This is a genomic window from Rufibacter ruber (genome assembly GCF_014138425.1).
Classification (GTDB): Bacteria; Bacteroidota; Bacteroidia; order Cytophagales; family Hymenobacteraceae; genus Nibribacter; species Nibribacter ruber_C.
Genome location: NZ_JACJIQ010000020.1, coordinates 57,672 through 103,432 on the forward strand (window position 1 = coordinate 57,672; position 45,761 = coordinate 103,432).

32 protein-coding genes (1 of these 32 only partly in view) are annotated in these 45,761 nt (G+C 55.3%); 6 read left to right on the forward strand and 26 right to left on the reverse strand.

Translation table 11 applies throughout. The features are described 5' to 3' along the window. The 11 genes from FHS90_RS19175 to FHS90_RS19225 all read right to left on the reverse strand — a co-directional run. Nucleotides 1–591, reverse strand: partial view of an N-acyl-D-amino-acid deacylase family protein gene (locus FHS90_RS19175; RefSeq protein ID WP_182514228.1) — the start only. It extends 1,020 nt beyond the left edge of the window; 591 of the gene's 1,611 nt are visible here — the first part of the coding sequence; its start codon is at nucleotides 589–591; the stop codon falls past the left edge of the window. A gap of 211 nt (nucleotides 592–802) precedes the next feature. Continuing rightward, the gene (locus FHS90_RS19180; RefSeq protein WP_066832539.1) at nucleotides 803–2,245 is read right to left on the reverse strand and encodes a dicarboxylate/amino acid:cation symporter; all 1,443 of its coding nucleotides are present in this window, start codon (nucleotides 2,243–2,245) and stop codon (nucleotides 803–805) included. 152 nt (nucleotides 2,246–2,397) lie between these two features. Beyond that, nucleotides 2,398–3,951 (reverse strand): glutamate racemase, encoded by a 1,554-nt coding sequence (locus FHS90_RS19185; RefSeq protein WP_182514229.1) that lies wholly within the window; start codon nucleotides 3,949–3,951, stop codon nucleotides 2,398–2,400. A gap of 79 nt (nucleotides 3,952–4,030) precedes the next feature. Beyond that, nucleotides 4,031–5,002 (reverse strand): N-formylglutamate amidohydrolase, encoded by a 972-nt coding sequence (locus tag FHS90_RS19190; RefSeq protein WP_182514230.1) that lies wholly within the window; start codon nucleotides 5,000–5,002, stop codon nucleotides 4,031–4,033. Nucleotides 5,003–5,319: 317 nt separating this feature from the next. Next, nucleotides 5,320–5,979, reverse strand: coding sequence for a hypothetical protein (locus tag FHS90_RS19195; RefSeq protein WP_182514231.1), 660 nt, complete (start codon nucleotides 5,977–5,979; stop codon nucleotides 5,320–5,322). Between the two features lie 36 nt (nucleotides 5,980–6,015). Beyond that, complete coding sequence (locus FHS90_RS19200) at nucleotides 6,016–7,806, reverse strand: hypothetical protein (RefSeq protein ID WP_182514232.1); 1,791 nt, start codon at nucleotides 7,804–7,806, stop codon at nucleotides 6,016–6,018. Nucleotides 7,807–7,872: 66 nt separating this feature from the next. Then, complete coding sequence (locus tag FHS90_RS19205) at nucleotides 7,873–8,919, reverse strand: DUF4843 domain-containing protein (protein ID WP_182514233.1); 1,047 nt, start codon at nucleotides 8,917–8,919, stop codon at nucleotides 7,873–7,875. Between the two features lie 12 nt (nucleotides 8,920–8,931). After that, nucleotides 8,932–10,350, reverse strand: a complete 1,419-nt coding sequence (locus FHS90_RS19210) for a RagB/SusD family nutrient uptake outer membrane protein (RefSeq protein ID WP_182514234.1) — start codon at nucleotides 10,348–10,350, stop codon at nucleotides 8,932–8,934. 11 nt (nucleotides 10,351–10,361) lie between these two features. After that, a complete protein-coding gene (locus FHS90_RS19215) occupies nucleotides 10,362–13,778 on the reverse strand; it encodes a TonB-dependent receptor (protein WP_182514235.1) in 3,417 nt (1,138 codons plus the stop codon). A 90-nt stretch (nucleotides 13,779–13,868) separates the two neighbouring features. After that, the gene (locus tag FHS90_RS19220; RefSeq protein ID WP_182514236.1) at nucleotides 13,869–14,858 is read right to left on the reverse strand and encodes a FecR family protein; all 990 of its coding nucleotides are present in this window, start codon (nucleotides 14,856–14,858) and stop codon (nucleotides 13,869–13,871) included. Between the two features lie 427 nt (nucleotides 14,859–15,285). After that, nucleotides 15,286–15,864 carry an RNA polymerase sigma factor gene (locus tag FHS90_RS19225; RefSeq protein WP_066832519.1) on the reverse strand — a complete coding sequence of 193 codons (579 nt, stop codon included), beginning with the start codon at nucleotides 15,862–15,864 and terminating at the stop codon, nucleotides 15,286–15,288. 483 nt (nucleotides 15,865–16,347) lie between these two features. Between FHS90_RS19225 and FHS90_RS19230 the strand changes: the two genes are divergently transcribed. After that, a complete protein-coding gene (locus FHS90_RS19230; protein ID WP_182514237.1) occupies nucleotides 16,348–16,920 on the forward strand; it encodes a DUF4252 domain-containing protein in 573 nt (190 codons plus the stop codon). A gap of 238 nt (nucleotides 16,921–17,158) precedes the next feature. Here FHS90_RS19230 and FHS90_RS19235 read toward each other — a convergent pair whose 3' ends face one another. The 11 genes from FHS90_RS19235 to FHS90_RS19285 form a co-directional block, all read right to left on the reverse strand. Next, nucleotides 17,159–20,038 (reverse strand): CHASE domain-containing protein, encoded by a 2,880-nt coding sequence (locus FHS90_RS19235; RefSeq protein WP_182514238.1) that lies wholly within the window; start codon nucleotides 20,036–20,038, stop codon nucleotides 17,159–17,161. 119 nt (nucleotides 20,039–20,157) lie between these two features. Continuing rightward, nucleotides 20,158–21,510, reverse strand: a complete 1,353-nt coding sequence (locus FHS90_RS19240) for an FAD-dependent oxidoreductase (RefSeq protein WP_182514239.1) — start codon at nucleotides 21,508–21,510, stop codon at nucleotides 20,158–20,160. A 183-nt stretch (nucleotides 21,511–21,693) separates the two neighbouring features. After that, entirely contained in the window at nucleotides 21,694–21,831 is a 138-nt protein-coding gene (locus tag FHS90_RS19245; RefSeq protein ID WP_161947709.1) for a hypothetical protein, read from the reverse strand. Nucleotides 21,832–22,140: 309 nt separating this feature from the next. Next, nucleotides 22,141–22,758 carry an alpha-ketoglutarate-dependent dioxygenase AlkB family protein gene (locus FHS90_RS19250; RefSeq protein WP_182514240.1) on the reverse strand — a complete coding sequence of 206 codons (618 nt, stop codon included), beginning with the start codon at nucleotides 22,756–22,758 and terminating at the stop codon, nucleotides 22,141–22,143. A gap of 7 nt (nucleotides 22,759–22,765) precedes the next feature. Beyond that, nucleotides 22,766–24,070, reverse strand: coding sequence for a cation:proton antiporter (locus tag FHS90_RS19255; RefSeq protein WP_182514241.1), 1,305 nt, complete (start codon nucleotides 24,068–24,070; stop codon nucleotides 22,766–22,768). A 470-nt stretch (nucleotides 24,071–24,540) separates the two neighbouring features. Next, nucleotides 24,541–25,875 (reverse strand): DUF58 domain-containing protein, encoded by a 1,335-nt coding sequence (locus tag FHS90_RS19260; protein ID WP_246387229.1) that lies wholly within the window; start codon nucleotides 25,873–25,875, stop codon nucleotides 24,541–24,543. A gap of 106 nt (nucleotides 25,876–25,981) precedes the next feature. Next, nucleotides 25,982–26,998 carry an AAA family ATPase gene (locus tag FHS90_RS19265; RefSeq protein ID WP_066832503.1) on the reverse strand — a complete coding sequence of 339 codons (1,017 nt, stop codon included), beginning with the start codon at nucleotides 26,996–26,998 and terminating at the stop codon, nucleotides 25,982–25,984. A 9-nt stretch (nucleotides 26,999–27,007) separates the two neighbouring features. After that, the gene (locus tag FHS90_RS19270; RefSeq protein WP_182514242.1) at nucleotides 27,008–28,204 is read right to left on the reverse strand and encodes a DUF4350 domain-containing protein; all 1,197 of its coding nucleotides are present in this window, start codon (nucleotides 28,202–28,204) and stop codon (nucleotides 27,008–27,010) included. Continuing rightward, nucleotides 28,201–28,809, reverse strand: a complete 609-nt coding sequence (locus FHS90_RS19275; protein ID WP_161947708.1) for a DUF4129 domain-containing protein — start codon at nucleotides 28,807–28,809, stop codon at nucleotides 28,201–28,203. Before FHS90_RS19275 ends, FHS90_RS19270 begins: the two co-directional genes overlap by 4 nt. A gap of 121 nt (nucleotides 28,810–28,930) precedes the next feature. After that, a complete protein-coding gene (locus FHS90_RS19280) occupies nucleotides 28,931–29,821 on the reverse strand; it encodes a hypothetical protein (protein ID WP_066832494.1) in 891 nt (296 codons plus the stop codon). Continuing rightward, nucleotides 29,796–30,764 (reverse strand): stage II sporulation protein M, encoded by a 969-nt coding sequence (locus tag FHS90_RS19285; RefSeq protein ID WP_182514243.1) that lies wholly within the window; start codon nucleotides 30,762–30,764, stop codon nucleotides 29,796–29,798. The genes FHS90_RS19280 and FHS90_RS19285 overlap by 26 nt, the downstream gene beginning before the upstream one ends. A 69-nt stretch (nucleotides 30,765–30,833) precedes the next feature. On the opposite strand from FHS90_RS19285, the gene FHS90_RS19290 reads away from it, so the two are divergent. After that, nucleotides 30,834–31,550: an RDD family protein gene (locus FHS90_RS19290; protein ID WP_182514244.1), complete on the forward strand. Its 717-nt coding sequence runs from the start codon at nucleotides 30,834–30,836 to the stop codon at nucleotides 31,548–31,550. A 66-nt stretch (nucleotides 31,551–31,616) separates the two neighbouring features. Here FHS90_RS19290 and FHS90_RS19295 read toward each other — a convergent pair whose 3' ends face one another. Next, a complete protein-coding gene (locus FHS90_RS19295; protein ID WP_182514245.1) occupies nucleotides 31,617–34,202 on the reverse strand; it encodes a glycoside hydrolase family protein in 2,586 nt (861 codons plus the stop codon). A 306-nt stretch (nucleotides 34,203–34,508) separates the two neighbouring features. Then, nucleotides 34,509–36,935, reverse strand: coding sequence for a DUF4982 domain-containing protein (locus FHS90_RS19300; protein WP_182514246.1), 2,427 nt, complete (start codon nucleotides 36,933–36,935; stop codon nucleotides 34,509–34,511). A 376-nt stretch (nucleotides 36,936–37,311) separates the two neighbouring features. On the opposite strand from FHS90_RS19300, the gene FHS90_RS19305 reads away from it, so the two are divergent. The 4 genes from FHS90_RS19305 to FHS90_RS19320 all read left to right on the forward strand — a co-directional run bounded on the left by FHS90_RS19305 (nucleotide 37,312) and on the right by FHS90_RS19320 (nucleotide 42,432). Further along, on the forward strand, nucleotides 37,312–38,409 hold the full coding sequence (locus tag FHS90_RS19305) for a LacI family DNA-binding transcriptional regulator (RefSeq protein ID WP_220483106.1): 1,098 nt from the start codon (nucleotides 37,312–37,314) through the stop codon (nucleotides 38,407–38,409). A gap of 54 nt (nucleotides 38,410–38,463) precedes the next feature. Then, the gene (locus tag FHS90_RS19310) at nucleotides 38,464–40,101 is read left to right on the forward strand and encodes a sodium/sugar symporter (protein WP_066832479.1); all 1,638 of its coding nucleotides are present in this window, start codon (nucleotides 38,464–38,466) and stop codon (nucleotides 40,099–40,101) included. Between the two features lie 89 nt (nucleotides 40,102–40,190). After that, nucleotides 40,191–41,360: a galactokinase gene (locus tag FHS90_RS19315; RefSeq protein WP_182514247.1), complete on the forward strand. Its 1,170-nt coding sequence runs from the start codon at nucleotides 40,191–40,193 to the stop codon at nucleotides 41,358–41,360. 46 nt (nucleotides 41,361–41,406) lie between these two features. Then, on the forward strand, nucleotides 41,407–42,432 hold the full coding sequence (locus tag FHS90_RS19320) for a UDP-glucose--hexose-1-phosphate uridylyltransferase (RefSeq protein ID WP_182514248.1): 1,026 nt from the start codon (nucleotides 41,407–41,409) through the stop codon (nucleotides 42,430–42,432). Between the two features lie 398 nt (nucleotides 42,433–42,830). Here the strand turns inward: FHS90_RS19320 and FHS90_RS19325 are convergent, their stop codons facing one another. Both FHS90_RS19325 and FHS90_RS19330 read right to left on the reverse strand, forming a co-directional pair. Further along, on the reverse strand, nucleotides 42,831–44,189 hold the full coding sequence (locus FHS90_RS19325) for a sensor histidine kinase (protein ID WP_182514249.1): 1,359 nt from the start codon (nucleotides 44,187–44,189) through the stop codon (nucleotides 42,831–42,833). Beyond that, nucleotides 44,179–45,561 (reverse strand): sigma-54-dependent transcriptional regulator, encoded by a 1,383-nt coding sequence (locus FHS90_RS19330; RefSeq protein WP_182514250.1) that lies wholly within the window; start codon nucleotides 45,559–45,561, stop codon nucleotides 44,179–44,181. The genes FHS90_RS19325 and FHS90_RS19330 overlap by 11 nt, the downstream gene beginning before the upstream one ends. Between the last annotated feature and the right edge of the window lie 200 nt (nucleotides 45,562–45,761).

Consider the following 45,761-nt stretch of genomic DNA (forward strand, 5'->3'; position numbering starts at 1 on the left):
TCCACCGGAAAGGCCAATAGCCCCTTCTTTCATGGCGCGGTCTACCCGTTGGCGCATCTCTTCCAGCTGGGCGGGCGTGGGTTGCACGTTTTTGCTGCCCAGCACTTCTTTACGCACGCCGCCGTGGCCCACAAACAGCGCGGCGTTGAGGCCAATGCCGTTCCGATCCCAGGCCGAAAGCTGCTTGGCAATGTCTGACCCGCCAAACCCGTCGCTGCCGGCAAACACGGTGGTCACGCCCTGCGCCAGAAACGGAAGGGTAGCCCGCTCGGCGGCGTCTTTGCTGTTCAGGTATTTGTCTGTGTGCGTATGCGGGTCAATGAAACCCGGCGCCAGGTACAGCCCTTTGGCTTTGATGGTCTTCTTGGCTTTGATTTGGTTCTGCTGCGCGTTGCCCACAAAGGCAATTCTATCGCCCAGAATGCCCACGTCCAGCTGCGCCGAATCTTTGCCGCTGCCGTCAAACACCATGGCGCCGGTAATGAGCAAGTCCAGCGTTTTACCTGCCGCGCGTTGCCCGTAACTTACCGCTGTCGTGAGCAGCGCCAAGCAGGCGGTGAGCAGAAACTGTTTGTTGAAAATGGTATGCAAGGTTGGTATACTTTGAAACGGTTTGTCTTTCATTTATGGCGCAAGCGTCCGCTTGTGCCGTGCTGCTGATGGTTTTGCGTTTTCGGCCTGTTTTGGCCAAAACAGGCCGAAAACGCAAAATCTTATCTTGACATCGGGTTTGCCCGATTTCTAAGTTTTTGAGCCCAGCACTTGTGGACACAAGCGGACGCTTGCGCCATGGTTTACCAGATTACTGCACCGGCTCTTTCGCTATTGGCGCTACCGCCAACCGTTCCTCCACAGGAGCCAACGGCACGCCTTCTACCACCGGCACCGCCGGAAGCCCGTCTGGGTAAAATTCGCCTTCCCACTTGGCAATGACCACGGCGGCCAGGCAGTTGCCAATCACGTTTACAGAGGTACGGGCCATGTCCATGAGTTCGTCAATGCCCAGAATGATAAAGATGGGCCACACCGGCAAGCCGAAGGAAGCCGCCGTACCCAGCAAAATCACCAAAGACGCGCGCGGTACGCCCGCCACGCCTTTGCTGGTGAGCATGAGGGTGAACACAATCATGAGCTGGTGGCCAAGGGTCATTTCAATGCCCGCGGCCTGCGCCACGAAGATGGAGGCCAGCGCCAGGTACAGCGTGGTACCGTCCAGGTTGAAGCTGTAGCCGGTGGGCATCACAAAGGCCACAATCTTGCGCGGCACGCCCAGTTTTTCCACGGCTTCCATGGCGCGCGGTAAGGCGGCCTCTGAACTGGTGGTGGCGAAGGCAATGGATACGGGTTCGGCAATGGCTTGTATGAATTTCTTGATGTTCAAGCCAATGAGGAGGGCAATAGGCAACAGCACCACCGCCATAAATACAATCAGGGCCACGTAGAGCGTCGCCAGCAGTTGGAAGAGGTTCACCAGCACGCCCAGCCCCATGTGCCCCACGGTGTAGGCCATGGCTGCGCCCACACCAAACGGCGCGAAGTACATGACGATGTTGGTGAACTTGAACATGACTTCAGACAGACTCTCAGCGAACTGCACCACGGGCTTGCGCTTGTCTTCGCGCACCAGAATGAGGGCTATCCCGAACAGCACGCTGAACACCACAATCTGCAGCACTTCGCCGTCGGCCATAGATTTCACGAAGTTCTCTGGGAACACGTGCAGAATGATTTCCTGCGTGGTTTGGGGTTTCACCACCGGCAGTTCCTCGTGCAGCGCGGCGGGTGGCTTCACGCCCTCACCGGCTTTGGAGAGGTTGATGGCGGCCAGGCCGATGAACAACGCCAGCGTGGTCACCACCTCAAAATACAGCAATGATTTCCAGCCCATGCGGCCCACCTGCTTGATGTTGGAGTGCCCGGCAATGCCGTACACCAGCGTCCCGAACAGAAGCGGCCCCACAATGGTCTTAATCATCTTGAGGAAAATCTTGCTCAACACCTGCAGATTTATCCCGAACGCGGGGAAGTCATGCCCAATCTCGGCACCCATCACCAAGGCCACCAGAATCCAGGTAGTCAAGGTTTTGCGCTGGAACCCGAACAGCACCAGACCGCCAATGGCCAGCCACCGGAACGCAAACAAAACAGGTTCAGACAGCGGCGTGACGTAGGCGTCAATGACCGTGAGCAGCGCCGCGGCCGTGAGGGACAGAACCGTGGCAAGGGTGGAGAACTTCAACTTCATAACTGGGAAAAGGTAAATAATTTGCTTCGTTGGTTGGGGTGGTTGGGTAGTGTTGGATTTGCGTTTTCGGCCTGTTTTGGCTAAAACAGGCCGAAAACAGAAGGCCTTTTCCCTATTCCTTCTGAAGAAAGAAAAGGGAAGAGGCCCGGGCATTAGTTGATTTTCTCTTCTGCCGTGAGCGTGGCCGTTTTAGGGTTGGCCTGGTGGAAGTTCTGAATCAGTTTATACGTCTGCGGAATGGAGGTCTTGAAACGGTTGAGGGTTTCTACCGGAATGTTCTTCTTGCTGAACGGCACCACCGCCACGTACTCCTGAATCTCGCCCACGTTGCGGCCATACTTGTAATCATAGGTAAAGCGGCCCACGCTGTCTGTTTTGATGGACGGGTTGTTGAGGTTGGGCACGCTGATGTAGAATTCGCTGCTCAAGGACTTGGCCTGCTGGTTGAACAGGTTCTTCTCTTTGAGGTAAGCGTGCAGTTCGGCGGCTACGTTGATGGCGGGGTCAATGAGGCGCACGTTCTGGGCCATGAGCGCGCGGTACACGTATTGGCCGTTCTTTTTGTAGTTGTAGAGTTCGCCCAGCACCTGATTGATGTCTTTGGTCATGTACGGGTAGTGCGTGCAACCCAGAATCACAGCTTTGAGCGGCTGGGCGTTAGGCGTCTTGCGCAATTTCTCCATCATTGACACCAAGTGATACCGCACGTAGTTTTCAGGCGCGTTCAATTGTAACACTTGGCAATCATCAGAGTTTTTGCTGTCACACAGCATTTTCTGGTGGTCAAAGTTGAAGTTGTACACGTCCAGCAAGGTCTTGTCAATCTGGTAGTCGGCGTTGGCCAAAGACGGGCCACGGTAGTTCTGGCGGGGGGCTTTGGCATCGCGCTGAATGAAATCAGGCTCCTCGTCAATGGCTTCGGCCAAGCCCTGACCGCCTTGGTTCACCACCTGAAGGTTGCCCGTGTAGCCCATCTTGTCTTTGAGCGCCAGAAACGTCTTCTCGTAGCCTTTAGAGGCAATGGTGCCTACCGTAGCAAACACGCCCACGGTACCATTTTCGTCTTTCTTGAAAACTTCCAGCGCACCCTTCGCCCCGGCGTCTATCACGCCAATCACTTTCAGGTCAATGCCGGTTTTCTTGATGAAACTCTCAATGTGTTCTTTGCCGTAGGCGGTGGCGGTGTTGCAGGCGACCACAATGGCTTTCACGGGCTGCTTGTCTTCCTGGTAAGACTTCTCGCCGCTGCGGGTGTAGTATTTGCTGGCCATCAGGAACTGGGCGTCTTTGATAATGTGCTCCACCAGCAAATCAGACTTGTTGGCGCTGTAGTAGTTGCCGTACGGCATGTTGGCTTGGTCGGCCAGGTAGATGAATTTCTCTCTTGAGAAATCGGGTTCCTTATCGGCCCCGGCCGCTTTGCTCTGGTTGTTGAACTGGTCATAGTTCACCAGCGCGTCTAAGATGGTGAGCCCACCGGTGCCCGAGTCAAACACGCCAATGGGCAGTGACGGGTCGTTCTGCGGATATTCCTTGAAGTTGGTGTAGTAGAAGTTTTGCTGGTCTTCCAGAATGGCTTTCTCAATGGCCAGGCTTTCTACCGTTTGGGCAGCGGCGGCGGCGGTTTCCTGGGTAGCCGTTTTGTTGCAGGAAAAAGCAACGGCAGCGGCCAATAAATATGCCGGGAGCGAGCGGGTGCGTTTCATTTGTTTGGTTTGGTTGGGGTACTCAACATGTCACAGCCGCCCACCCCTCTGCAGGGTTTGGCGCGGCTATGCCGAAAAACTATCTCAGGGGGGTGAACGGGGGCCGCAGCGACGTATTGTTGGCGTAGTACTGCATGATGGCCTTGGCAAACGCCGCCGCAAAAAGGGGCCGACCGTTGGTGTCGCGCACGCCGGTCATGTTGCACTCAATCTGCCAGCCGTGCACCTTGGGGAAATTGGCCGAGGTGTACGTTCGGGTGTTGTAGCCGCCGGAAAAATAGGGCTGGTTTGACAGCGGGTACGGGTCTTGCTTGCTCGGCACGGCCGCAAAACCTTCATTCCTGATCAGCGTCCCGAAGCCATAGTCGCCCACCATCATGTTCCGGAAGGTGATCTGGTTATTGGCCTGCAGCAGGTTGTTCACGCTGGATTTGGCGGCCAACGTGGCCAGGTTCCTGTTCAGGCTTACATCCTGCACCTCACTTGCGGTGAGGTTGTAGCCCAGCTCCAGCCGTTGAACACTGTGCCCGTGCCCGTGCAGGTCAATAAAGAGTGCTGTGCCGTGGTTTCTAGTGGCCAGGGCCAGGGCGGTGTCAACAAAATTATGGTACGCCTGCCAGGTTTCCTTCATAAGCGCGTTGCCGCAGGTGCCGGGTTCCATCTCGCGGTTCTGGTCAATTTTCTTGCGGGCAATGTGCGAAATGACCAGATACGGCCGTACCCCGTAGTTCTTCACAAACTCCTGCTCAATGGCGCGTGCCAGTTCAATGGTGTTGGCGTCGCGCACCGTGGTGGCGTCTGGGCAGGTACGGTCCGGAATGTTACTCGGCTCCACCGTTCCGCCGTGCGGCACGCTAATGACCAGCGGCATGGTGCCCACCACCATCTCAGACCATTTCTGTCCGTCATAGTAAGATTGGTTGGCTACCCAGCTGGAGGTAACCGCCTTGGGCTCGGGGGTAATGTTCTTGGAGCAGCCCAGGCTCCACAGCACCAGGCTGAAAGCCGCTACCCAATAAGTACGTCTGCCAGGCAGATGGTTTGGTTTCATATCAATTCTTGAGGTGGTGAGTAAGGTAAGCGGTACATGGTTTTCTGTTTTGGGGCTGCTTTTCTGAAAACAGCCCCAAAACAGAAACTTCAGATATCTTTTTAGTTAGTCTTTCTGCAAGCAACTTGATAGCGCACGGTACTTGCGTTTAACTGGCTGGCGTCCGTCTTGGAATCCTCCTCGGCTAAAGCCGAAGCAGCTTTTGTCACGGCTCCCGTTTTCGGCCTGTTTTCCGGAAAACAGGCCCAAAACGGAAACGGCAACGCTGGGCTGGCAGGGAAGGCTTGGCCATGCTTTGCAGCCCGAAGCCGGCCAGGTTATTTCCCGGCTACTTTCCCGCCACTGGTTTTCACCTCGGCGGTGAGGGTGCCGGTGGTGGTGTCTCCCACTTCTTTTACCTGCAGAACAGCCAGCACATTGTTCTTAGATTTGAACAGCACCACGTCTCCGGCGGCCAGAAACCTGATGCGGTCACCCGGCCCGAAGTCTTTGGCTTTGTAGCCCGCCGCACCGGTAACAGATTTTCCCGCTTTCTTGAAGGCTTCCTGCAGGTCTGCGGTGGTTTTCACGCTTTCAAACAGCTGCTGGCTCTCCTCTGATGCCGGTAATTTGATAAGGGTGCCTTCGTTCCTGGCCTCCCAGGTAGCCACCCGCTCAGACAGTTTTTTGAACGCGCTCAGCCCCGCGCTGGCTGGGGTCACAAAATTGGCGCCTGAGTCTTTCCCGTGCAGGTAGATGAAATCAATTTTGCCGGTATTCCCGCTGGCTTCGTTCTCTGAATACGTAGTGCCGGTGGCCGCCTCTACAAACCCGCCGATTGACTTGTTGCTCTGGGCACCCATGGTCACCTGCAGGGTCTTCACGGGTTCCCCCTTGTCTGCGGCTCCTTTTTTCTGGGCGAAGGAAGAAGTGACCGTCACCCCGGGCGCCAGCAGGAGTGCGCCGCAAAATCCTAGTACTAAGGCAATTCTCTTCATATGGGTATGCTTGTCTGTTTGTTGGGATGGATTAGGTTAATCTTTTTTGACTTTTACAACTAGGGTAATGGTGCCCGTAGAGCTCTGCTCGGCGTCCTGCACCAGAATGGCGGCGGTGAAATTGCGGCTCGCCGACCGGAAGTAGACGATGTCATTGGCCACCAGTTTGCGCAGACGCGTGTTGGTGGGGCCGTCTTCCAGGGCAACGTACCCGGCACGGCTAGTCACGCTGGCCTGCGCCTGGTCATAGGCGGCTTCAATCTCCTGGTTGAACTCCAGGGCGTCAAAGGCTTCGCGCTCTTCTGGCGTGGTGTTCCGGAGCTTGACCATGTTGCCGTTGTTGCGGGTTGGCCAGGTTTTGATAAGGGTTTCAATGGCGCCAAAGGCTGTTTGTGCTACGCCTGGCGTGTAGAAATTGACCCCGGTGGTAGCCCCGAAGGCGTTGAACAGGTCAATTTTATCGGCGTTAGCCGGTGAGGTGGTATTGTTATAGACATTTCCGGTTTTCAGGTCCAGGAAATAACCAAGGCTGGTGTTGCTCTGCCCACCCCAGGTTACCTGATAGGTGGTGATGTCACTCACTGGCGGCGGCGGCACGTTCACCAGCTCAGCAGACACCTTCATCTGCAGCACCATGGAACCCGCGTTGCCCCTGGCCAGGTTCACCGCCCGGCCCACCGCGTAAATCTTGCGGCCCGGCGTAAGCGACTTGTACAGAATGAGGTCACCAGGCTCAATGCTCCTGATCCGGTCTGAAGCTCCGTCATTGGTGGCGTTGTAGTTGGGCCTGCTGGCAGCCGTGGCTTTCAAGGCATTGTAAGTGGTTTCAATCTGGCTAGCCGTCTGTATGTCTGTCAGGAGTTGCAGTTCCTGCGCAATAGGGCTGGTGAGTTTGATGAGTTCACCGTTGTTCCGGGTTCCCCAGCCCAGCACCTTGGTTTCTGAGCTTCCGCCGAAGGCGATCACACCCGGCCCGCCCGGTGTCATGAGGTTAAACCCAAAGGTGCTGGAATTGGCCAGGAGCAGATCTACTGAGCCTGGCGCGGCACTGGCTTCTGCATCTACCAGGGCTTTCCCCGTAAAGAAGTCTAGGTTGTTGCCTAAGTAGGCGTTGGTTTGCGAGCCCAGCATCAGCTCCAGTTTTTTATAGTCGGTGGCCGGGTCTGGCTGTACGGCAGGGGTAGCTCCCTTTATGTTTTGGGCAACTTTAAAATCAATGGTCAGCGCCCCGCTGTTTCCAGTACTCACGGTCACCGCCCTCCCAATGGCTATTATCTGGCGGTTTTCCTCCAGAGATTTGTATAAGATAAGATCACCTGCCACTACGTTCAGCACGCGGTCAGAGGGGCCGTCTTCTTCGGCTACGTAACCGGTTCTGGTGGCAAGGGTTTGCTGGGTGGTGGTGTAGGCAGTTTCAAGGGCTCCAGACGTTTTAAGGCTATTGAACATGGCCAGTTCCTCAGAAGAGGTGCTTCTAAGCTTCATTAGAGTGCCCCGGTTCCTGAAATCCCAGCCTTCCAGACCAGCGCTGGCAGGCACCATCAGGTTGACAGCACCGCTGGAGGACTTGGCGAACAACAGGTCTACTTTGCCTTCTTGGGCTCCAACTGCCGCCTCCTGATATACTGTGCCGGTAGCAAGGTCAAGATACCCGCCCTCCAGCGAGTTTCCAGGGGCTCCCAGCTTCACCTGCATCAGGGCAATATCACCGTTGGGGCTAAAGAAGGGCTCCCGGTTAACCTCTGGCAGATCATCCTCTTTACAAGCCCCCAGCACCAGGCACAGGGTGGCAAGGGTGCACCAAAAATGGTTAAAAATCTTTTTCATGGTATTTTCTGATTGCGGGCGCGCGGTCCTTTTGACTAAGAAACCGCTTGCCCTTGCCTGCTTTTTTTAGTTGGTCACCTTGTACTGAATGGTCATGCCCCCGGCGTTTCCGGCGGTCAGGTCTGCAATCCTGATCACGGCATAGCGGTTGCCTGTTCCAGATTTGACAAAGAGGAGCTCCCCTGCCTTCAGCTGTCGTACCCTATCCCCCGGCCCGTCATCTGCTGACACATAGCCGGTTCTGCTGCTGACGGTGTTTTGCGCCTGAATGAAGGCGGCCTCTACCTGCGCCGCGGTTTGCAAGTCATTGAACATTTGCAGCTCTGCCTGGCTGGGGTTTCTGAACTTAATGAGGGTGGCGCTGTTTCTTACCGGCCAGGCGGTGATACGGGTGTTGATAGAGCCCCAACCACTCACGCCAGAACTGGACGGTGCCAAAAGGTTCATATTGGAGCTGGACCCATTTGCCACCAGCAGGTCAATCTGGGCGGGATTGGCGTCTGCCCCGGTGTTGGTATAGATAGCTCCGGTAGACAGGTTGAGGTGGCTGCCCAGGGTGGCGCTCAGGTGCGCCCCAATCTCCAGGGCCTTGTAGTAGGTAATGTCATTAATCTTCTCCACCAGCGCCGGGTCTGGGTCAGTTCTGGGGAAAGTGATGGGAATGCCAATGGCCCGGAAGTTGTCCATGGGTTTGATTTCCTGGTTCCCCACCAGCTCCACCACCAGCTGGGAGTTCCCACTGCCGTCTGGCAGCACCTCTACTGCCAGATACCCAAAGCTGCTGTTGGCCGGTATCACTATGGAATTGCCGTTGGGGAACCGGTAGTGCACCCCTTCGCGGGCGGTGCTCTCGGTTTCCACCACTTTGAACTGTACCACTTGCTCAGTGGGGAACTGCCCGCCAATGAGGTTGATGCGGTATTTCACCACCCCGCTGGCCGGGTCCAGCCCGTCTACCCGGGGGTAAATCTTCCCGCTAACTTTGGTGCGGGTCACGGCTTCATCAAACTCCACCATAAAGTCTCTGAAGTAGTAGCGGTCTTCATATTTCTCAAAGCACCCTGTTAAGGAGGCAGAAAGCAGCAATAGAAAGAGATATATACTTTTTTTCACGGTAGTACTGGTTTAATAGCCCACGTTTTGGGCAATGTTGCTATTGGCGTTTCTTTCTCTGAAGGGAATGCGGGCCAGAATGCGGTAACTGGAGTGGGGAATATTGCCCGTCTCTTTGTACATGGTCCGGGCCAGGCGCTTCATATCAAACCAGCGGTGTCCCTCAAAGGCCAGCTCCACCCGCCGCTGTTTCAGGATCTCGTCATACAGGGCCTCCCCGGAAAGGGAAACCGCCGGCAGCCCCCTGTTCACCCTGATGGTATTTAGGTCCTCCAGCGCCAGCGGCGCCTGGTCAAGGCGCACATAGGCCTCGGCCCGGTTCAGGTACAGTTCTGCCACTCTGATCACCGGAATGTTGTCCAGGTCTTTCACTCCGCCCCGGCTGAAGAACTTGGTCATTTCATTCTTGCTGCTGTTGTTGCCCAGGCCTTTCCAGATCAGCTCTTTGCGCACATCTCCGGCCTCATAATCACTTAACAGGGCATCACTTACCACCGCATGCCCGTAGCTCACGGCTACCTTCCCCTCTGCATTCACCCGGGTGGTAAACGTGGCCCGCAGTGACTCATTGGTTCCTATGTTCTCAGTAGGCTTCACCGCCACCTCAAACATAGATTCTGGGTGCACATCTGTGCGCCAGGATGCTACTACATTGGCGGCGGGCTGCAGTTGCCCCACCCCAGACTTGAGCGCAAGGTTGGCTTCTGAGATTACTTTGTTATAGTCGCCGTTGTAGAGCGCTACTCTGGAGAAGAAGGCGGCAACGGCTCCCCTGGTGGCAAAATGGGGGGCTCTGGCGTTATCAGTACCTTCTAATAGCTGGTACGCGGCAGTGAGGTCTTCATAGATGAACCGGTACACCTCAGACACTGCGTCACGGCCTTTGGCATAGTCAATGTCTCCCACGGCAATTACCCCCTTCCTGACCAGGGGTACCCCGCCTCTGTTGCGGGTTGGGTCATTGGCGGTGGGGTCAAAGGCATACACCTTTACCAGGTTGTGGTAGAAAAGCGCCCGTAAAAATCGCACCTGCCCTTCAACAGAATTCTTAAAACTCTGCGGCGCACTTAGCGGCCCCAGCGCCTCCAGAATCAGGTTGGCCTCATTAATGGCGGCATAGCCGGTCTCCCAGGTTTCCAGATGGGCACCGGGACTGTTGCTGGCCTCTGCTTGCAGGGTTGTGCCCCGCCCCGAGTGCACGGCGTTGTCTGACAGCAGCTCTGGCAGCGCCACCAGGTCACGGCCGTACTGCTGCACCGCCCGCAGCCGGGCATAAACCCCGTTGGTGGCGGCCTCTACGGCCTCCATGCTGGTGAGGGCGGTCCTGGAATCAATGGCATGTGTGGGCTCCACGTCTAACAGGTCGTTACACGCGCCTGAGACAAAAATGAGGCTGGCCGAAAGGATATAGGGAAAGATTCTGTTTCTCATGGTGGTCATGCTTAAAAGCCAAACTCAACACCCAGCGTATAGCTGCGGGTTTGGGGTACTACCCCTTGGTTAGAGGTGAAATTCTCGTCATCAATGAGGAACTCCGGGTCATAACCGGTCCAGGCGGTCCAGGTGTAGAGGTTCACCGCCTGCGCGTACACCCGCGCGCTGGAGATCTTGAATTTGCTCAGGAACCTGGCCGGAATGGCATAAGACGCGGCAAGTTGCTTGAACCGGATGTAGGAGGCGTCTTCCAGAAACCTGGAGGAAGAGAGAATGTGCGTAGCCCCGTCTGTCTCTGCCCCGCCGTTAATGGCCCTGGGCACTGGGGTTACCTGCCCCGGCTCAGTCCAGCGCATCAGGTAGATTCTCTCCAGTCCGTTTCTGGCCCCCTGGCCGTTGCGGTACCAGGTTCTGTTCTGCTCATTGAGGTACTCCCGCCCCATGTCATACTGGAACAGGGCAGAAACTTCAATCCCTTTAAAGGAGAGGGTGTTGGTAAAGCCGCCAAAGTATTTGGCTAACTGGCTGCCGCGGCCATACGGGGTGTAGCTGTTGGTGCCCTGGGCTCCCGGGTTATAGGTCAATGTCCCGTTCCCAGACCACCACATAGGGCGGCCGGTGGCCGAATTCACCCCCGCGTACTGCGCCACAAAATTGGTTCTGAGCGGGTGGCCAATCCGGACAGACGGGTTACCGGGCAGAGATTCGCCGTTCAGGCCCTCATACAGCTTGGTCACCTCATTGTCCATGAACGTGATGTTGAAACCAGAATTCCACTGGAAGCCCCCTACCCGTAGCACCTCACCGTTCAGTTCTACCTCCAGGCCACGGTTCACCACTTCGCCCACGTTGCGGTACATGCTCTCATACCCGCCGTACCACGGCACCGGCTGCTCCAGCAACAGGTCTTTGCTTCTTCTATGGAATGCATCTACTGAGCCGCTCAACCTCTTTCTGAAAAGCGAGAAATCAACCCCCAAATTGGTAGAGGCGTTGCGCTCCCACCGCAGGTCTGGGTTTTCAAGTGAGCTGGGCTGTATGGCCGGCTGCCCGCCATAGCTGCTGGAACCGGTAAAAAGGCCTCTGGAGGCAAAGTGGTCAATGGCGCTGTTCCCGGTTTCACCGTACCCCACCCGCAGCTTGAACTGATCTACCCAGCGCACGTCTTTCAGAAAGTCTTCTGCGGCAATGTCCCAACCCGCTGAAAACGCCGGGAACAACCCAAAGCGGTTGTTGGCACCAAACTTAGAGGAACCGTCATACCGCAAAATAGCGCTGGCCATGTACTTCTTCTTATAGTCATAGTTGGCCTGTGAGAAAAACCCTAACTGCCGGTAGCCGGTCCAGGAGCCGGTAGAAGAAAGAATGGTGGCCGCCCCTGACATGTGCCTGAACTGGTAGGTAGAAAAGCCTTCACCCGCTGAAAAGGAGATCTGCCGGCTGTAATCACGGTACTCTGCCCCAGCCAAGGCCGTTAACCGGTGCCCACCGGCAAACCGTTTGCTGTACGTCAGGGCCTGGGTACCAGAGACAGTGCTGGATTCCCTGTTCCGGATGGAAAGATACCCCCGGCGGGCATATGCCTCATGGGTTCTGGGATCCAGGTATTGCTCTGCGTTGATGTTGCGGTAGTCAAGCCCCCAGGTAGACTTGAAATTGAGGTCTTTGGTGATGTCATAGCTGAGGATGATGTTGCTGTACAGCGCCCGGGTTTTGCCCTGAATAAAGTTTACCTCTGCCGTGTAGATGGGGTTGTAGCGCAGTTCCCCCGGGAAGCCGCCCAACGGGTTGTTAGGCGAACCATCTTCCAGCGTGATGGGAATGAACGGCAGAATCATAGGTGATGAAAACTGCGGCGCTGACATAAAGCCCGTTGACCCCGCTGACTGCTGCGTCCCGTTCTGCACTATGTTACTCAGGTTGATGTTGGTGCTGATGGTGAGCTTGCGCGTGGGTTTGTGCTGTACTCTCAGTTTTGCGGTGGCGCGGGAGAAGTCAATGCCAATCAGGTTGCCCTCGCTGCTGTTGTAAGAGGCAGAGAGACGGTAGGTGGTGGTCTTGTTTCCGCCGGAGGCGGCCAGCTCCACATCATAAATATCACCGGTCCTGAAGGCTGCCTTCTGCCAGTCATACGTAGGCAGGGCGGCAAGCTGCGCATCTGTCATGTTGATGGGGAGCATGCTTTCCTGCAGCACCTCTGTTCTGATGGCCCCCTCTGTACGGTCTGGGTAGCGGTTGCGGTAAGCTTCCATGCGCACATCCAGGTACTGCTGGCTGTCCATCATTTTTATGAGCGGCAGCGGCGAGGCAAATCCCCGGTACATGTTCACGCTGATCTTGGTGGGGCCTTCATCCCCGCTTTTGGTGGTGATGAGCACCACGCCGTTGGCCGCCTGGGCTCCGTAGATAGAGGCCGCGGCGGCATCTTTCAAAACCTCAATTGACTCAATGTCATTGGGGTTCAGGAACGAAAGGGGGTTGGTGCCCACGGTGCCCCCGGCATCATCTTCTGAGTTGATCTGCACCCCGTCTACAATGTAGAGCGGCTCATTCCCAGCGGTAATAGACCCCATACCCCTGATGTTGATACTCACTTTTCCGCCAGGCACCCCAGACGCCGTCTGCACCTGCACCCCGGCCAGACGCCCTTGCATGGCCTGATCAAACGACTGGATGGGCATGTTGGCAATCTCGCGGCTTTTAATCTGGCCAATAGCCCCGGTCACCACGCGTTTCTCCTGCACCGTGTACCCCGTCACCACTACTTCACCCAAAGCCACGGGGTCTGGCACCAGCTTCACCGTCAACTCCTGCTGGCTGCCCACTTTGACCTCCTGCGTCAGGAAACCCAGGTAAGAGACCATAAGGGAGGCATTGGCGGGGGCTTCAATTGAAAAAGCACCGTTTGCATCTGTCACGGTAGCGGTCTGGGTCCCTTTGACCAGAACCGTTACCCCCGGCAGCGGTTCGCCTTTGTCATCTACCACTTTCCCCCGCACGGGTACTACCACCGGCAATGAGGGGGCAGCCGCCGCCGACTTTTTGAGCACAGGCACCGGTGTGGGCACAGGGCTTTCTTTGATCACAATGCTGGTTCCCACCACCTCATAATCTAGCCGGGTAGGGGTCAGCACGTCTTTTAGAACCTGGCGTAGTTCTTTGTTCTGAGCCTGCACAGACACCACTTTGTGTACATCTACCTTAGAGCTGTACACAAAGTCAATGCTGGTTTTCTGGTTCAGGGCCTGCAGCACCTCCTTTAAAGGCTTGTTCACCATAGAGAGCGAGACTCTCCGCTCCAGAATTCCCTGGGCGTTCAGGCCTGCCGAAAAGCTTATTTGCAGGGTCATAGCCAGGAGCAAGGTAAGGCAAGCGCACCTGAGCACGTGCTGTACCGTCCTGTTCCGTCTAAAGAAGAAAAGCATGTTTGTATGTTTGGAGTAGGGTTAAATTCTTAGAAGCCGAAGGAAAAGTAGCTGGCCTGGCGCCCGCTCTCTTCTCTGTGGCAGGTGGGTTTAGTCACAGCCAGCCCCATGCAGTACACCGCCCGCACCCGCCGGGGCAAAGGTGCCCCCGGTAGAAATGGAGATGATCTGCATGACCTGAGCCAGCGGCTGCTCCACCTTGAAGGTTCCGGTAATGGTACAGTTGGCCACCTGCCCCTCTGCGGCAAGCGACACCCCGTAGGCCCGCTCTAACCGCAGCAGCGCCTCCTGCAGAGGCGTCTCCTGAAACACCAGCCTACCCTCTGTCCAGGCGTAGAACTCCTCCACGTGCCGCACCTCCTGCCGGCTCAGATTGCCAGATTTCTTTGAGAAAGTAGCGGCCTGCCGCGGCGCCAGCTCCATAGATGAAGCAAGTTCCTGTTGGTTCTGCTCCAGCAGCACCCTGCCAGAAACCAGGGTCACCTGCACCGTTTCCTTTTCCGGGTAGGCGTTCACATTGAAAACCGTACCCAACACCTTGGTGCTCAGAGAGCCGGTACGCACTACAAAGGGTTTCTCAGGGTTATGGGCCACCTCAAAAAAGCCTTCGCCCTCTAAGAACACCTCCCGGTTTTTCTGATTGAAGGAGACGGGGTACTTCAGGCTGGAGCCGGCATTGAGCCACAGGTGCGTGCCGTCTGGCAGAGTCAGGCGTTTACGATGGCCCTTCTGGGCCTGCACCGCCACATAAGCCTCCTGCTCATTTCTGTTCTGCACAAGCTGGCCCCAGAAGGTGTAAACCAAAGCCCCTATCAAAAAGGCCGCCGCCAGGGCTGAGATCATACGCCACCGGTTGCGTACCGGCATCTGCACCACCCTGGCCTCTGGCGAAATGGTATTTTTAATGTTGGCAAAAACAGAGGAGAGCAGCTGTTCCCGTTCTGGCTCCCCTAGCTTCTGCCACTGGTTTTTCTCCTGCTGCAGATTGGCCAGCCACGCTTCTACCTGCTGCGCCTCCTCAGGCGTGCACTCCTCGGCCAGGTACCTATCTAACAAATCACTGATGTCCTTTTTGCTCATCTCAGGTGGGTTATGACAGAAAGTCGGATGAGCGCGGCAGGAGTACTATACCCTTCGAAAGAAAATCAAACTTTTTCCCCGAAGACTTCGTAGGCGCTGTTTCTTTTCTGGCGGGGCGCCACCAGCCTTCCTGTTTTTGACCTGTTTTCTGAAAAACAGCCCTAAAACAGGAAGGCTGGAACGGCTGCGCCGAAGGAGGGATTTTAAAAGAAAAGAGGCAAAGGGATCTGGCCGCACCTGCCGCCGGAATGGAAGGAGACCTCACACCTTTTCTGCAGCAGAGAGGTCACCACTGTTGCCTTATTCAGGACAGCTGGTGTCACCCCTGAGCGGGAAGAGAAGTTTCTGTTTTGGGGCTGTTTTTCAGAAAACAGCCCCAAAACAGCATTTTCTTAAAGAATGTTTTCCAGAAAGGGGGATTAACGGCTTAGGAGAGGCCAGCCGCCAGCAAAAGCCAGACCGAGGCTTTCACCGCCACCCGCCGCAGGTGCTTGAGGGCGGTGCCCAGTTGGTTCTTCACGGTCTGGTCAGAGAGGTTGAGCTCAGAGGCAATCTCAGCAATACTCAATTCTTCATGGCGGCTCAGGCGGTAAACTTCCTGCACCCGCGGTGAAAGGCGGGCAACGGCGTTCTCCAGGAGGCCGCCCAGTTCCTGCGCCTCCAGCTCTTTCTCCAGCTGGTACACGGGGGTGGGCTCCAGCGCCTGCACGGCGTTTGCGTACTTGCTGCGGGTAATGTTCTTGCGAATGTGGTCTATGACCCGGTACCGGGCAGCGGCAAACAGGAAACCCTTGAGGGAACCGGTGATCTGGAGGGTGCCGCGCTCTGTCCAGAGATATACAAACAGGTCATGTATCAGATCCTGCGCCTCCTCCAGTGAGGCCAGCTTGGAGCTCGCAAACTCAGTCAAAGAATACGCGTACTGCCTGTAAATCTCCTCAAACGCCTGCTCATCTCCGGACTTCAGTCTGCTCAGCACATAAAGTTCTTTTTCAGCGCTTTCCATCTGTCCACTAAACTCAAAGTAATATTTAATTAGCCTACAACAATTTTAACGGCACAGGCCGCAGAGAAAACTAGTGCGGGGGAGGGCAGATGAAACATCCCAGAAGCTCAAAGAAAGCAGCTGGCTAGTAATATGTATAGCAATGGCACGCTCTGCACCAAGCTAGACGCGCACCTCTTGTAGCAGTAGTAAGGCAAAGCAGGGCCAAACGATCACAGAAACTCTGGGCTGGCCATGCCTGAGAAAGAACAGAAGCCGCCGTGCTGGCAGCAGCAGATTTCACACAACAAAACCGAATGTAGCCACACTTTCCCATAATTCCAAAGGCAGGCGGTTTTTATTTCTGAAATGGCTAAAAAAGAGGCAATGCTTTGGCTGTTTCGCTTTTACAGGCAACCACCCGGAGGCATCTGCAGAAAGCAGCAAGGGGCAGATCAGCGTTTTTAGCCTATTTTCCGTAAAACAGGCTAAAAACAGAAGAAAATGACACAGCCAATCTTTTACCATAGTCTCCGGAGGCTTCACCGCCTGCTTATCCCCCTCCTGTTCCTGGCGGTGATGGCGGTGCAATCCTGCAGCAGTACCAGCAACCTGCCCCCGGCACAGACCACCACCGACTTCTTTCAGAAATACAGAGACCAGGCCGGCTTCAAAGGCACCAGCCTGCCCGTGGGCCTGGTAACCAGGTACCTCTCCAGCGGAACAACTGACAGCACCCTGAAGGCGGCGCTGACCAACATCTCTTCTATCAGGGTGCTGACCTTTACCCCCACCAACCGCAAGTCTCAGAAACTTCTGGACAAAGGCCTTACCCGGGAGCTGGACCAGGTGCTTCAGAAGGAAAGCTATGCCAACTTGCCCCTGCTGGATGAGGCGGCAGGCGCGCTTCAATTCAAAATGAGACAGGCCAACAACCAGGTGCAGGAACTTGTGGGGTACCGTAAATACGGCAACAACTTTCTCATGCTGCAAGTGAACGGGCGTTTCACCCGGCAACAGGTAGAGGAGCTGCTCAAGAAAGTAGACCCAGATCTTTTACTTCCGTTGCTCACCTAAGAGCAGGTTTACATGTGTCTTTTGCGCTGCCAACGGGCCTCAAAAGAACCTGCCCTGGCGTTTGCCTCGCCCCAGCGCGCGGCTATGCCGCCCTAAAAACGGGATAGAAGAACCTTTCGCTCCCCGCTTTCGCCTGCAAAAGCAAAATGTAAACAAGATCTAACGCAAAGCACCCACCAACTGAAACGCCCGGCTCTTAATAAAGAGCCGGGCGTTTCAGTTGGTGCCAGGTGCCGGGTTACGCTTCTTCTTTGAAATGCACAGTGAAGGTGCTGCCTTTGCCCGGCTCGCTCTCTACCTCAATGTAGCCGCCGTTGTTCTCAATGATGCGTTTCACAATGTAAAGCCCAATGCCGGTCCCCTCTACGTGCGAGTGGAACCTCCTGAACATGGTAAACAGCTTTTCCTGCTGGTCTTCCCGTATGCCCAACCCGTTGTCTTGCACGGTGAGCACCACATATTCGCCTTCGCGCCGGGTGCGTACGTTGACCTGCAGGGGGCGGGTGGGCTCCCGGTACTTGATGGCGTTGGAGACCAGGTTGTAGAGAATACTGCGCAGGTTTTTACGCGCATACCTGATCTGCGGCACGGCAAACTCCCTCTGCACGGTCACCCCCGCCTCCTGGATCATGCCGTGAATGTCTTCTTCTATGCTAGTGAGCACCTCTGAGAAGGCTAGCTCCTCTGCCTGTGACTCCAGGTCTTTCTGCACCTTGGTAATCTCTGTCAGGTCATGGATAGTACCTTTTAACTTAGCGATGGAAGAAGCCACCATCTGCAACAGCATGCGGTCTTCGTCATCTTCCCCCTGGGGCTTCTCTTCGGCATTTTCTAAGAGGGCGGTGGTAAGCCCCTCCAGATTGGCCAGCGGCGACCTCAGGTCATGCGAGGCGGTGTAGACAAAACTGTCCAGGTCATTGTTAATGCGGGTCAGCTCCTTGTTTTTGCGGTTCAGCTCCTCGTTGATCACAGACAGCTGCTCCCGGCTCAACACCTGCTCGGTCACCTCAACCGCAAAGGTCAGCACAGAGGTGACTTCGCCTTTGCTGTTTTTGATGGGCTCATACACCATGTTAAAGAAGCGCACATGCTCCTGGCCAGCGGGAGTTCCATCAAAATACACCGGCACCTCCTGCCCAATGTAAGGCTCCCCGGTTTGGGCTATGTTCTGTATGATTCTGGTAAACTGCTCCTGCTGCGAGAGAGGCAAAGCATCTGGAGCCCGCACCCCTACCATTGCCCGGCCGTCATAGAGCTCCCGCAGGTAAGCGTTCACCAGGGTGTATTGCAGGTCTTTGGTTCTCACCAGCCCCACAATAGCCGGCACCTGCATAAAGATCTGCTGCAGCATCTCAGCGTTGCTTTTGAGGCGGTTCTCCATGAGAATGCGCTCAGTGATATCTAAGGCCGAGCCAATATAGCCCAGGAAGTTGCCCTCTGCGCCAAAACGGGGGCTGCCCGTGTTCATCATCCAGCGGAACTCACCGTCATGCCGCCGCAGGCGGAACTCACTCTGAAACTCTGTCTGGCTTTCTGTGGCGGCATTGAAAATCTGGAAGGCTTTTGCCTTGTCATCTGGGTGCACCAGGGCCAACCAGTGATCACCCAGGCTATCTTGCAGGGTGGTGCCGGTGTACTCCAGCCACTGGCGGTTCACGTAGGTGCAGCTGTTCTGGTCATCTGTCATCCAGACCATGACAGGGGCGCTGTCTGCCATGCTCCTGAAACGGGCCTCGCTTTCTACCAGGGCCTGCTGGGCTTTTCTTTCCTCGGTCACGTCACGCACCTCCAGAATGAAGCCCTCTATCTCCCCGCCCTGCTTTACCTGCCTGGACGCGCAGGCCACCGGAATTGTTTTACCGTTCCGGCAGATAAAGATGTCTTCAAAGGCATGGGCTTTCTGGGAGTTCAACTCCGGGGCCAGGTTACCCATCTCCTGCTTCCGGTGTACCAGCTCATGGAACGGCCTTTGCCTTAAATCATCATTGCTGTAGCCCAAAAGTTTTTCTGCGGCCGGGTTCTGAAACGTGCAGTACCCTTTCTTGTCTAACATGAACAGACCCGCGGTGGTATTGTTGGTGACCAGCTCCGTGAGCTGGTTTGACTGCAGGTACCGCTGCTGCGACCATACCACAAAGAAAATCAGAAGGCTGATAATGCCCCCCGCCAACAGGATAAGGTTGTGTTCGTCTATGCCCCTCTGGTCAGAGAAAGATTCTCTGGGCTTGAACTCAAGGGTCCAGGTACGGCCGGCTATGCGCATCACCTCGGTCAGGTACAGCTTACGGCCGCTGGTGTCCAGTTTTGCATCAGTGGTGTCATTGGTATAGATGAGGGACTCCGGCTTGGGCTTCTTGCCATCATAGATGGAGATGGAGATGTCTTTCAGTTCCCTGCCAATGGTACTGTTCATCAAGTCCTTGGCCCTAAAGGGCGCGTAAACAAAGCCTTTGAGCAGCCGCCGCCGCTCTTCCAGCGCGACCGGCTCAGCATTCTGGTAGTAGACCGGCATGTAGATCAATAGCCCCGGCTGCCCCACCTTGTCGTTCTCTTCCTGCCGTAGGGTCACAATGCCGGTAATAGCGGGGCCGTTAAAATCACGGGCCGCCTCCATGGCCTCGCGCCTGATGGGGTCATGAAACATGTCAAACCCGTGGGCCCGCCGGTTGCGGGCATCCATGGGTTCTAAGAAAATAATGGAGGAATACTCTGTGCGGGGCGAGGCGGGGGCTACCTTGAAGTTGGTGAACCCAATGCTCTGCATACGGGCTTCCATGGTGGGCACCTGCTCTGGGGTGAGCATGGCGGCATACCCAAAGCCCTGCACCCCCGGGTAGGTCTTCTCAATCTGCAGCGAGGAGACATACCGCTTAAAATCCTGGTAGGTGACCGTGTCTGAGGCGGTAAACAGACCGTCTACCCCTTTTAAAATCTGCAGATAGTTGCCCATGCGCCGCTCCAGCGTTTCCCGCACCTGTTCAGTGCGGAGCTTAAACACCTGCGCGTCCTGCTCCTGGTCACTGGTTTTAGAGACATAATAGGCGTAAAGAGTTATCCCCAACACCAGTACAAAGGAGCCTAATGCCAAGTAATAATCTTTCAGTCTGGAGAATATCATGAAGCTCTGTCAAATTGGCCCATTGCCGGGCGCTGCTGCTTTTTACAGTCTGGTTATGTATTGTTGTTCGTTGGCGTTTTTGGCCTGTTTTAAGAAAAACAGGCCAAAAACGTATTCAATTATTTGCCAAGATGGTTTTGCAGATAGGCTTGCACTGCTGGTTTAGAATAGTCTTCTTCTGTCTGGATGTGGTCCATGAGGTGGCGCATGATCTCATCCTGACGCCTTCCGTTGGCTAGTGCCTCGGCATACGGTAAATCTGGCGAAAAGGTGACCATAGAATACAAGGGGAGCCAGCTGTCTGGGTATTGCGCCGTGATTTTAGCCTCTATCTTCTTCTGGAGCAGGAACCGGGGGTCGGCCACTTTGTCCCGCATCTCAATAAAGTTGTACACCGCCAGGTCAGCAATGGCGTCTGTGTTGGGTTTTCTGGCTTCCTGGAACGTTTTAAAAATGCTTTCCCAGTCACCGGGGTGCTGCTCCAGCAGGCTGCTCAACACGCTGCAGTCTTCAAACCCGGCGTTCATGCCCTGCCCGTAGAAGGGCACAATGGCATGCGCCGCATCACCTACCAGCAGAATCTTGCCTTCATGGCTCCACGGGAAACATTTCACGGTGACCAGCGAGCCGGTGGGGTTCTCAAAATATTCCTGGGTAAGGTCTGGCATGAGCGCCGCCGCGTCTGGAAACGTTTTCTCAAAGAACGCCTGCACCTGCCCAGGTGTCTGCAGGGCCTCAAAAGACGGCTCTCCCTCAAAGGGGAAAAACAGGGTGCAGGTGAAGGTGCCGTCCAGGTTGGGCAGGGCTATCATCATGTACTGCCCGCGCGGCCAGATGTGCAGCGCATTCTTCTCCAGCTGCCACGCCCCCTCCGCCCCCGGCGGAATGGTCAATTCTTTGTACCCGTAGTTCAGGTAGCTCTGCTCATAGTTGAACCGGTCTGTCTTCATGAGCGAAAGCCGCACCATGCTGTAGGCCCCGTCTGCGGCAAAAATCACGTCTGGGGTGATCTGGTGCTGTTCACCGGAGGCAACATCTGCCAGGGTAATCTTATTGGTGGCTACTTCTACGTCTAGCACCTGCTGCTGAAAGTGGAGCGAGATGTTGGGCTGGGCTTCCGCCAGGTCTAACAACGCCTGGTTCAAGCCGTTTCTGGAGACCGAGTAAATGGCCTGCCCCTCCTGCCCGTACGGCTGGTAAGAGAGATGGCCCTGCAAATCATGCATGACGCGGCGGTACATGGGGATGGCCACTTTTTTAATGTCTTGGGCAATGCCTATGTTCTGCAGGGCCCGCCAGCCGCGGTCACTCAGGGCCAGGTTAATGGAGCGCCCACCCGCCAGTTCAGCCCGCCGCAGGTCTGGCCGCCGCTCATACACATCAACAGAATAACCTTGCCTTGCCAGGTACAGGCTCAGTAGGCAACCTACCAGTCCGCCGCCCATGACGCTGAGTTGGGAGTCTTTCTCCATAGTTTGTGGTGTTTTTCCGCCGCAGGCGCAGAATGTATAGCCAATTACTGCCTTCTACGGTAAGAACGGGTAAACTTGGGCAATTTTCCTGAAATTAACCACAACGCGCGCACCCATCAGCACTGAAAGTGGCCTGGGGAGAAAAAAGAAAGGCTGTTTAGGCAAAGAAGCCTTAGCCGGTAATTAGAGCATGAGCGCCAGCGCCAGCAGATAGCACCCAATGAACAGGATGCAGAAGAACAGCAGCATGTCAGACTGGGAGTACTGCTGCCGGGTGCCCATGGCCCTACACATTATACGATTCAAATACTGACGTAGCATACTTCTAAGCCTTAGAAGCTTCTATACGTTTGTTTGCCAGAAAAAGGGGTTTCTGCCTGGCAGAAATTTCTCCTGCCTTTACTTGTCTGTTTCTGGCCTGTTTTCTGAAAAACAGGCTAGAAACGCACTCTTGCACAGTTGGAACTGGTTTAAATTTTAGTTTTGCTGGCGAAAAGTGGGAGCGTAAGGTTCTGACGAAGCTTTTTTGAGCATTTGGCAGCGCCAGGGTACGAGGGGAAGGCGATATCACGTCTTTTGATGCCCGTTTGCAGCGTAAAAAAAGCAACTTAGAACATGCTTTAAGCCGCCTCAGGCAATGTACCTGAAGGTAAGGTTAATTCTTGGCTCTGCCACGCGGGCGGTTTTAGCCAGTTGGTGCTGCCAGTGGTGCTGCGTAGCCCCGGCCATGAGCAAAAGGCTGCCAGAGGGCAACAAGACCTGCTGCTTCAGCTTTTTCTCCTTTTTATGCCTGAACGAAAACAACCGCTCAGCCCCCACACTGACAGAGGCAATGACCGGGTTCTGCCCCAGCTCAGGCTCATCATCACTGTGCCAGCCCATGCTGTCCTGGCCGTGGCGGTACAGGTTGAGCAGCACGCTGTTGAAGGGCACCCCGGTGAAAAGTTGAAGCCGCTCCCGCAACCGGGACAGCACCGGGAGCCATGGCAACGGCTGCCACGTGAGGCCGGAGTAGGTATAGGCTTTGCCCGGGTCTGCGTACCAGGCGGTAAGGCGGGGCTGGTCTATCTTTCTCCCAAACAGGGTGATCTGCTCCTGCCGCCACGCCACCTGCTCTTGCAGAGCCTGCCGCAAGGCGGGCTCTGCACCCGGCGGAATGAACTCAGAGACCAGGTACACCTCCGCCTCTGGCATTGGCAGCAGATACGGCCGGTTCTGTTCCCTGAAGTATTTTGCGAGCGACGGCATTTTCTGGTTATTCTTTCGGTTCTCCTTGTTGCCCCGGCCCTAACTCCCCATCTTCCAGCGCCTGTTCAGGGTCAATGAAATCACCGGGCCTCCGCACTTTGTCCAGGTACTGCATTACGGGAGTGGCGGTGACCCCGTGCAGGAAAATAGAGAGCAGGATGGTAAACCCCGCCACCGCCCAGATTTCACCCGGGTTCATAAAAGCCGCCTTGCTCAGCCCAAACGTGAGGTAGAACACAGAGCCAATGCCCCTGATCCCAAAGAAGCTGATGGCCCACTTCTCCCGTAGCTTCACCGGTACGCCCAGCAGGCCAATGAAGCCGGCCAGCGGCCGAACCACCAGCACAAACGCCAGACTCACCAGAACCCCCTGCCACGTAAGATCATCTAACAACCCCCTGCTCACGCTTCCGCCCACTAGGATCAGCACCACCACCAGCAGAATGCGCTCAATCTGGTCAGTGAAATCATGCAGTTCGCGGTGATATTCATGGTTTTTCTCTACGTGCTTTAGGGTAAGGCCAGTGACAAAGACCGCAATAAACCCGTACCCGTGCATCATTTCAGTGAGCCCGTAGACCAGCAGCGTGGCGGCAATGGCCACAAAGCCGTCTTCGGTCATTGGGAAGTGGGCCTTCTTGGGGAGCTTGAACAGCACGTAAGACAGCAACCGGCCCAGCAGAAACCCTACGCCTACGCCCACGGCTATACGGTACAGCAAATCATACGTGAGCCAATGGGTGAACCAGTTTTCGGGCGCCAGCCCTTTGGTGGCCAGTGCAATGGCCAGCCACGTGAACGGGAACGCCATGCCGTCATTGAGGCCGGCCTCTGCCGTGAGCGCGAACCGGGGCGCATCTTCTACCTCTTCACTGGGCGGCCCCACCTGCACATCTGAGGCCAGCACCGGGTCTGTGGGCGCCATGGCCGCCGCCAGCAGCACGGCTGAGGCCACCGGGAACCCCAGGAACTGCCACGCCATCCAGGCCAGTACGCCAATAGACAGGAGCATGGTCCAGCTCACCAGCCGCAGGGGCACCTGCCAGCTGAAAAAAGAGAACCGCCGGTTGATCTTGATGCCTGTGCCCATCAGCGTGATGATGACGCACAGCTCAGAAAGCCGCAGCGCCAGTTCATTCTCCCGCAGCGGGTCAGGCTCTGGGAGCCCCAGCGGCAGCTTGTACAGCAGAAACCCGATCACCACAAACAGCATGGCATACGAGAACGGCTTCTCTTTGAACCAGGCAGGCAGCCACGCCATGGCCAGGGCCGAAGCCCCAATCACCACAAAGATTATCAGGTATACATCCATGGCGGTTAAAATGCTGGTAATAGACAGAGCGGCATAGTAGAAATACCTACTGCATACGAGAGAAACAGCTTTTGTTTTGGCTTTGTTTTCTGAAAAACAGGCCAGAGACAGGAGAACCCCCTCAGAGCCTGTTTAAATTTTGATCTGACGCTGCAAAGTGCGAGAAAAATCTGCGCAAGCCGTCTTTTGGGCCGCACAGCAGCGCCACGGGGCCAGACCAGTGCAACCGCAGGTTCTTTTCAGGGTGTTTTGCTGCGTAAAAGAACCAGGCAACCAGGCTCTTAAGGGCCGCAGACACTCACAGGCGCCAGCAGGAAAGGGCACCAACGCGCAATACTGAGAACCACGCACCTTTGTTAGCCACGGCAGCGGGGCCGGAGCAGAAGCCAGAAAGGGCCGCGCGTCCTGTTTTGGGGCTGTTTTCCTAAAAACAGCCCCAAAACAGGACGTCACCTCCCCAGAAAACCTTCTTACATCAACCCGCGGGCCTTGAACTCCAGGTATTTGTTGATGGCGTTCACGGTGAGCTTTTCTGGCGGGGTTAGAATGGAATGGATGCCGTGCAGGCTGAACTCCTTCACGATCTGCCGCTTCTCATAGGCAAACTTTTCGGCAATGGCTTTGAGGTAGATCTCCTCCAGGCTGTTAGCGGGTTGGTCCAGCAGTTCTTTGGTCTCTGTGTTTTCAAAGAAGACCACCAGCAGCAGGTGGTGTTTGGCCAGTTTGCGCAGGTACGGCAGCTGGCGTTTGGCCCCGTTCAGGGTTTCAAAGTTGGTGAACAGCAGCAGCAGGCTGCGCTGCTTGACCTTGGCCCGCACCGTTACGTACAGCCGCTCAAAATCTGACTCCTGAAACCGGGTCTGCTGGTTGTACAGCAGCTCCAGGATCTTCTGTAACTGAGAAGACCGCCGCTCTGCGGGCAGCACAGAACCCGTCTTATCTGCAAACGTGATAATGCCGGTTTTGTCTTCTTTGCGCAGCGCCACATTAGACAGCACCAGTGCGGCATTGATGGCATAGTCCAGCAGGCTCAACCCCTGAAACGGCATCTCCATCACGCGGCCTTTGTCTAGCACGCAGTACACCTGCTGCGACTTCTCGTCCTGGTAATGGTTCACCATCAGTTCGGCCTTGCGGGCAGATGCCTTCCAGTTGATGGTGCGCTGGTCGTCTCCCGCCACGTACGGCCTTATCTGCTCAAACTCGGCGCTGTGGCCCACCTGCCGAAGGCGCTTGATGCCCATGGCCGAGAGTTGCTGGCTGGCCGCCAACAGCTCATACTGCCGCATCTGAATGAAAGACGGGTACACCGGCACCTGCTGCCCCTGCCCACACCGGTAGCGTTTTCTCACCAGCCCCAGCGGACCGTTTACCAGCACATTCACCACCCCAAAGGAGTACAGGCCCCTGGCCACCGGCCGCAGCAGGTATTCAATCACCTGGGTTTCGCCTTGGGGCACTTTCACCTTAAAACTGGCATCGCGCTTCTGGAACTGGAACGGGAGCTCTTCTATCACCTGGGCGCTGATGGCAAACGGGTAGCGGTTCTCCACATACACAAATACCGGGTTCTCGCTCCCGTTAGAGAGCTTTTCCTGCAGGCTTCGGCTGGCCTCTACGCCGTGCTTCAGCTGGAAGACAGACGCCAGATCTACCAGCACACACAGGCCCAGCACGCCGCACAGGATCTTCACCAGGAACAGCACCGCCGGAAAGAAAAAAGCCAGCACAAACAGCCCCGCCACCGCAGAGACCGCCATGAAAAAGAAACGGGTGAAATACAGGCTACGCAGAAAAGCAATCATGCAGGGTACGTGAGTTGGCGTGTCTGAAAGGTGTCATATTTGCGTTTCTGGCCTGTTTTTCTGAAAACAAGCCAAAAACGAACTTCCATCTAGAATGCACTCCGCGCTACCGCGGAACTTCAGTTTTCTGGATGATCTGCTTGATGACATCATCTGGCGTGGCGCCTTCCATTTCCTTCTCAGGGGTGAGCAGCACCCGGTGCCGGAGCACCGCCGGCGCCAGTTCCTGCACGTCTTCTGGGGTTACAAACCCTCTGTTGCGCAGGGCGGCCAGGGCTTTGGCACTGGTCAGCAGGGCCAGGGAGGCTCTGGGCGAGGCTCCCAGGTACAAGGCTTTGTGCGCCCGGGTCTGCACTACCAGCTGGGCAATGTACTCCAGCACCTTGGCGTCTACATGCACCCCCTGCACCTGCTGCCTCAACTCCATGACATTCTGGGCGGTCAAAACCGGCTGCACCTCCTCCAGTTCCTGCTGCACGGCGGGCCGCTGGTGGTGAATGCCCAGAATGGCCACCTCCTCTTCCAGTGACGGGTACTCTACCAGGATTTTGAACATGAAGCGGTCCAGCTGCGCCTCTGGCAGCCGGTAGGTTCCCTCCTGCTCAATGGGGTTCTGGGTGGCCAGCACCACAAACGGCTCCCCCATGGCATACTCCACGCCGTCATGGGTGATCTGCTGTTCCTCCATTACCTCAAACAATGAGGCCTGGGTTTTGGCGGGGGCGCGGTTGATCTCGTCAATCAGCACTATGTTAGAGAAAATGGGCCCTTCCTTGAACTGGAACGTGGCGCTGCCCGGGTGAAAGACAGAGGTGCCCAGCACGTCTGAGGGCATGAGGTCTGGCGTGAACTGAATGCGGCTGAACCCCACATCAATGGTGCGGGCCAGGAGTTTGGCGGTTAGGGTCTTGGCAATACCCGGCACTCCTTCAATGAGCACGTGCCCATCGGCCAGAATGGCCACCAGCAGCAGGTCTACCAGTTGCTCCTGCCCTACAATGCGTTTTCTGAGTTCGTCTTTGATCTGCTGCACCGCGGCCTGCAGCGCAGAGAAATCAGTCTTCGGCGCCAAGGCCAGCACGGCTTCACCGGCCCCGTTTTCGTCTTTTTCTAGCTCGTTCATATTCTTTTGCTATCGGCTTGCCTGCCGGTAAAAGTTCTCCAGTTTTTGGTTGAGTTGCCACAGCGTGACTTCCTGCACGGTCTCATAGGTGCGCACGTCCTGAATGATGTAAAACAGTTTGCTCACCTCCTGGGCGTCTACCCCAGATTTGTGGCTGATGCGCTCCTGAAACTCCGCATCCAGCACGCTGGTGCTTTCATGGTAGTGCAGCCGCAGGTACTCCAGAAAATAATTGACCTTTTTCTCAGCAATCACCTTGTGGTCCCCGTGGTTGAAGTAGAGGTTGCCCACCACCCGCACAAACTCCAGGGTGGTGTTCCTGGGCTTTTCCCAGACAGGGATGATGCGCTGGGTGCGTTTGCTTTCAAAGAAGACGAACACCAGCAACCCGCCCAAGGCCACATAGTAGGCCCACGCGAGGGCGTCATGGCTGAGCAGCACTCTGAAAATGGAGCTCTCCCCCTCCGGCCCCTGCTTCTGGTACTCATCCCACCACACGGTCTGGTCTGGCAGATGAGACAAGGCCATGGCGGCGTACCGGTTTTGCCGGTTGGTGATCACGTGGTAGTTGGTAAAGGCCAGCGGCACCGTGCTCAGGAAGAAGTTCCCTTTCCCAAATGGCATCTGGACATAGTTGACCCCGCCTTCTGTGTTCTTGCCCAGCACGGTGGCCTGGGCGGCCGAACCCAGTTCCAGCACACCGTCTACCTTCTCCCAGTCATACAGCACCGGGGGTATGTCTTTGAACTGCGGGTGCGTAAAAACCAGCCCCAATGAATCTTTCTTCTGCGCACTAAACGCCTCCACTTTAAAATGCAGGGTGTCTTGCAGCTTCCCAAAATAATGGGACCCAATGAACACGTTGTTTCCCGCCTCTACAAAACCAAGCAGCGCATCCAGGTCAAGGGAGTCTGCCTGGAAAGACGCATTCACGAAGAGGTAGTTGACTGTACCCGCGGCGCTGTCTTCTTCTGCGGCCCAGTAGTTCTCCAGCTGGTTCAGGATTGGTAGCCGCACCTGCTCTACCGCATGGTTGGGGAACAGGTCAGGCAGCAGTTGGTACAGCACGTAGGTGCCGTATGGGATTTTGTCTTTGTTAACGTAGGTCTGGGCCCAGTCAACGGGCTTGGGGCGGTAGTATTCTACCACCACAAACACGGTAAACAGGAGGGCCAGCACCAGCGCCCATTTCTTCATGCCGCTCATGCCGTGGCTCGTAAAGTGTGGGTGAACGTCAGGAAAGAAGCCCGTACCGTTTGAAAATGCGCCTCATCTAACGCAGAGCCGCCGTACCAGACATACTCAAACAAGCCGGTGACATGGGCAAAGGACTGGCGCAGGGCATGGTCCCTGATCTCGGTGACGTAGCTGCGGTTGGTTTTGCCGGGTTTCCAGTGAATGAAGCCTTGATCAGTGAGGCGCTTCAGGGTCTGCAGGTAGTGCAGCCGTATGGCGCGGCGGTAATCGCCCTGGGCTTCAGCCTCCTCTATCAGCGCGGCAAAGTCAATCTCATGAATATTCTCCCGGTATGTGTCATACGCCAGGGCCACCGGCACCGCCTTCCTCCCGAAGAGGCCTACCAAGTCTACCTGCAGCAGCTTCAGGACCACAAACACTGTCACGCCCAAGGCGAAGGCGTAGAGAAAATACTTCCAGAACACGTTGAATGACCGGGCTGCCGTGACGTTGTTCAGGTACCGCCCCACCCGCTGCCAGAAACGCTCCCACGCAGACAGGTCTGGCTTCAGGTCTTGCTGGTAATGGAACGCCTTGTCTTCTTGCAGGGCCTTGAGTTTGGCAGGGTCTGGCATTCTCAGCTTCAGGAGTTGCGCATGCCCCGGCACGGCAGGGGGCGCTGTCTCAGGAACAGCCCAGCCAACACAGGAACAGCCCAACAGAAAGAAGAGTAGGGGGAAAAGGAATCGCACGGGCTTAGAATTCGTCTTGGGTAAGATCAGTTGGCGCGGCATCTCTTCTGCCAATGTTGTTTACCTGCTCTATAAAGCCAATGCCGTCTTTTATTTCCACCAGGCTGAAATACTGGAATGCAATGGCGGTAATGGTGATCACGTACATGAGCAGCCCAATGATGGTAGAAAAAGAGCTGGCCACCATCAGGAGCACATCATTGTCGCCGCCCGGCAAATGCAGAATGCGCAGCACGTACACTACCACGGCTGGCAGGGAAACCCCAAAACCAATCACCGCCTGTATGATGCCCACCACCAGCAGATACCCAAAAGTCTCCCACCAGTTGCCTTTGACCAGGTAGAAGCACCGCTCCAGCGCCTCCAGAAACCCAAGGTCTTCGCGTACCATCACCACCAGCAGCATAGACAGCGCCACGCCCACGTAAATACCCGGAATCAGCAGCAGCAACGTGGCCAGCCCGCACAGCACCACCATGCCCACGGTAGAGTACAGCACCGGAATAAAATAGCTCTTGATGTACGCCCACACATCGCGCACCTCAACTGGCCTGCCGTAATCCATGTACAGCACTATGTAAGAATACACCACCAGGCTTAGCATCACATAGCTCACCAGGGTGAAGAAGAGGCTCACCCAGTAATGGAGGGAGGTGAGCATGGTGTCAAAATAATAGGCCCCCATTGACCCATACTGCACAGAATTGGTGGCCTCAGCTATTTGGGAGCTTTGGTAGATGCCTGAGAAAATACCAGCCAGTAACGCCAACGGCAGCACAAAGTACAGGGCACACGTGAGCAGCGGCTTAAAGTGTTCCCTGATAAACCCGAACGTGGCATTGATCTTCTGCCCCAGATCCCGCTCTTCTCTAAATTCTATGGTGGGTGGTGTCATTCTCTAGCTTGGCGTGCAGCCGGTATGGGTAATAAATAAAGTAATAGACAATAAAGGCCGCAGAGCCTAGGATAATGGTCAGGCTCAGGAACAGCGGCATCTCTGTGTGGCGGGTCACAAACCCTTCCAGAAAACCGGCAGTGATGAAGACAGGCACCAGCCCCACCACTATTTTGAGCCCCTGTTTGGCCCCGCGCTTAAATGACTCCAGCCGCGAGAATGTCTTGGGGAACAGAATGCTGTTGCCCATGACAAATCCGGCGCAGCCGGCTATGACAATGGCTGAGATCTCCAGCGTACCGTGAATCCAGATGGTCAGTGCCGAGGTGCCCAGCAGCCCGTATTTGTAGAAAAAGTACTGGAAAGCGCCCAACATGACCCCGTTCCGGAACAGCACATAAAACGTACCCACAGAAAGCACAGCCCCGGCCACAAATGCCAGAAACGACACATACACGTTGTTCATGGTAATCTGCAGGAACATTTCTGCCTCCCCCGCCTGCTTGTACACGGCCATGGGGTCGCCTTTTCTGATGTTGGCTATGGTCATGTTCACGTACCGGTCACCCATGATGAGCCGCACAAAGGTGTCATCATACGCCGCCGACAGCGCACCGATCAAGCACGCCACCGCAAAGATGAGGAACGCGCACAGCAGCTGCCGGTGGTGTTGCCTGAACAGCAACGGCAGCTCCTGCTTCCAGAAAAGGAAAAACCGGTTGCCTTGCTCCTTTTTATTACGGTAGATGACCTGGTGCATCTTGCCGGTAAGGCTGTTGAGGTAGTGGGTGGTGTCTGAGTCTGGGTAAAAGGTGCGGGCGAAGGCCAGGTCATCTGTGAGCTCAATGAACCGGTCAGCCAACTCGTCTGGGTTGGTGGTGGGCTCGGCGGCGTACCGTTTCCACTTGGCGGAATTCTGCTTAACAAATGCGGCTTCGCGCATGGCCCTGCTTTTGATTACTCTCAAATATATCTAACTTAGGCTACTTATTAAAGTGAAAATGAGGAATTAATGAATACCATTAAAGTAAGAACCACCCAGAATGTGGAGGTAGAGTATGCCATTGCCAGCGTGGGAGACAGAATTCTGGCGTACCTGGTAGACGGAGCCGTCTACGTGGGGGCCATGATCATCTTGGGGATGGTCATTGGCTTGCTCAGGCCTTCTGGCGGAGGGGGCCTTTGGGGTGTTCTGCTCGTACTCCCTTTCCTGTTTTACCACCTGCTCTGTGAGATTTTTCTTAGTGGCCAGAGCTTGGGCAAACGCGCCATGGACATCAAGGTGATCAAGCTCTCCGGCCAGCCCCCCTCTGTGGGAGATTATCTGCTGCGCTGGGTTTTCCGGCTGTTAGACATCACCCTCTCCAGCGGATTTGTGGCTCTTATTACCCTTGTGGTAAACGGCCGCGGGCAACGCCTTGGCGACTTGGCAGCCGGTACCAGCGTGATCAAAACCCAGGTGTATCACCGGCGAAATCCTTTTCAGGTGAAGCTGGAGGAAGAATATGCGATTGTCTTTCCAGAGGTGGCCGCTCTCACTGACCAGGACATGGCCCTGATCAGGAAGTTGCTGCACAAAGCCATTCAAAACCAGAACGAAACCCTGCTCAGCCGCATTTCTGAGCGCGTGCAAGAAGTTCTGGAGATTCGCCCGGAAATGACCGACAGAGACTTTCTCAAAACGGTGATCAAAGACTACTACCACCTGACCGCTGGCGTGGAGGCATAAATCAGCAGTTCCTGTTTTGGAGCTGTTTTCTGAAAAACAGCTCCAAAACAGGAACTCAATTCTCTTCTACCTCTTCTCCAGCCAAACCTTCTCTACCTCCAGCCCATAGCTTTGCCCCGCCTTCGCCGCAGGCGGAAGTTCCCCCAGCCGCACTTCCAGCTTCTCTACGGGAGGCAATGAGAAAGCACCCGGGTTGGCAGAACGGAACTCAAACGCATGGAAGCCCGGGTACGGTCTGGGCAGCAGCATGAACGCCTCGGGCTTCAATGCGCGCAGCGGTATCTCAATTTCTTGGAAAGAGGAACCCACGTTGACAGAAGCCGCAAAGGCGGTGGCATCTGCAGAAATAAGCCCTACCTGCACCGGTACCGGCGTGGCGCCGGTGGTTCTTACCCTGAGGACCAGTTTATCAAAGGTTGCCAACTCGGCCGCACGGCCTTTCAGTTTATCACCAATGAAAAGCTGGAAACCCATGGCGCCTTCTTTGGGCAGCTCCTTAGCGGTAAGTTTCAGCACCAGCTGTTTGGGCGTTTCGCCGGTCACCAGAGCCCGCTCCTCTGGCCGCCAGAGGTTGGGAAACACGAAGAGCGCACGGTCAGTGGTGGCGTTGAACAGCTCCAGCTTTCCGTTTTCTGCGGCCACAAAGGTTTGCCAGGAGTCGGTTCGGTAATTGTCCCAGGCCCAGGGGTCGCCCTCGTACCCTCCGGGAAAGGCATACTGCTTCTCCCCGTCTTGCACCAGAAGGCGGTAGTTCACCAGGCCGGGCGAAGCGAGTTCTACCGGAACTTCGGCCTGGAAGCGGTAAGCCCCCACTTTCTCCATCCCCACGGTTTTGTACACGCCCGCCAGGTTGCTGAGCTGCAGGCTCACTCTGGCTGATGGGCGAATGCCAACAATCTGCGCCGAAACGGCAAACGGTTTTCCGGCCGAGACTTCTTCTACCGGTGCATGCGCCACAAACGGCCTGGTGGCAAACGGCTGCGGGGCCACAAATTCCTTTACCTGCAAAGCACCAAAAGTGCTGTTGCCATTCCTGGTGGTTTTCTCTTTTTTGGTGAGCAAGTACGCGCCGGGCTGAATCTGGAAACGCCCGTTTTCCGCGGTGGAGGAAAACGGGTTACCGTCATTCACGCCTTTGATGTGGAACGCAGCACCCAGCTCAGCCAGCAGCACTTGCATGGTCTGGCTTTGCCACTGAATGCGCGTGACTTCTTTGCCGGGCGACGCCTTGGCAAACGGGTCTCTGATGAAAACCGCATCTGGCATGACTTCCAGCCGCCATACGCCTTTGTCCAGCTTGTCCAGGAAGTAGGCACCGGTGCCGCTGTACTGCACCACGGGTGAGCTTCCCACGCCCGCCACTTTGGTCAACTTGGCCGCGTTTACGGGTTTGGTGCGGGTAGAGTTGGAGTGGTAGAATTCCTGCGCCGTGTTCATCTCGCTCAGGTTTTCTTGGTAACTCACCCGGAATGCCCCAAATATGCTGTCGGCCGGATAGGTGCCGTAGGTCTTGCGCAGCGGCAGCTGGTGAAACGCCTTGCCCGCAATCATCAAACTGATGGCTTTAGACGGCGTATAGGCCAGGTTCAGGTAATGCGTCTGGTACTCAGTGTTTCCGTAGGCGGTGGCCAGCGGGTCATAGGCAAACTGTGTGGCCCACTGGAAACCGGCCTGCCGAAAACTCTTCGCCATGGCGGGGTACATGTAGGAACCCAGCACGTCACCGGCATCAAACTCGTACACCATCAGCGCCTTGTTTTTAAATTCTGGAATAGTGTCAAACGGAATGTGGTACCGGTCAACGTGGGGCAGGTAATTTCCTTGCAGGGTGCGGTTGGCCACTAACCCGGTTGGGTACCACTGAAAACTGAACCCGTCCACGTTGGCCTTGGCCACGGCATCTGCGTAAGTGGGCGACTCACTGATGTTGTAGAAGATGGGTTTGGTCCAGCCCGCGCTGCGCATGGCGGCGGCCATGCGGTTCACGTATTCGGTGGCGCGGGGTTTGGGGCCGGAGTGGTGCGGCTCGTTGTTGATTTCGGCGGCAATGATGTTGGCATCGTGGCCGTAGGCGAGTTGGGTGTAGGGGTTGACGTGCCTGAGCAGCTGCTTCAGGTAATTTTCCTGCGCGGTAAACGCTTCTTCTTCGGTGACCGCGCGTTGTTTGCCGTACTTGCGCGAGAAGCCGGGCGTGTTCTCATCTTTCTCCGGATAGCCGTTGCCCCAGAACGCAATGGGCGTGAGCATGACCTTGAGGTTGCGCTGCTTCAACTTGTACACCAGGTAATCAAAGAGGCGCAGGTGCTCGTTCTCCAGCAGGTTGCCCAGCGTGTCTGAGATCTCAGCATCCCAGACGTGCACCCTGAACGCGTCAAACCCCAGCCGGGCCAGGTGGTACACGTCCTGGTCAATGGCTTTCTGCGGGTCAACGCCGCGGGCTTTCACGGAGCGGTAGCCGTAGGCAAACGGCACCGTATAGTTCACCCCGAAGAAACTGGCCTCCTGGTTATTCTTCTTCCAGCGCAGAATGCCCTGCGGGTCTACATATACCGGGGCTGGTTCTTGGGTATTTCCGCCTTGGGCGAAGGAACTAGTGGTACTGATTATAAATAAAAGAAGTAAGCAGGCAATTGACTTTATCTTTATTCTCATTATATAATTTAATGGTGAAGCTGTTTAGAGTCTTCTGTTTTATGCATGGCGCAAGCGTCCGCATGTGCCTTAAGGGTAGAAAGACCACCTATTTCTGGGCTGTTTTCTGAAAAGTAGCCCTAAAACGGCGGCACAAGCGGACGCTTGCGCCAGATAAACCCTTACAAATAGGAAAAGGAAAAATTCTAAACAGGTTCGGTTTAGAGAAGCTCCTCTTCTTAGAAGGAATTTCTGTTTTGGGGCTGTTTTTCAAAAAACAGCCCCAAAACAGCTTACTCTACCCGCAACAGAGCAGCAAATCTATGGTTAGTTAACAGACGTCAAATTCACCTTCGCGGTCTGCAGGCCTTTGCCTTTCACGGTCAGCTCCAGGTCACCGACCTGGTCAGTGGATTGCACCAGCACTACCAATTTGCCGCTGAACAGCTTCATGGTGGGCAGGTGGAACTGCTCCAGAGAAGTGGGGTCTCCGTTGCAGGCGGCGCGGTAGGCACCTTTGCCTTTCACGGTGAATTTCAATTGATCGGTGGCCGTGGGGCAGGGGTTTCCGTTTTTGTCAACCACAGAGACCGTCACGAAGGAAATGTCTTTCCCGTCGGCAGAGATTTGGGTGCGGTCTGGCTGGAGCACGAGTCTGTGCGGTTTACCGGCGGTCTTTATTTCCCGGGTGGCGGCGGGCTTGCCGTCTTTGCCATAGGCCACCACTTTGACCGTGCCGGGCTCATATTTCACGTCCATCCACATGAGGCGGTAGCGGTTCTGCGGGGTGGCGGCGTGCTTTTTCTGGATGCCCATGCTTTTGCCGTTCACAAACAGCTCGGCGCTGTCATAGCTGGTGTACACAAAGACCGGGGTGGTCTGGCCTTCGCGGCCTTCCCAGTTCCAGTGCGGCAGAAGGTGCAGGGTTTCGTCCTGCTTGTTCCAGCGGCTGCGGTACAGGTAGAAACGGTCTTTGGGCAGGCCGGCCAGATCATTGATCCCGAAGTATGAGCTGCGCGACGGCCACTTGTCATCATACGGCGTAGGCTCGCCCAGATAATCAAACCCGGTCCAGACAAACTCGCCAATAACCCAGGGTTTGTCATCCTGCAGCACAAAATCATCATCTGGCAGGTTAGACCAGCTGCAGTACTCCAGGTCATAAGACGAGCTCTGTAAATCTGGGTACTGTTTCTCTATCGCTTTTTCCACCGGAAACTTGTAAATGCCCCGGGAGCTGACGGTAGACGCTGTCTCTGAACCCAGAATGAAACCCTGCGGGAATGCCTGGTATGCTTCTTCATACAGGTGCACCCGGTAGTTCAGACCCGGTACGTCCAGCAGCGCGCCAAAGCCCGAGGCCATGGTGGCTTTCACCTGGTCCATGCCCACGGTTACCGGACGGGTAGGATCTTCGCGGTGAAAGATATCCTGCAGCCATTTGGCCCGCTTCACCCCCTCGGCGCCCCACTGATCGGGAACCTCATTGCCCGAGCTCCACATCACAATAGACGGGTGGTTGCGGGTGGCGTGCACCAGGTTCACAATATCTTTCTCGGCATACTCCTCAAAGAAGCGGTTGTAGCCGTTCTGCACCTTGGGTTTGGCCCACTCGTCAAAGCTTTCGGCCAGGAACAGGAAACCCATTTCATCGGCCAGTTCCAGTTGCTCCATAGAAGGCATGTTGTGCGCGCTCCGGATGGCATCACAGCCCATGTCCTTCAGAATCCGGAGCTGGCGGCGCAGGGCGGCTTTGTTGACAGCGGCGCCCAGCGGCCCCAAATCATGGTGCAGGCACACGCCTTTAAACTTGCGCACTTTCCCGTTCAGGCTGAAACCCACGTTAGGCTTATAGCTGATCTCCCTGATCCCGAAGCGGGTAGACACCTCATCTTTCAGCTCGTTGCCCACATATAGTCTGGTAACCGCAGTGTACAGATAGGGCGTCTCTGGACTCCAGAGCTGCGGCTGAGCCACCGCAATATTCTGCTCAAACTCCTTCCCGAAACGCTGGCCTGTACTGTCTGCGGCCACAGTTTTGCCCCGCGCATCCAGAATCTGGGTGACCAGCCGGATATTGCCACCCGTTGCTTTGGTCTTGATGTTTACTTTGGCCTGCTCGGCCGAAATAAAAGGTGTGGTAATGTAGGTGCCCCACTGGTCAATGCTCTCCGGGTTTTTCACCACAATCTGCACCTTGCGGTACAAGCCCGCCCCCGGGTACCACCGCGAGGACAAGCCTTGGTTCTGCAGCTGCACGGCCAGCGTATTCTTCTGCCCCTCCAGCACCTGGCTGGTGATGTCAAAGTAGAAGTAGTTGTACCCATAAGCCCATTCCCCCACTTTCTGCCCGTTCAGGTAGACCCGGGGCTCACTCATGGCACCTTCAAACACAATGAGCACTTTCTGGCCTCTTTTGTAGTGCGGCAGGGTAAACTGGTTGCGGTACCAGGCCTCGCCAATGTACGGCAAGGCCCCGGTTCTCCCGGTTTTCTCAGAGGGCACTTTCTCGCCGTTCTGCTCAATGGCTACAACCTGCTTGTCTATCTCCTTGTCAAATGGGCCATAAATGGCCCAGTCATGCGGCACGGTAACGGTTTGCCAACCTTTATCATTGAAGTTAACCTGGTACGCCTGTTCGTTCCTGCCTTTTTTAAACTTCCAGTTATGCTCCAGCTCTGTCACCACCCTTCCCTGCGCCCAGGCAACTTGTGACACCAGCAGTAGCCATAAAAATAAGAATCTGTTACTCATACAACTTATTTATAGAAAGGAAGCCACCACCCCCACACGGCACGGTCACTTACTTTATTTGATACCCAGCCACGCAGTTTCTACGGCCCCTCAAGTCTTTTGCCGGAGGCTGCGGCTATTTGTTTCTGGTTTTAGCTCTACGCAGTAGTGCCTCTGCCTAATGTACTGGTGTAGGCGCGGCGCCAATACGTAATCGATTGCGCTACATAATTAAGACTTCTGCGCAAAAAATCCTAGGCTCTCCAAAATCTGGTTTAAGAAATAAGCAAATCTCATTCTCACCTTGAACCCAGTAGTACAAATAAGAAACCATTACAGCTTAATATTTCTCATTTTCCTAAAAATTATTCAGAAGCAAACCTTGCATAGGTCAAGAATGCGTTTCTATATTTACGTAATCGATTACGTGAACATGAGCCGCACTACCATCCATGACATCGCCAAGGAGTTAAACACAACCGCCGCCACGGTGTCGCGCGCGCTCAATGACCACCCCTCCATCAGCGCCGCCACCAAGCAGTCTGTCAGGGAAGCCGCCCAGAAGCTGAACTACCAGCAGAACCGTGTCGCCTCCTCCCTGCGCCTGGGCAGGACCAACGTACTGGGCGTGGTGATCCCCAGCGCCGACATCAGCTTCTTCGGATCAGTCATCCACGGCATTGAGAAGGTGGCCAAGGCCCACGGCTACAACGTGATCCTGTTCCAGACCAACGAGCAGTATGAGGACGAGGTGCAGGGAATCAAAACCCTGCTCCAGTCAAACGTAGACGGCATCATCGCCTCCATCTCTAAGGAGACCACCAACTATGACCACTTCCGGGAGGTCAAGGACCGCAACATACCCCTCATCCTGTTTGACCGCGCCATTGACAGCCTGGGAGTTTCAACGGTGGTGATTGATGACTATAAGGGGGCCTTTATGGCCACTGAACACCTTATTTCCCAGGACTATACCCGCATTGCCCACATTTCAGGGCCGCCGCATATCCAGATTTTCCATGACCGGCTGCGCGGCTACGTAGACGCGCTGGCCGCCCATCATATAAAAGTAGACGAAGACCTGATCACCTACGGCAAGGTGTCCATTGACTCTGGCCGCTCCTGCGCTGAGCAGCTGCTCCAGCTTCCTAACCGGCCAGACGCCATCTTCGCGGTGGAAGACTTCACGGCCCTGGGGGCGCTGCAGGCTATCAAAGAAAGCCCGTGGCACCGGCCAGGCGAAATTGGGCTGGTGGGCTTCGCGAATGAAGCATTCAGTGCCTACATCACCCCCAGCCTCACCACCATTGATCAGCAGACGGCCCACATGGGGGAAGAGGCCGCCAAGATTTTCATGGAACTCCGCCAGAATACCACTGTCACAGAAACGGCACCGCAAAAGGTGGTTTTAGAACCCTTACTCATTGCGCGTCAATCTTCTACGCGGCCAAAGCCGAAGAAAAAAAGCCTAAAAGCTTCTACTATAGTACCCTGATTTTACCCTTACACCAACTAAACAAACCAACATCATCTGTAACATTAACCTAGTATGGGATTAGAAACAATTGACTACGTTATTTTCCTGGCGTATTTCCTGATTGTATCCGGCTACGGATACTGGATCTATAGACGCAAGAAGAGCGACCAGCTGGACTCCAAGGATTTCTTCCTGGCTGAGGGTTCTCTCACCTGGTGGGCCATTGGTGCCTCGCTGATCGCCTCTAACATCTCTGCTGAGCAGTTCATTGGCATGTCGGGCTCCGGTTTCGCCATGGGGCTGGCTATTTCCACCTATGAGTGGATGGCGGCCGCCACGCTGATTGTGGTGGCGGTGTTCTTCATTCCCATCTACCTGAAGAACAAGATTTACACCATGCCCCAGTTCCTTTCGCACCGCTACAATGACTCAGTGAGTACCATTATGGCGGTGTTCTGGCTCCTGGTGTATGTGTTTGTGAACCTGTCTTCTATCCTGTACCTGGGGGCGCTGGCCATTGAAACCATCTCGGGCATTGACTTCTACTACTGCATGATAGGCTTGGCCATCTTTGCGATCTTCATCACCCTGGGGGGCATGAAAGTAATTGGCTATACAGACGTGATTCAGGTATTTGTGCTGGTATTGGGCGGTCTGGCTACCACGTATCTGGCGCTGGACCTGGTGTCTGACAACTTAGGCGGCGGCGGCATCTTTGACGGCCTGGCGCATTTACGCAAAGAGGCCGCAGACCATTTCAGCATGATCCTCTCTGAGGGCGAAATCATGATCCCGAACGGCGAAGGCGGAACCCGTGACGCCTATATGGACTTACCGGGCTTGTCTGTTCTCATTGGCGGTATGTGGATCATCAACCTCAACTACTGGGGCTGCAACCAGTACATTACCCAGCGCGCCTTGGGTGCCGACCTGAAAACTGCGAGAAGCGGAATCCTGTTTGCCGCCTTCTTGAAGCTGCTAATGCCTATCATTGTGGTGTTACCCGGTATTGCCGCATACGTTCTGCACAAGAACGGCATGTTCCAGGCAGAAATGGCCAATGAACTGGGCCATGTGAAACCAGACCATGCCTATCCGGTGCTGTTGAACCTGCTTCCGGTGGGTCTGAAAGGCCTGTCTTTTGCTGCTTTAACTGCCGCCATTGTAGCCTCATTGGCCGGGAAAGCCAACAGTATCTCTACCATCTTCACCCTTGACATCTACAAGAAGTTCTTCAATAAAAACGCCTCAGAAACCAGGTTGGTAAACTTTGGCAAGTTAACGGTAGTGGCGGCGTTCATCATTGCCCTGATTGTGGCGCCGGCGCTGAGAAACCTTGACCAGGCGTTCCAGTACATTCAGGAGTACACCGGCTTCATCTCACCGGGGGTGTTTGCCATCTTCGCATTGGGCTTCTTCTGGAAACGCACTACCTCTTCGGCCGCCCTGGTGGCCGCCGTGCTGACTATTCCGCTTTCCACCTTTCTTAAGTTCCAGTTCCCAGAGATACCGTTCATTGACCGCATGGGCATTGTGTTTGTGATCCTCACCGTGCTGATGATCATGATCAGCTTAATAGACCCCAAAGGCAAGAACAACCCCAAAGGGCTGGAAATTGACGCCAGCATGTTCAAACCGAATACATCTTTTACCATTGGCGCCGTACTCATCTGCGGTATTCTGGTGGGGCTGTACACCATCTTCTGGTAATTTCTGTCAATTGGCCATCTAAAAGGGGCAGATGTGGGTATAACTAGATGGCAGATCTGCCCCCAAAAACTTCTATTCCTACTAAAACTATGGTTCAGGACATTGTAACTAAATTCAAAGAACTGTATAAAGCCGAACCGGTGGTGGTGCGTTCCCCGGGCCGCGTAAACCTTATTGGCGAACACACAGACTACAATGAGGGGTTTGTGCTGCCGGCCGCCGTGAACAAAGAAATCTACTTCGCCCTGGCCCCCAACGGCACCAACAGCCTGCGGGCTTATGCTTTTGACCTGGAAGAATCCGCTGAGTTTGACCTCAACCAGGTACAGCCTTCTGACATTGCCTGGGCCAACTACCTGCTGGGCGTGGTGGCCCAGCTCCAGAAAGCCGGTTATGAGGTGAAAGGCTTTGACGTGGTGTTTGGCGGCAATGTACCCATTGGGGCGGGCATGTCCTCCTCGGCGGCGGTAGAATGCGGTCTGGCCTATGGGCTGAACTACCTCTTCGCCTACGGCATAGAGAAGTTCAAGCTGGTAAAAATGGCCCAGAAGGCCGAACATGAATACGCCGACGTGATGTGCGGCATCATGGACCAGTTTGCCAGCATGTTTGGCAAGCACAACCACGTGGTGAAGCTAGACTGCCGTTCGCTGGAGTACCAGTACTACCCGTTCAACATTGCAGATTACCGCATTGTGCTCTGTGACACCCAGGTGAAGCACTCCCTGGCCAGCAGCGAGTACAACACCCGCCGCAAAGAGTGTGAGACAGGGGTAGCCATTCTGCAGCAACATTACCTGCAGGTAAAAAGCCTGCGTGATGTGAACCTGGAAATGCTGCAGCGCCACCAGCCCGAGTTTGACCCGGTAGTGTACAAGCGCTGCAAATACGTGGTAGAAGAGAACCTGCGGGTTGAAGAAGCGTGTGCTGATCTGGAGCGGGGTGATCTGGAAGCCTTCGGGCAGAAGATGAACGCCTCGCACCAGGGCCTGCAGCATGACTACGAGGTGAGCTGCCCTGAACTGGACTTTTTAGCAGATGCCGCTAATAAATCAGGCGCAGCCCTGGGTTCGCGCATGATGGGCGGCGGCTTTGGCGGCTGCACCATCAATCTGGTGAAACTGGAAGAGCTGAACAATTTCACCGCCCAAATGACCTTAGCCTACCAACAGCAGTTCGGGATAAAATTAAAGACCTACGTGGCGCAAATTGTGGATGGCAGCAGCCTGGTTCCGGTTGATTTTAGCAAAAACAGCTGATAAACAGAAAACCAGATTCTCCTTCACCCCTTCTACCTTTGAAACTATGAGCACCTTTGATTTAACTGATCACTCGCATAGAAGATACAACGCCCTCACCGGCGAATGGGTATTAGTATCGCCGCACCGTTCCAAGCGCCCGTGGCAGGGCCAGCAGGAAAAACCGGCGCAAGAAACAAGGCCCCAGTATGACCCCACCTGCTACCTTTGCCCCACCAACACCCGCGCCAACGGCGAAACCAACCCAGACTACCAAAACACGTTCGTGTTTGTGAATGATTTTGCCGCGTTGCAGGCAGATTCCCCGGCGGGCTCCTACAGCAAGGGCCGCCTTCTCAAAGCCGAAAGCGAGCGCGGCATCTGCAAGGTTATCTGCTTCTCGCCCCGCCATGATTTGACGCTTTCTGACATGGCCGTGGAGGACATCAGGAAAGTAGTGGACCTGTGGCAGCAGGAATACCTGGAGCTGGGCGCGCTGGACTACATCAACTACGTGCAGATCTTCGAGAACAAGGGCCAAGTGATGGGCAGCAGCAACCCGCACCCGCACGGCCAGATCTGGGCACAAAGTTCCGTGCCCGTGGAACCTGCCAAGGAATCTGCGCAACAGCTGGCCTACTACCAGGAAAACGGCCGCAGTTTATTGGCAGATTACGTGCAGCTGGAGCTGGAGGAGAAAAGCCGCATAGTACTGGAGAATGAGCACTTTGTGGCGCTGGTGCCGTTCTGGGCGGTGTGGCCGTTTGAGACCATGATTGTCTCTAAGCGTCATTTCCAGCACCTGGGTCAGATCACTGACAAGGAGAAAGACGGCTACGCCGAGATCATGAAACGCCTCTCTGCCGTGTATGACAGCCTGTTTGAAATCTCCTTCCCTTACTCAGCCGGCCTGCACCAAAGCCCCACTGACGGGCAGGAGCACCCGGAGTGGCACTTCCACATGCACTTCTACCCGCCGCTGCTGCGCTCGGCCACCGTCAAGAAATTCATGGTGGGCTACGAGATGATGGGCAACCCCCAACGCGACATCACCCCAGAAAGCGCCGCCGAGCGGCTGAGAAGTTTATTGTAATACTTTCCGTTTTCGGGCTGTTTTCAGGAAAACAGCCCGAAAACGGAAAAAGAAACAGCCCTCACAGGTTTTGAAAAACCTGTGAGGGCTGTTTCTTTTATTGAGGCTATTTCTCTGTTGTGCGTAGAGTTAGCGGCGGCGCTCTACACACCAGGCAGATAACCAATCTCCTGATTGGTGTTTAGCTGTAGCAGGTGCTGTAGACACAGACGCTCGCAGGTCCTCCAGACGCTACAAGGTCTTTTGAGTAGGCGACGTTGGGTAGGCAAGTACATGGTACCTACCCCTCCCAGGAGGGGAATTACCAGCTGGAGTAATAATTTGCGTTTTGGAGCTGTTTTCTGAAAAGTAGCTCCAAAACGCATTTGCAATCTTCAACAGTAAATCACAGACAGGACCTAAAAGACAAGCGTAAACCTGGTTCCTTCGCCCTCCTTAGACGCCACCTGAATGGCACCCTTGTGCAACAGCATGATGTGTTTGGCCAGGCTGAGCCCAATACCGGAGCCGTCTTTGTGCGAGGTGAAGAACGGGATGAAAATGCTCTCCAGCAGCTCTTCCGGGATGCCGGTGCCATTGTCCTGCACCTCAATCACAGCTTTGCCGTTCTCTGCGGGGTAGGCGCTCAGCCTTATCTTGGGCTCTGCTTTGCCTTGCACCGCCCGCTGCGCATTCAAGACCAGGTTGATCAACACCTGCTCCAGCAAGTTGACATCACCATGCAGCGTAAGGTCGGGGGAGGAGATGGCATACGTTACCGCCACTCCTGACTCCTGCAAACGCGCACGCATAAGCCCGTCAATGCTGCTGAACAGCTCCTGCACGTAAACGGTGGTGCGGAGTACCTGCTGTGATTTATTCAGGTTCCGGTAGAAGTGGGCGAAGCGCAGCAGTCCCTCACTCCGCTTTTTGATAATAGAAATGCCTTCCTCGGTGTCTTGCAGAAGTTCCTGGTTGGGCTGCACTTGCCCCTGGGCGGCATAGTCTTCCCTATCAAATTTCAGAACTTTTTCCAGCGAATCGGCCAGGGAGGCGATGGGCGCTACCGAGTTCATGATCTCATGGGTCATGACTCTCAACAGCTTTTGCCAGGCCTCCGTTTCGGCCTGGTCCAGGGTGGAACTCACATTTTTAAAAGCCACCAGCGTGAGCTGCCTGCCCTGAATTTTGAAGGAAACCGAGGTCAGCAATAACTGTGAGGCACCAGCGGGTAGTTTTAATTTGTGGAGCCTGTTCTCATTGGGTGGCAGTTCCAGCACCGCCTGGTACAAATCTGGGTAACGGGTCTCTAAGCCTTTGAGGCTTTTGAGGTACGGAATGCCCAATATTTCTTTGAAGGCCTTGTTGCTCCACTCCACCTCCCCTTTTTGGTCAAAAGAGAGAATGCCCGTATCTATGAGCTGCAGAATGGTCTGCATGTAATGCAGCTGGGCCTCTTTCTCTATCTGCAGCTGCTTATAGGTGCTACTGATCAGGTTAAAAGCCTGGTGCAGGTCCCGAAGCGAATGATTCACGTTGTGCTCCCCAAACTGCTGGGAAAAATCACGCTGTTTCACGGCCAGCAGAAACCTGGCCAGCTCCCGGTTACTACGGGTCACATAACGAGCCATCTCCCACAACTGGATTCCCATCACCAGCACCCCGGTAAACACCTGCAGCCAGGTGAACTGCACCAGGTAGTGCAGGGTTAGGTAACTAACGCCCAGCAACAGCACAAAGCGGACCAGCAACCCTAATTCCAGTCTCTTAAATATCATGCTTGTTCAGTCTTCTATAAAGGGCGGTGCGGGTAAGACCCAATTCTTTGGCAGATTTGGAGATGTTGCCGTTGTTGCGCTCTATGGTCCTCCTGATGGTTTCGCGCTCAATTTCACTTAAAGGCAAAGGGGCATCTGGAAAGGCCGCGGCGGCCGTCTGTGCCATGCCCCCCAGTTCCATGGGAGAAAAGGTGAAGTCCTGGGGTTGCAGCACGTTGCCTTCGGCCATGATAATGGCCCGTTCTACGGCATGCTGCAGCTCCCGTATGTTCCCGGGCCACTTGTGCTGTTCCAGTTTGCGTAAGGTGGCGGGCGCGAGGTCAGGCACGGGTTTGTGGTTCTTCTGGGCGTACAGCTGCATAAAGTGGCGCGTCAGCATCTCCACATCGCCGTGGCGGTCACGCAGGGGCGGCAACGTGATCTCTACCGTGTTAATGCGATAAATAAGGTCTTTGCGGTATTCATTGCGGGAAGCCATCTCATAAAGCGGCGCGTTGGTGGCCGAGATGAGCCGAATGTCTACGGGTACGGGAATATTAGAACCCAAAGGCACCACCTGCCGGTTCTGCAGCACCGTTAGCAGTTTGGCCTGCTGGGCCAGGGAAATATTGCCTATTTCATCTAAGAACAGCGTGCCGCCAGAGGCCGCCTCAAAACGGCCTGCGCGGTCTTCTTTGGCGTCTGTAAACGCGCCTTTCTTGAACCCGAACAACTCGCTCTCAAACAGGGTGTCTGTGAGCGCGGCCACGTCAACGCTCACAAAAGGCTTCCCAGACCTGAACGACTTCTGGTGCAGCGCCTGCGCCACCAACTCTTTGCCGGTTCCGTTCTCGCCCAGAATCAGCACATTGGCCTCAGTGGGCGCAATTTTCTCCAGCTTATACAGCACCTCCTGCAGCGCGTCTGACTGGCCCAGAATGGCGAGCGATCCTGCTGATGCTGCCCTGCCCGCTTTCCCGGCCGCTCCTTTCTGTTTGTTCTGCCGCGCCTGCAACGCCTGGTGCAGTGTTTCCAGCAGCTTGTCATTATGCCACGGCTTGATAATGAAATCATACGCGCCTTCCCGCAGTGACTTTACCGCCAGTTCCACATCGCCGTAGGCGGTAATGAGAATAACGGTGGCCTCTTTGTCTTTGGCCAGAATCTGCCGAAGCCAGTACAGTCCTTCATTGCCCGTGTTCAGGGCACTTTTGAAGTTCATGTCCAGAAATATGACATCAAAGGTCTGTTTGCCCAGCAGGGCCAGCAGGTTGTCTGGGTTCTTCTCCGTGATTACTTCCTTTACTTCGGGCCGCAACAGCATCTTCATGGCGAAGAGTACGTCACTCTCATCATCTACCACCAGTACGCGCGCATTCTTATTCGCAGCCATAGGGAAATCTCATTTTAATCTTTGACTGATTCTGCCTGCCAGTGAATGCCAGTGGCTTGGTCATGCCATGCCAACTTCAGAAAGTCTGTTTTCGGCCTGTTTTTGGGCAATACTTCGGACATTTTAAGGTAGAAGGATAAAAAAGGGCAGAAGCACTGTTAGCGGTGTGTGAAAACTACTACGGCTTCCGCCCCCGGCCC

Coding starts and splice junctions, on each gene's coding strand:
- FHS90_RS19285 (WP_182514243.1), bottom strand. CDS start 30,764: ATGCGCGAAGCCGCATTTGTTAAGCAGAATTCCGCCAAGTGGAAACGG.
- FHS90_RS19220 (WP_182514236.1), bottom strand. CDS start 14,858: ATGAGCAAAAAGGACATCAGTGATTTGTTAGATAGGTACCTGGCCGAG.
- FHS90_RS19200 (WP_182514232.1), bottom strand. CDS start 7,806: ATGAAAAAGATTTTTAACCATTTTTGGTGCACCCTTGCCACCCTGTGC.
- FHS90_RS19265 (WP_066832503.1), bottom strand. CDS start 26,998: ATGAACGAGCTAGAAAAAGACGAAAACGGGGCCGGTGAAGCCGTGCTG.
- FHS90_RS19250 (WP_182514240.1), bottom strand. CDS start 22,758: ATGCCGTCGCTCGCAAAATACTTCAGGGAACAGAACCGGCCGTATCTG.
- FHS90_RS19315 (WP_182514247.1), top strand. CDS start 40,191: ATGGTTCAGGACATTGTAACTAAATTCAAAGAACTGTATAAAGCCGAA.
- FHS90_RS19240 (WP_182514239.1), bottom strand. CDS start 21,510: ATGGAGAAAGACTCCCAACTCAGCGTCATGGGCGGCGGACTGGTAGGT.
- FHS90_RS19275 (WP_161947708.1), bottom strand. CDS start 28,809: ATGCCAGACCCTGCCAAACTCAAGGCCCTGCAAGAAGACAAGGCGTTC.
- FHS90_RS19230 (WP_182514237.1), top strand. CDS start 16,348: ATGACACAGCCAATCTTTTACCATAGTCTCCGGAGGCTTCACCGCCTG.
- FHS90_RS19280 (WP_066832494.1), bottom strand. CDS start 29,821: ATGACACCACCCACCATAGAATTTAGAGAAGAGCGGGATCTGGGGCAG.
- FHS90_RS19295 (WP_182514245.1), bottom strand. CDS start 34,202: ATGAGAATAAAGATAAAGTCAATTGCCTGCTTACTTCTTTTATTTATA.
- FHS90_RS19330 (WP_182514250.1), bottom strand. CDS start 45,561: ATGGCTGCGAATAAGAATGCGCGCGTACTGGTGGTAGATGATGAGAGT.
- FHS90_RS19190 (WP_182514230.1), bottom strand. CDS start 5,002: ATGAAACCAAACCATCTGCCTGGCAGACGTACTTATTGGGTAGCGGCT.
- FHS90_RS19260 (WP_246387229.1), bottom strand. CDS start 25,875: ATGATTGCTTTTCTGCGTAGCCTGTATTTCACCCGTTTCTTTTTCATG.
- FHS90_RS19270 (WP_182514242.1), bottom strand. CDS start 28,204: ATGAGCGGCATGAAGAAATGGGCGCTGGTGCTGGCCCTCCTGTTTACC.
- FHS90_RS19325 (WP_182514249.1), bottom strand. CDS start 44,189: ATGATATTTAAGAGACTGGAATTAGGGTTGCTGGTCCGCTTTGTGCTG.
- FHS90_RS19185 (WP_182514229.1), bottom strand. CDS start 3,951: ATGAAACGCACCCGCTCGCTCCCGGCATATTTATTGGCCGCTGCCGTT.
- FHS90_RS19180 (WP_066832539.1), bottom strand. CDS start 2,245: ATGAAGTTGAAGTTCTCCACCCTTGCCACGGTTCTGTCCCTCACGGCC.
- FHS90_RS19305 (WP_220483106.1), top strand. CDS start 37,312: ATGCGTTTCTATATTTACGTAATCGATTACGTGAACATGAGCCGCACT.
- FHS90_RS19290 (WP_182514244.1), top strand. CDS start 30,834: ATGAATACCATTAAAGTAAGAACCACCCAGAATGTGGAGGTAGAGTAT.
- FHS90_RS19245 (WP_161947709.1), bottom strand. CDS start 21,831: ATGCTACGTCAGTATTTGAATCGTATAATGTGTAGGGCCATGGGCACC.
- FHS90_RS19255 (WP_182514241.1), bottom strand. CDS start 24,070: ATGGATGTATACCTGATAATCTTTGTGGTGATTGGGGCTTCGGCCCTG.
- FHS90_RS19225 (WP_066832519.1), bottom strand. CDS start 15,864: ATGGAAAGCGCTGAAAAAGAACTTTATGTGCTGAGCAGACTGAAGTCC.
- FHS90_RS19195 (WP_182514231.1), bottom strand. CDS start 5,979: ATGAAGAGAATTGCCTTAGTACTAGGATTTTGCGGCGCACTCCTGCTG.
- FHS90_RS19210 (WP_182514234.1), bottom strand. CDS start 10,350: ATGAGAAACAGAATCTTTCCCTATATCCTTTCGGCCAGCCTCATTTTT.
- FHS90_RS19310 (WP_066832479.1), top strand. CDS start 38,464: ATGGGATTAGAAACAATTGACTACGTTATTTTCCTGGCGTATTTCCTG.
- FHS90_RS19300 (WP_182514246.1), bottom strand. CDS start 36,935: ATGAGTAACAGATTCTTATTTTTATGGCTACTGCTGGTGTCACAAGTT.
- FHS90_RS19320 (WP_182514248.1), top strand. CDS start 41,407: ATGAGCACCTTTGATTTAACTGATCACTCGCATAGAAGATACAACGCC.
- FHS90_RS19235 (WP_182514238.1), bottom strand. CDS start 20,038: ATGATATTCTCCAGACTGAAAGATTATTACTTGGCATTAGGCTCCTTT.
- FHS90_RS19215 (WP_182514235.1), bottom strand. CDS start 13,778: ATGCTTTTCTTCTTTAGACGGAACAGGACGGTACAGCACGTGCTCAGG.